Below are 57,671 nucleotides of genomic sequence, written 5' to 3' on the forward strand. Positions count from 1 at the left end.
GGTCCTGCCCGTCCTCAGCCGTTTTATTGTCCAGCGTCGGCAGGATCGCCGCCTCGCGCTCCGCCGCCTTGGCGATGTCGCGCAGATGGCCGGTCAGCACCGGCCGCGGCCCGATCTCGACGAAAATCCCGGCGCCGAGCTCCAGCGCCGTCCGCGCCGCCGCGGCGAAATCGACCGGCTGGCGGATGTTGCGCCACCAGTACTCCGCGTCCAGCGCCGCGCCGCTCAGCGCCCCGCCGGTGACGGCGGAGATGAACGGGATCCGGCCCTCGGCCGCCACCGTATCGGCCAGCGCCGCCTTTAGCGGCGCTTCAATGGGTGCGGTCAGCGGCGAATGGAACGGGTAGTCGACCCCGACCCGCTGCGCCGCCACCCGGCGCTGCTTGGCCAGCTTCAGCAGCGCCTCGATCTCGTCCTTCGGGCCGGAGACGGTGACGCAGACCGGGCTGTTGACCGCGGCGACGACGGTGCCGTGCAGCCCGGCCTCGGCCAGAGCCGCCTCCGCCTCGTCGCGCGACAGCATCAGCACCGCCATGGTGCCCAGGCCGCGCAGCTGCTCCTGGCAGCGGCTGCGCCAGTGGATGATCCGGACCGCCTGGTCCGGCGACACCGCGCCGGCGGCCAGCGCCGCCGCCACCTCGCCGACGCTGTGGCCGATCACCATGGCGGGCGTCAGGCCCTCGGCGGCCAGCGCCGCGGTCAGCGCCACCTCGACCGCGCAGCCGCTGTTCCAGCGCCGGGTCCTGCAGCGCCGCGGCCAGCGACCAGCCGGCCAGGGCGGTGTAGCGCGCATCGACCTCGTCGAAGGCGTCGCGGAACGGCCGGCTGGCGCGATAGGCGCGCAAGCCCATCCCGGCGAATTGCGAGCCGTTGCCGGAGAAGGCGAAGCACACCGCGCCGGCGTCGCTCTCGCCGCGGGCCGACAGCACCGGCGTCGCCCGGTCGCCCCCCGCGAAGCGCCGCAGCTCAGCCGCCGCGCCGTCGCCGAGCGGCAGGGCCAGGCGGTGCGGCAGCAATTCCCGGTCATGCGCGGCATGCCGGGCGATCCGGGCCGGCGTCGCATCGGCCAGCTCCAGCGCCTCGGCGTAGCGCCCGGCCAGGCTGCGCAGCGCCTCCTCGCCATGGGCCGACAGCAGCAGCGCCCGGGCCGGTGCCTCGGACGCGGGCTCCGGCATCTCGTCGGGCCGCGGCGCCCGCAGCACGGCATGCGCATTGGTGCCGCCGAAGCCGAAGGAGGAGACGCCGGCGGTCAGCGGCCCGGGCGGCAGCGCCACCGGCCCGCGCGCAGGCAAAAGGTTCAGCGCCTCGAACGGGATGTCCGGGTTGACGCTGTCGAGATGCAGCGTCGCCGGCAGCAGCCGGTGCTCGATCGCCAGGATCGCCTTGATCGTCCCGGCCAGGCCCGAGGCCGGCTCGAGATGGCCGATATTCGACTTGACCGACCCGACCGGCAGCGGTGCGTCGCGCTTCTGGCCCAGGGCCCGGCCGATCGCCTCGGCCTCGGCCGGGTCGCCGACCCGGGTGCCGGTGCCGTGCGCCTCGACGAAGGCGAGGTCGTTCGGGTCGATCCCGGCCTCGCCGTAAAGCCGCTCCAGCAGGCGGCGCTGGGCGTCGGTCGAGGGCAGCGACAGGCCGACGGTGCGGCCGTCGGAATTGACCCCGGTCGCGTCGATCATGACCCGCGGCGTCCGCCCGTTCGACACGGCGGCGTCGAGGCGGCTCAGCACCAGCACGGCGCCGCCCTCGGCCCGGACATAGCCGTCGGCCGCGGCGGCGAAGGGCCGGCACAGCCCGGTCGGCGACAGCATGCCGGCGCGGGAGAAGCCGTAGAAGGCCTGCGGCGCGCCCAGGATGTTCACCCCGGCCACCACGGCGGTGTCGATCTCGCCCCGCGCCAGCGCCCGCACCGCCGCGTCGAGCGCGACCAGCGAGGAGGAGCAGGCGGTGTCGATGGTCAGGCTCGGCCCGCGCAGATCGTAGATGTAGGAGATCCGGTTGGCGATGATCGACGCGGTGTTGCCGGTCATGAAATGGGTGTCGATGCCGCTCGCATCCCCCACGATCCGGGTATAGGCGTCGACCGAGGAGGCGCCGACGAACACGCCGACCGGCTGGCCGGCGAGGGTGGAGGGCGGCAGGCCCGCATCCTCCAGCGCCTCCCACACCAGCTCCAGCAGCAGCCGCTGCTGCGGGTCCATCTGCTCGGCCTCGCGCGGCGCGATCCGGAAGGCGCCGGCGTCGAAGCCGTTCGGCGCCTCGATCAGCCCGGCGGCCAGGGTGTAGCTGCGGCCCGGCTCGCCCCGCCGCGGATGGTAGAACCGCTCGATCGCCCAGCGGTCGCTGCCGATCTCGGAGATGCTGCAGCGCTCCTGCAGCAGCAGCGACCAGTACTCGTCGAGGCCGGCCGCGCCCGGCAGCCGGCAGGCCATGCCGATCACCGCGATGGAGTGGTCCTGATGTCTCGAAGAGCCTGCTGGCATGTCGGTTTTCTTTCGACGATTCGGCATGGGCGGGCGGGAAGCGGACCGCAGCGGCAACTTAGTCTACCGTAGGAACGGAGCTTCGAAACCTGCAATCGATAGTTTCCTCCATGACTTCATAGATTTTAAATCTGGAAACTCGCCGGAACAGTCCCGCCTGGCCCGGGATCATCCGAACAGCAGCGCGTCGGCCGCTTCCAGCCGGACGACGTCGTCCTCGCCGAGATAGGGGCCGGTGCGGACCTCGATCAGCTCGAGGTCGATCTTGCCGGGGTTCTCGAGCTTGTGGTCGGTGCCGTTGGGCAGGTAGACGGCCTCGTTCTCGCGCAGGATGCGGGACTGGCCCTCCATGGTGACGCGGGCGGTGCCGGAGAGCACGACCCAGTGCTCGGAACGGTGATAGTGGCGCTGCAGCGCAACGGCCTGGCCGGGATGGATCAGCACGCGCTTGACCTGGAAGCGGTCGCCGGCATGCAGCGACTTGACGGTGCCCCAGGGGCGGTAGATCTCGCGGTGGATCACGGCCTCGGGCCGCTTGGCCGCCTTCAGCCGGTCGGTGACGGCCTTGACGTCCTGGACGTGGTCCTTGGCGGCGACCAGCACGGCGTCGTCGGTGGCGATGACGATGGCGTCGTCGAGGCCGATCACGGCGGTGAGGATGCCGTCGGAGCGGACCAGGCAGTTGCGCGAGGACAGGGTCAGCGCGTCGCCCTGGGTCAGGTTGCCGTCGGCGTCGCGGTCGCCGATCTCCCACAAGGACGACCAGGATCCGACATCGGTCCAGCCGATCGCGGCCGGGACGATGCCGGCGCGGTCGGTCTTCTCCATCACCGCATGGTCGATCGAGATCGAGGGGGCCTGGACGAAGGCGGCGGCGTCGAGGCGCAGGAAGGTGAGGTCGCGCGAGGCGGCCTTGAGCGCGGCGTCGGCGGCGGCGAGGACCTGGGGCGCGTGGCGGGCGCATTCGGCCAGGTACTGTCCGGCGGTGAACAGGAAGATGCCGGCGTTCCACAGGTGGCGGCCCTCGGCCAGGAAGCGCTCGGCGGTCTCGCGCGGCGGCTTCTCGACGAAGCGGGCGACGGTACGGGCGCCGGGGGCCTCGGCGATGTCGTCGCCGGGCAGGATGTAGCCGTAGCCGGTCTCGGGCGCGGTCGGCTGCATGCCGAAGGTCATCAGATGGCCGGCGCGGGCGGCCGGGGTCGCCATGGCGATGGCAGCGCGGAAGCCCTTGGGGTCGGCGATGTGGTGGTCGGCGGGCAGCACCAGCATCAGGGTGTCGGGGTCGCGGTCGGCCAGGAAGCGGGCGGCGACGGCGACGGCCGGGGCGGTGTTGCGGGCCGAGGGCTCGAGGATGATGGCATCGGGGAAGACGCCGATCTGGCGCATCTGCTCGGCGACGATGAAGCGGTGGTCGTCGGCGCAGATGAACACCGGCGGGGCGAAGCCGTCGGCCTCGCCGACCCGGGCCACGGTCTCCTGGATCATGGTGCTGCCCGACACCAGCGGCAGGAACTGCTTGGGATAGCCGGCCCGCGACAGCGGCCACAGCCGCGTCCCAGACCCGCCGGACAACACCACCGGCACCACCGCTTGATCGATCCGACTCATGATCTGCTCCAGATTCCAGGGGCTGAGTTTCTATCAGCCATCGGGCTTGTGAATTCAACACTCACAAATCCATCAAAACCCTCGAAAACTTCCGCGGTTCCGGATTGCCTGATGCCGCCCCGAGACGGCGTCATAGGATATTATGGTGGGAGGGACCTGCGGAACCATTCTCCGGCGTTGGATGGATGGGGTTTCCGCCACTGGGTGGACACGAAATCAGGTTTCGTGTCGTTATGATTTGAATTTGGGTGCGCTGCAGCATAGTCTTCGATTCCGAACGGCGCGTCCAGTCGCCCGTTCGAATCCCAGGTTTCCTCGGTCGGAAGGATCGCCGGCAATGAAGATTCAAGCCTTGGTCGCAGCTGTGATTCCTGATGCTCCCGGCTCGGCGATCGATCCCAACGAGCTGCAGGATCTGATCGACGCCGCCGACTGGGACGGCGTCAATGCCCGGTCGGCGGAGTCGCGAGACGGAGCGGCCACGGCGCCGCAGGCCCGGCGCACCGCGCTGCTCGACCGGCTGTACAGCGTGGCCCGGGATGCGGAGGAGGATTTCGACCCGGTGGCCGCGACCAAGGCGGCTGCGGCGCTTTGCCTCTCCCAGCACAACCACGTGCTGTCGCCGCTGGACCAGGCGGCGATCGGCGGCGTCTTCGTCGAGGACGGCATGCTGCATCTCTGGGGCATCAACCAGCTCGACCCGGCCCAGCCGGTCGATCTCGGCCTGGTGGTCGACGGCCGCCGGATCTTCGACGCGCGGACCGACCCGGCGACCGGCCGCATCGCCTTCGCCGCCACCCGGCTGCACGGCCGGCACCGCTCGCTCGGCTTCGAGCTCGACGGCACGGTGGTGCCCGGCCCGGCCTTCACCGCCCTGTCCTTCTGGAAGGATCCGGACGCGCTGAACGAGCTGGCCGACCACCTGGCCGACATGGTCAACCGCACCGGCTATCTCGGCGCGCGCTACACCGCCAAATGCCACCTGCCGAAGACCATGGCCCGGCTCGACGCCGCGGGCGACGACAAGGTCAAGGGCCGCATCCCGGAATTCGTCCGCTACATGGCGAACCGGTACGATTGCGACACCAAGAACCTGGTCGGCTACCAGGGTACGGCGCAGTGGATCATCTCCGACGTCATGGAATATGCCGACCGGCGCAGCATCTTCTGCATGACCAACGAGATCCATGAGGCGCTGTCCGAAGGGGTGTTCAACAAGCGCGCCCTGAAGAACGACGTCTCGCTGGCGCTGTTCTCGTTCTGGCGCCGGCACTACCAGCACATCGACATCTTCAGCGACGAGGGGCTGCGCAAGGTCCAGTACAAGTTCGCCACCGCGCCCTTCATCAGCGACAAGAACAACCAGCTGCTGATCTCCAAGGCGCTGAAGGAGCGGCTGAGCGCGGTGGTCGACGCCTATCGCAGCCGGGCCCTGCCGTGGAGCTGGTACTGGCTGTTCCGGCACGAGGACGAGGGCACCACCCACAAGATGATGGAGGCCGGCTACGCCGTGACCCTGTCGTTCAAGGAGGTGCTGGCCGACCTGATCGAGCAGAACCGCTGCTCCTTCAACCCGCGCAACTGGATGTCCTACTGGGGCTCGACGCCGCAGGAGGTGGCGGGCCACTTCACCCGCTTCGACCTGGCGCTGATCTCGCTCTTGAACGGCCGCCCGGTGCCGGAGGAGCTGATCGCCGAGCGCGGGCCCGAGGTGCTGCGCCGGCAGCTGATCGACCAGGTCTACAGCCGTTCGCCGCGCCTCGCCGCGATCTCGGCGGTGGCGCCCGACCTGGCCTCCGCGCCGGAAGCGGAGCCGGAGATCGAGCGCATCGACCTGGTGGTGATCGGCCACGCCAACGCCACCGGCCTCGGCCGCAACCTCAACATGTTCGTCGAGGCGCTGTCGGGCTTCGACCCGCTGGTGTTCAACGCCGATGACGGCCAGTGCGTCAATCCGGAAGGGCGCTGGCGCGAGGACATGAACCTGCGCGCCCGGGTGGTGGTGCTCTGCGTCAACGCCGACCGGGCGCCGGAGATGATCGCCCGCTTCGCCTCGATCTGCGAGGACGCGCACATCATCGGCTTCTACCTGTGGGAGACCGACACCCCGCCGGAGACGCATCTGCTCGGCGCCAATGCGGTGGACGAGATCTGGGCCCCGTCCGACTTCGTCGCCGACGGCTACCGCAAGATCACCTCGACCCCGATCAGCAACATCCGCAAGGGCCTGGCCCACCCGCCGGCCCGGGTGTTCAGCCCGTTCCTCGACCGGTTCCGGCGCAGCCCCAGCGAGCTGATCTTCCTGTCCCTGGCCGAATTCGGCTCCTCGATCGTGCGCAAGAACCCGCTGTCGGTGGTCAAGGCCTTCCAGCAGGCCTTCGCCGAGGGCGACGAGGAGGTCCGGCTGCTGCTCAAGATGCGCGAGATCGACCCCAGCCACTGGAGCAATTTCGACGGCTACTGGGAAGAGGTGGAGGAGCGCATCACCGGCGACGGCCGGATCGAGATCGTCGAGGGCAACCTGACCGATGCGGAATACTGGTCGCTGATCGACTCCTCGGACGTCTTCGTCGCGCTGCACCGGGCCGAAGGCTTCGGCTACGGCATCGCCGACGCGATGATGCTGGGCAAGCCGGTGATCGTCTCCGACTATTCCGGCACCACGGATTTCTGCGAGGCCGACAATGCCTTCCTGATCGGGGTCGACGTGGTGCCGACGCCGCCGGAGCAGATGCGCAGCAAATCCTATGTCGGCCATTGGTGCAGCCCGCGGGTGGACCAGGCGGCGGCAGCGATGCGCGCCGTTCTGACCGACCCCGAGGCGGCGGAGGCCCGGGCGCTCAAGGGCCAGGCCCGGATCTTCGGCGACTACAGCTTCGACGACTGGCAGAGCGGCCTGTCGACCCGGATCCGCGACCAGCTGGCGCGGCGGCGCTGACGCCACGGGCGCCCGCCGCTCCGGTCGGGGGAGGCGGGCGGCAACCGGCTGTTCTCGGGCCTGAGGGGCGATGCGTTTCCTGATCCTTGCAGCCTACGTCGCGCTATCGACCTTCCAGGCGGTGGTGATTTGTTCCGGGCTCGACGCCTGGATCGGCATTCCGGACGTTGCCGCGGTGCCGGTCGCGACGCTGCTCGGCCTGGTGCCGGGGGCCGGCACCATCGTCGCGATCCTGGCCGCGGGCTCGGCCTGGGGCTGGCCCTGGTTCGGCTCGACCGCGCTGTTCTGCAGCCTCTTGGCGCTGTGGGTGCATGTGATCCTGCACCATGCCATGCCCGCACTGTCCACGCCCGAAGGGGAGTAGCTGGGCGAGTTAACACATTGTTTGCTTGTATTAATCTGCGATCTTGTTCATGCTACGTTCTATGGACACCGCGCAGACCGATTCGATTTCGGAGGCCCCGGCCGCTCCCCAGGAGGAGCGGGCGGCGCGGCATCTGCGCATGCTCGCCCGGGCGGCCGAGATCCATATGGAGATCATGGAGGCGACCCGCACCGAGGCGGTGGAGGCGCCGCAGCCCGGCGTCGACTATTCCCGGCGGATCGCCGTGATCACGAAGTCGCTGCGGTTGACCCTGCTGCTGGAGGAGAAGTTCGCCGGGCAGCGCGACGAGCGGCGCAAGGCCGTGGCGAAGCGCGAGGCGGCCCAGGAGGACTGGCACGCGCTGCGGGTGAAGCTGGCGATGCTGGCGGCGGCCTACGAAGTGTCCGGGGACCAGGAGGAGGTCGAGCGCCGCGCCACCGAGGTGTGCGAGCGGGTGGAGCGGCCGGAGGTGGCGGAACTGATCGAGGCCAGCCGGGCCGAGGTCGCGGTGGCGGCATTGTGCCGGCGCTGGGACTTCCCGCCGAATGTGAAGCGCTGGCTCGAGATGGCCGACGAGGCCATGGAGCATCTGGGCTTCCTGCCGTCGGAGGACGATCCGCCAGAGGATCCGCCCGAGCCCGGCTCGGCCGGCGTCGGCGTCCGCAGGCCCAAGCCACCGGACACGGGGTGACCACGCGGATCGTCGCGCGAGGTGTCCTTGATCGTAGAGAGCCGATTGTTTTGCCTCTCCCGCTTGCGGGAGAGGCAACGCAAAAAGTCAAACCCTGCTTCCGGCCTCACGCCGCCGCCCCAGCCAACGGCACCGGCCCCAGCACTCCGGCGGCGAAGGCTTTGTCCAGCTCCTCGATGGCGCAGATGATGTGGTAGAAGCTGCTGGCCGGCGCCGGCTCCTCGACGAAGGTCCCGTCCGGCTGCAGCTTGTCGCGCCACAGCCCGGCCACCGGCACGTCGAAATAGCCGAACAGCGCGGTCACTCCGGCGGCGATGCGGCCGCGCCACAGCGCCTTCTCCGCCTCGGTCTCGGCGGCGCCGGCCAGCGCCACCGCGGCCTTGATCCGCTCGGTCTGCGGCCACAGCCGGGCGCCGGAATCAACCGGCGCGCCATCGTCCAGGATGGCGTTGACGGCGACGTTGCGAACCGGGTCGACGCCGGTCTCCTCGGCCGCCCCGGCCATCCGCCGGGCGGCGGCGACGGCATCCGGCCGGCCGCGCAGCGTGCCCCAGCGCACCAGCAGCCAGGCCCATTCGAACAGGTGCCCGGGCTCGACGATGCGGCCGTCCCGGCCGGGCGCCGGCCGCCATTCGCCGTCGAAGAACTCGCGCAGATACCCCGTCTTCGGGTCGATGAAATGCGACAGGGCCAGCCCGGCGATCTCGTCGGCCAGGGCGTTCCAGGCCGCCTGGTCCGGGCCCTGGCCGAGCTCGACCCAGGCCAGCGACGCCTCGAACAGGTGCATGTGCGGGTTGGCCAGCAGCGGCAGCTGGCGCGGCGCCGCCTCCTCGAAGCCGCCCAGCGGATGCTTCAGCGTCGCCTCCAGCCGCTGCCGCAGCCGCGTCGCCGCCGCGGCCAGCGGCGCCGGGTCGGCGACCACGGTGCTGGCGACGGCCAGCGCGAACAGGGCGAAGGCCTGGTCGTACAGCACCACGCTGTCGTCCAGCGTCGCCCCGTCCGGCCCGACCAGGGTGCGGAAGGTGCCGTCCGGCCGCTCATAGGACTTGCGGAAGAAGTCCAGGCCGTGCTCGACCGCCTGGCGCGACGGGCCGGTCCAGCCCAGCCGGCCGGCGACGGCGAAGGTGAAGACCTGCCGCGCCTGCACCCGGGCGCGGCGCGGCTCGATGCACGGGCTGCCGTCGAGATTCAGCCGCTCGTGGAAGCCGCCGCGCTCGTGGTCGGCGCCGGCCTCCCACCAGATCGGCAGCGCCTCGGTGGTCAGCCAGGTCATCAGCCGGTCGCGCAGGCCCTGCAGGGTGGCCATCTGCTCGGTCGGGGTGGTCATCATCGGCTCCAGCAGCAGGTCTCGTTGGTCAGATGGTCTGATTGTAGGCGCCGACTTCGGGATTCTCACGCAGCACGCCGTCGACGGCCTTGAACATCTCGTGCAGCCGGTCCTTCGACACCGGGCTCTCGACCACCACCACCAGCTCCGGCTTGTTGGAGGAGGCGCGGACCAGACCCCAGGTGCCGTCCTCGGTGGTCACCCGGATGCCGTTGACCGTGACCATGTCGACGATGCGGTGGCCGGCCAGCCCGCCATTGGCGGCGATCTCGCGGAAGCGCTTCTCCACCCGCTCGACCACCTCGTACTTCACCTCGTCGGCGCAATGCGGCGACATGGTCGGCGACCCCCAGGTCTGCGGCAAAGCGCGGTACAGCTCGGCCATGCTCTTGCCCGGGTTGCGGTCCATCATCTCGCAGACGGCGATGGCGGTGACCAGGCCGTCGTCATAGCCGCGGCCGATCGGCGGGTTGAAGAAGAAATGGCCGGACTTCTCGAAGCCGGCCAGGGCGTTCAGGTCGCGCACCCGGCGCTTGATGTAGGAATGGCCGGTCTTCCAGTAGTCGGTCTTGGCCCCCTGGGCCTGCAGCACCGGGTCGGCGGCGAACAGCCCGGTCGACTTGACGTCGACCACGAACTGGGCGCCGGGATGCAGCGCCGACAGGTCGCGCGCCAGCATCACGCCGATCTTGTCGGCGAAGATCTCGTTGCCCTCGCCGTCGACCACGCCGCAGCGGTCGCCGTCGCCGTCGAAGCCCAGGCCGAAATCGGCCCCGGTCTCCTTCACCTTGGCGGCGATGGCGTGCAGCATCTCCATGTCTTCGGGGTTGGGGTTGTAGTTCGGGAAGGTGTGGTCCAGCTCGACGTCGAGCGGGATCACCTCCAGCCCGATCGCCTCCAGCACCCGCGGCGCGAAGGCGCCGGCGGTGCCGTTGCCGCAGGCGGCGACGACGCGCAGCGGGCGCTCGATCTTCCGGCCTTCGGTCAGCTCGCGGACATACGGCTCGGCGAAGCCCTCGACGAAGCGGTAGCCGCCGCCGCTGCGCGGCTCGAAGGCGCCGGACAGCACGATGTCGCGCAGCCTTCCCATCTCCTCCGGCCCGAAGGTGACCGGACGGCTGCAGCCCATCTTCACCCCGGTCCAGCCATTGTCGTTGTGCGAGGCGGTGACCATCGCCACGGCCGGGACGTCGAGGGCGAACTGGGCGAAATAGGCCATCGGCGACACCGCCAGGCCGATGTCGTGCACGGTGCAGCCGGCCGTCATCAGCCCCTGCGCCAGGGCGATCTTGATGGCCATGGAGTAGCTGCGGAAGTCATGGCCGACCACGACCTCGGGCTTGACCCCGGCCTCGTGCAGATAGGTGCCGAGGCCCAGCCCCAGCGCCTGCACGCCCATCAGGTTCAGCTCCGGCGGCCTGTCCGAGCCGGGATGCCCGAACCACCAGCGGGCGTCGTATTCGCGGAAGCCGGTCGGCTTGACCAGCGGCGTGGTCTCGAAGGCGTAGGTGTTCGGAACCAGCGACGCGGAGGGCTTAGGCAACATCGGGAGATCCTCGGGGCGGCAGGAGGGGGACAGGCATAGAACATCCGAGCGCCGACCCGGTGGTTCCGGATCGGCGGCAACGGCGAAGGCGGGCGTGCCCTCGGATCGGATCGATTGTTGGTTTCAGCCGGGACCCGGCGGTGCGGCCGGGTCCCGGCTCGACGCCCTTAAACGTTCAGGGCTTCGCGCACCGGCTTCGAGGGGCTGAACACCACCTTCTTCGAGGCGGCGATGGTGACCGGCGCGCCGGTGGTCGGGTTGCGACCCTCGCGCTCCGGCCGGATCGCGACCTTGAAGCGGCCGAAGCCCGAGATCGAGACCTGGTCGCCGCGCGCGGCCGAGTCCGTGATCGCCTGGAAGATGCTGTTGAGGATGCGCTTGGCCTTCACGCGCGACAGCTTGTGGTCCTGGGCCAGCTGTTCGATCAGCTCCGAGGTGTTCATCGACGGTCCTCTAGGTGGAAATGGGCGCGGCGCACCCGGTGGAAGGCATGGGGACGTCCCCATGCCCGTGGCGCATGCTCGATCGAGCATGTCGGGACAGACGGGCGGACGTCAGGGGAGCGGCACGGGCAGCTCGTCATCCTCGTCCTCCTCGTCATCGATCGGCGGCTCGTCATCCGCGGCGAAGTCGTCGGCCTTGAACGCCAGGATGGTGTCGCGCACCGACTCGTAGGTGGTCAGCCGGGCGTCGGACAGCACCGCCCCGGTGTCGGCGAAGCGGCGCAGCATGCGCGGCCGCTTGGTGGTGAAGACCAGCGTCGCCTCGCGCCGCCGGGCGTCGACCAGCCGCTCGCACCAGTCGCGGAAGCCGGGCGGCCCGCCGATCACCGATTCGTCGGCGAGATAGATGTCGAAGGGCAGGGCGTAGGCGGTGGTGAACAGCAGGCGGCTGCGCTTGTCGCCGGTGTAGGCCGAGAACGGCTTGTCGAAATCGGCGCCGATGCCGCTATGCGTCTCGACGAAGCGGATCACCTCGGCCGCGTCGGCGCCGTAGATGCGGGCGGTGAACCAGACATTCTCGCGCCCGGTCATGGTGCTGACGAAGGGGCCGGCGGTGCCGACCAGGAACGACACCCGCCCCTGGCGCAGCACCCGGCCGGAATCCGGCGGGATCGACCCGGCGATCAGGCGGATCAGGGTCGATTTGCCGGCGCCGCGCCGGCCCAGGATGCCGACGGTCTTGCCCGGCTCGAACACCGCGCTCAGCTCGTCGAGCACCAGCTTGTCGTGGCCGGCGCGATGCGACTTGTAGCGCTTGCTGACGCGGTCCAGCACGATCATTTCGCGGCCATCCGGCGGCGCCGCGACGCCCGCTCCATGATCAGGCCGAGGAAGACCGAGCCGAGCGCCCAGTACAGCAGATAGGACTTGTCCAGGCACAGCGTCGGATAGGTCAGGTAGAAGCCGGTGCGGAACCATTCCACGCCGTGCAGCACCGGGTTCCAGACCAGCCAGTCGCGGATCTGCGTCGGCATGAAGTCGGGCACGTAGAACACGGCGCTGAGGAACAGGAGCGACCGGCCGAACACGCCGTAGACCACCGACCACAGCCGGAAGAAGGATCCGATCACGCCGTTGACGATGCCGACGCCGATCGCCGTGGTCGCGATCACCAGGAAGGCGGAGACCACCTTCAGCGGCTGGATCGGCGCCGCCTCCGGCACCCCCATGACGATGTGGATGAAGCTGAACAGCAGGATCGCCACGACCGCGAGCTGCAGCGTCTCCAGGAACGACCGGGCCAGCATCAGGTCGAGCGGCTTGACCAGCGGCACGCCCTTGGTCAGCCCGGCGCCGCGCAGCGACGTCATCGCCTTGGACGAGATGTGCAGGAAGGTGAAGTACGGGATCATGCCGGTGCCGAGGAACAGCAGCATGCTGGTGCCGAAATCCGCCTGCCGGCCGATGGCGGAGAACACCGTCATCATCATGGTGAGCTGCAGCATCGGCTCGAGCATCTCGAGCAGGTAGCTGAGGCGCGAATGCTTGGCGTGCATCCGCATCTCGCGCAGCATCAGCGACACCACGACCCGGACCTGGACCGCCAGCGCCGTGCCGAAGCGAGGCCGCGTCAGCGCGGTCATGGCGCGGCTCCGGACGGGCGGGCGGTCATCGGCGTCATGCTGTCCGCCTCAGATCATGTGGTCGCGCACGGCGTGGACCGTGAGCATGGTGATGGCCCAGGCCACGAAGGCGATCAGGAACACGATCAGCACGTCCTCGACCCGCTGCGGATACAGCGCGTACTCGGCCAGCGTCGGCTCGACATAGGGCATCAGATAGGTGCGGTCGGACATCGTGCTGCTGCGCACCTGGTCCAGCGCCGTCAGCATGTTCTGGTAGCTCTGCTGCGCGAATTGCAGCTCGAGCCGGATGTCCTCGTAATCCGACAGCGTCGCGGCATAGCCCTCGCTGTTCGGATTGCCGGCCGGGGCGGCGCCGGCGCCGAGCTCGCCCTCGATCTTGCCCAGCTGGTCCCGGGTCGCGGCGATGTTGTTCTTCAGCACCTTCATGGTCGGCGCGTCCGGCGCCATGTGGGTCGACAGCGAGGTGAGCTGCGCCTCCATCTGCGCCAGGCTGGTGCGCAGCTGCAGCGACAGGCTCAGGGTCCCGGAGGCGCTGGTCGACAGGTCCGGGGTCTGCTGCACGTTGCGGAATTGGCGCAGCTTGGCGGTGATCTCGCGCAGCCGGTCCTCGGCATTCTTGACGTCGCGCTCGGCGAAGCGGACCGAATCCTCGCGGGCGCGCTCGGCGATGCGGTTGACCAGGTCCTCGCTGGAGGCGATCAGCGCCTTGGCGACGCGCAGCGACTCCTCGGCCGTGAAGGCCCGGACCTGGACGATCGAGATGCCGGTCGACACGTCGAAGCTGGCGTCGACCCGGTTCTGCCAGTACTCCACCAGCTTCTCGACCGGCACGGTGGGGTCGAGCCGGGCCAGGTAGTCGGCGGCCTTGTTGCTGTAGACCGCCCGCAGGTCGACGGTCTTCATCAGGTCCGCCACCGCCTCGCGGCTGGTGATGTAGTCGGCGACGATGAAGTTGTCGCTGAACGCCGACAGCCGGGCCGACTGGCCCAGCGCGGCGCCGACCAGGTCGGTGGTCGCCGACGACGCCGAGCCGTTCGAAGATTTCACCGCGAAGCGGAACTCGGAGACGTACTGGTCGGCGGCGACATAGAGGTAGTAGGCGGCGCCCAGCGCGGTCGGCAGCACCACCATCAGCAGCAGCGACAGCCAGAACCCGGCCGACAGCCTGGCCTTGCGGCTGGGCAGCCGCAGCGTCTCGGGCTGGGTGTCGTAGCGGCGCTCGAGCGGGGTGCGCCGGGCCGTCGGCGGCGGCGCCGACCGCACCGTCGGCACGTCGCGGAAGCCGGTCACCAGCTCGTCGGCCGGCCGCCGCCGGCTGGGCAGCGAGGTGATCGTGGCATCGGCCGGAGCAGTCTCGGCCTGTGCCTCTCCCTCCTGATCGGGCGAATCCCCGCCGCGGCGGGCCGCCATCCGGGCCCGGACGGCGCGCAGCTCGGCGATGGTCCGGCGCGACGCCGGAGCATCCTGGGAGGCGTCGTGCGAGTCCGGGACCGAGGCCTGCTGGTCCAGATTTTCGGAGAGATCTTCCGAGGGATTGTCCGGTGTCTTGCCCAAGCCATACCTCACGAGAGTCGGGGCGGCTGCGCTTCCGTTCGCTGCACCGCAGCATAGCAGACGGAAGGCATTGAGGAAACCTGCGAAACCGCCAAACCTTTTCGCTCCACTCCGGATTCTTCAACGAAACCTTTGCTCGGCGTCCGCCAGAACCGGCGTCACGGCCGCCGCCTCCGCCGCGGCCTGTGCCCGCGCCCCGGCCGGCAGCAGCCGCCGGTACATCTCGCCCAGCCGGGCGCGGTAGCGCTCCGGCGAATACAGGGCCGCCTGCCGGACGCCGCGCTGCGCCAGCTCGCCGCGCAGCTCGGCATTGCCGTCGAGCTCGCGGATCGCGTCCGCCAGCGCATGGGTGTCGTAGGGGTCGACCAGCAGCGCCGCGTCGCCCGCGACCTCGGGCAGCGCGCCTTCGGTCGAGGCCAGCACCGGCGTGCCCAGCCGCATCGCCTCCAGCACCGGCAGGCCGAAACCTTCATACAGCGACGGGAAGGTCACCGCCTTGGCGCCGCGGATCAGGCTGACCAGCAGCGGGAAGGGGGCGTAGTCGATGCGCAGCACCCGGTTGCGGGTGAAGGTCAGGGTGTCGACCTGCTCCAGGTAGCGGATGGTCGAATCGTTCAGCAGCTTCAGCTCCTGGTCGGTCTTCCAGGCCAGCTTGCCGATGATCACCAGCGGCGTCTTGATCTGGCTGGCGAGGTAGCCCTCGATCAGCCGGCCGATGTTCTTCTTCGGCTCGATCGCACCGAAATACAGCAGGTAGCCCTTGTGGGTCAGGTTGAAGGTGCCCTCGACCTCGCGCTTCACCGCCTCCTCCGGCTTGTCGGCGTATTTCGCCGGGATGTCGACCGCCTGGTAGGTGTTGGTGATGCGCTCCTCGGGATAACCGAACAGGTCGACGATGTCGCGCTTCGAGGTCTCCGACACCGTGACGATATGGTCGGCCTTGCGCAGCAGCATCCGGGTCAGCCGGTGATAGCGGCGCTTGTTGTCGAGCGTGGTGTAGGGCAGCCGCAGCGGCACCAGGTCGTGGATGGTGTAGATGTTGCGGGCGCCGGCCATGCGCAGCGGCAGCGGATAGGTCCAGTGCATCAGCTGCGGCGTGTCGCGCAGCGTCACCGTCATCCGGTTGCGGTAGATGGCGAAGTGCCGGTAGGCCCGGTTCCACAGGTCCGGCACCGAGCTGATCTGGTCGTAATAGGGCATCCGCGACCGGTAGGTCCTGGCGATCACCTTGCCGGTGATCGGCACCGGCTTGGCCCGCACCCCCGCCGGCGAATGGATCAGCTCGTTGACGTAGCGCAGGAACTCCAGCCAGCGCGGCGGCTCGCCGACATTGGAGGGGTCGAAGAAGGCGATCTCGCGCAGCAGCTGCTGGGTGCTCGGCGCCGCCCGGCCGCCATACAGCACCTCGGTGCGATAGCCGAGATTGTGCAGCTCGTAGCTCAGGTTGCGGGCATAGGTCGCCACCCCGGTGCCGGTTTCGAGGCCGAGATTGTAGCCGTCGATCATGATCGTCTGCGTCACGGCGTGGTCCTGTGCTGTCCGGCGACTCGAAGCGAAGGGCTTCGGCATGGCCCCGATGGCGGTGCGCCGTATCGGACCATAGCTTCACCCGTGCCGCCATCAGATTTGGCGAACTTCGCATAGGTATAAAACCTAAAGCGGCCCGCGAAAACAGGAATTTGAGGTTCGGAGTCCTGGAAGCCGCGCGGTGCCTTGGTTTCCGGACTCAAAAATGAAACCATTAGCGCATGCAGCATTGGCTATCCCGTTCGAAATCTGATATGCACCCAAGCATTCGCGCCGCGGCGCACTGCTGAGAGACGACGGCTCCATGACCTGGCGACTGGCTTGGCTCGTTCCCGCCGTTCTCGCGCTCCCCGCCTGTGGCGAGCTGCCGAGCAACGGTCCCCTGGCGGGCCAGATTCTGGCGTCGGGCGAGAAGGCGTCGGCGGCGGAGGCGGCCAAGGAGGTCGACACCCGCTACGCCATCGTCGATCTCAACGAGACCACGATCGCGGCGTTCAGCCGGGCCCCGCGACCCAGCCTGATGCAGCGCTTCGGCGACTACGCGCCGGCGCCGACGCAGCAGATCGGCGTCGGCGACACCGTCTCGGTGTCGATCTGGGAGGCGGGCACCGGGCTGTTCGCCAGCGGCAGCGTCACCCCAACCGGCGCCGACGGGGCGCACAGCGTCACTTTGCCGCCCCAGATCGTCGATCAGCGCGGCAACATCTCGGTGCCCTATGCGGCCTCGCCGGTCCGTGCGATCGGCCGCACGCCGACCCAGGTCGCCGACGCGATCGAGAAGGCGCTGACCAGCCAGGCCAGCCAGCCGCAGGTGATCGTCACCGTGCCGGAATCGAGCTCGGCCTCGGCCTCGGTGCTGGGCGACCAGACCGGCGCCGGGCGCGTGCCGCTGAACATCCGGGGCGAAAGGCTGCTCGACGTCGTCGCCCAGGGCGGCGGCATCCGGTCGCTGCCGGCCGAGACCTTCATCACCCTGACCCGGGCCGGGGCGTCGGAAACGGTCGGCCTGCCCACCATCCTGCAGAACCCGGCCGAGAACATCTACATCCAGCCCGACGACACCATCTACATCACCCGGCGGCCGCAGACCTTCACGGCGCTGGGCGCGGTCAGCAGCTCCGGCGAGCTGCCGATCGACCAGGAGCCGTTCACCTTGGCCCAGGCGGTCGGCCGGGCCGGCGGGCTGTCGCCGAACGCCGCCGATGCCAGCGCCGTCTTCGTCTTCCGCTTCGAATCGCGGGCGGTGTTCCAGTCGATCCGCAGCAACTCGCCGCTGCTGGCCACGCGCCAGCCGGTGCCGGTGGTCTACCGCCTCAGCTTCGAGGATCCGCGCGGCTTCTTCTACGCCCAGCAGTTCCCGGTGCGCGCCCGCGACATGATCTATGTCGGCACCGCGTCCTCGGTCGAGTTCCTGAAGTTCCTGTCGGTGGTGCGCGGCGCGATCTCGGTCAGCACCCCGGCGACCACGGTGGTGTCGGGCGGCTGAGGCCGCGGGGGAGGCGGCGCCATGCCGGTCGTGCCCGAGCTGATCGGCCTGGCCGGCGGCGCCGTCGCCTGGGAGGCGGTGGACGCCCTGGCCCGGCCGCGGCGGTGGATGTTCGGCGGCAGCCGCGCCGCCATCCCCGGCCGGGCGGTCGTCTTCCTGCTGCTGCTCGGCGCCTGGCTCGGCCTGTTCGGCCGCTTCTGGTTCGCGCTCGTCGCCAGCCTCGTGACCCTCGCCATCCTGGTGGCGATCTCGAACGCCAAGCGGCGCAGCCTCTACGAGCCGCTGGTGTTCTCGGACTTCGCCTTCATCCTGCCGATGCTGCGCCACCCGAGCCTGTTCTACATCGAGCGGCGCGAAGGCCTGGCCCTGCTCGGCATCGCCGCGCTGCTGGTCGCGGTGATCGCGGCCTGGGTCGGGATCGAGCCGCGCAGCATCCCCGTCCCGGCGCAGCTGGCGCTGCTGGCGGCCGAGGCGGCGCTGCTCGGCCTCGCGGCCTTCGCCTTATCCTGGCCGCAGGCGCTGACCTTTGCCGATCCCTGCGACCCGCGCGACACGGTCCGGCGCTTCGGCCTTGCCCTGTCGCTGCCGACCGCCTGGCTGCGCTGGCGCGCCGAGGGCCGCCGGCCGCTGCCCGCGCCGCCGGCGGACCGCCTGCGCGAGGATGTCGACGCCGTGGTCGTGGTGCAGTCCGAATCCTTCATGGACCTCCGCCGCATCGGCATCGCGACGGCGCTGCCGGAGTTCGACCGGCTCCGGCCCCGCGCGCTGGCGCATGGCCTGCTCGAGGTGCCGTGCTTCGGCGCCTACACGCTGCGGCCGGAGGTGGCGGCGATCACAGGCCTCGACGCGGAGGCGCAGTCCTTCGACGGGCTCCATCCCTATCTGCGGCCGTGGCGCTTCGCCCCGGCCTCGCTGGCGGCGGCGCTGCGCCGCCAGGGCTGGCGCACCGTGTTCCTGCACCCCTACGATGAAACCTTCTTCCGCCGCCGCGAGGCTATTCCGGCCCTCGGCTTCGAGCGCTTCATCGGCCAGCGCGACCTGCCGGACGCCGAGCGCAGCGGTTACTACATCTCCGACGCTGCGGTCGCCGGGGTGATCGAGCAGGAGCTGCGGCGGGCGCGGGAAGACGGGGTCAGGCTGTTCCTGGTCTGCGTCACCATGGAGGCGCACGACCCCTATCGTCCAGGCCGGGTGCCGGGCCAGGACGAGCCCTTGCCGCAGTACCTGCACCATATCGGCCACGCCGACGCGATGCTGGCCCGGCTGGCGGCCCATTTCGACGCGGCGGCGGAGCGGGTGCTGCTGGCCTTCTACGGCGACCACGCGCCGGTGCTGAAGGAGGTCGATCCGGAGCGCGAGCGCCGCACCGACTTCATGATCCTGGATTGCGGCCGCGCCGCGCCTCCGGCGGGCGGGGAGGGGGCGACCCCGGTGCAATGGCGGCCGGAGCAGATCAACCGCTTCATCCGGTCCTGGCTCGCCGGCTCAGACCGGGCCGCCTGACGATCCCCGGGCCACCCGGAAGCGCTCGGCCTTGGCCCGATTGCCGCAGGTCGCCATCCGGCACCAGCTCCGCCCCCGGCCGCGGCCATGGTCGAGGAACAGCCACGAGCAGCGGCCGCATTCCCGCAGATGCGACAGCTCCGGCCCGCTCAGCAGATGCAGCGATCTCAGCGCCAGGCGATGGCGGATGAGGTCCCGGCCGGCGCGATCCGGCGCCAGCCGCCAGACCGCCTCACCGCCATCGGCCGACAGGCGGGAGATCGCCAGCGCCTCGCGGATCTCCGCCTCGACGGCGTCGACCGCATCTGCCGCGGGCACTGATCCCGCAGCCCGGGCGCTCAGCACCCGATAGGCTGCCTCGCGGAAGGCGCGCAGCCGGGCAAGGGCGTCACCGGGTCCGGATCGCAGCTCCGAGATCTCCTGGCCGTCGACGACGCCGGTGAAGCGCGCCCAGGCGACGGCGTCGTCCCAGGACACCAGGTGCTCCAGCCGCCGGCCTTTGCCGGTGTCGCCGACGGTGTTCAGGAAATCGAGGACGACGTCGCCCCCGACCAGATCCTCCGCCCGCCACAGCGTTGCTGCCACCGATCCATCCTCACCAGTCGCCCGGAACCGGATTCATGCTATAACCGTTAAATCGACAATAACGGTTATAGAGGAGATGGTCCATGCTGACCCTCGATCGGCGCTTCGCGTTCCGTGGCCAGAGCGTGGCTTGGGGTGTGCTCGGGGACGGTCCGCCGCTGGTCCTGGTGCACGGCACGCCGTTCTCGTCGCAGGTCTGGCGCCGGATCGCGCCGCTGGCGGCAACCCGCCGGCGGGTGCATGTCTTCGACCTGCTCGGCTATGGGCAATCGGAGCAGCGCGACGGCCAGGATGTGTCGCCGGCCGTCCAGAACGCGCTGTTCGCGGCCCTGCTGCAGGAATGGGGGCTGGAGGAGCCGGAGGTGCTGGCCCATGACTTCGGCGGCATGGCCGCGCTGCGGGCCCACTACCTCGAAGGCTGCCGCTACCGGCGCCTGATGCTGGTCGATCCGGTGGCGCTGACGCCATGCGGCTCGCCCTTCTTCCGCCACGCCGCGGCGCATGAGCAGGCCTTCGCCGGGCTGCCGGACTACGCCCATGACGCCCTGCTGCGGGTCTACATCCAGGGCGCGACGCGCGATCCGCTGACCGAGGAGGCGATGGCGATCTACATGCGGCCATGGCAGGGGGAGACCGGGCGGCCCGCCTTCTACCGCCAGATCGCCCAGATGCACGACCGCTATCTCGAGGAGATCGAGCCGTCCTACGGCCCGATGGACTGGCCGGTCGAGATCCTGTGGGGCGAGGAGGACCGCTGGATCCCGATCGCCCAGGGCGAGCGGCTGGCGGCAAAGCTGACCGGCGGCGCGCTGACCCGCGTGCCGGAGGCCGGCCATCTCATGCAGGAGGACGCGCCCGAGGCGATCGTCGCGGCCCTGTTTCGGGGGATGTGAGCGTCCGCCGCCTCAGCAGATGGCGTATTTCCGGCGCACATCGGCGACGACGTCGTCGAAGATGCGGAAATGCCGGTCCCAGGTCGGCGCCTTGAAGCGCGCCAGCCGCGCCATCTGCGCCTGGCGGCGCGGCGAGTTCGGCTGGGCGTAGTCCGTGATCATCTCCATCCAGCCGGGGCCGTCCAGCGGGTCGAGATATTCCGGGATGTTGTTGCCCAACTCGTGGAACACCGGCAGGTCGGAGCAGATCACCGGCACCGAGCAGGACAGGCCCTCGACCAGCGGCAGGCCGTAGCCCTCGGCGAAGGACGGGAACAGCACGGCGCGGGCGCCGATCATCAGGCGGTGCAGCACCTCATCGGGCACGCGACCGCATTCGATGACATGGTCTGAGATCTGCTCGCAGCGCTCGATCATGTCGATGACGTTCTCGTTCTCCCAGCCGCGGCGGCCGACGATCACCAGCTTCGGCGCGTCCTTGCCCAGCTTCTGCACCAAAGCGCGCCAGACTTGCAGCATGAACAGGTGGTTCTTGCGCGGCTCGATCGTGCCGATGATCAGGAAATAGGGCTCGCTCTCCAGGTCGTTGACCTTCTGCGGCGCGAAGCGGCGGTCGACCCCGAGCGGCGCGACGAAGACGTCGTCCATGCCGCCATGGTGACGCTCGACATGCTTCAGCAGGTCGCGCTTGGTCTGCTGCGAATTGACGATGGTGGCGGCGGCGGTGGTCGAGATCGCCTCGATCCGGGCGACATGCCGCGCGGCATAGCCGGGGCGGACATATTCCGGATGGTCGATCGGGATCAGGTCGTGCACCAGGTAGATCGGCGCCAGCTTGCGGCGCGCCACCAGGCGCTGCAGCGTCGCCGGCTGGTGCAGCCCCTCATGCGAGACATTGACGTAGATCGCCTGCTGCCGCCGGGCGCTGATGCTGATCATGCGCGACAGCAGCCCGCGGGCGCCGAGCAGGGCATCCATGCCGAATTGCAGCAGGGGCGCCGACGGCCGCGGCGCCGGGGCCGGCAGGGCCGCCGCGTGGCCGTGGCTGAACTGTTCCGCCGGCACGCCGATGAAGCGCGCGATCCGGTCCGCCTCGCTGCCGCGGAGGCGGTGGGCGCCGAAACTCCAGCGCTCGAGCCGGCTGGCGATGAACTGGGCGAAGGCGGGGGTCGAGAGCTGCCAGTAGCGCGAGCGCCAGCGGGCGATGAACTGGACGTCGCCCGGATAGCGCTCCAGCATATGCTGGCCATAGGTCAGCTCGACCCGGTCGACGCCCGTCGGCGTGGCGCTGCCGGATCGGCGCACCAGCCGGGTCGCGTCGAACAGGATCTGGTCCTGGGCCATAACGCCTGTTCCTCATCCAAGCTGTCGTCCGGCCGCCGGAGCCCGGCGGCACGGTCATCAGGGGCCACATCGTCCGCACCGAAACCTTCCGGGACGTTGCGCTCCCCCTGGCCCGCCGGTATCCGGATCGTGGGATCCTCTCCGGCGGCGCGACGGTGTTACGACGACCGCCTGTGCATGAACCCGAAACCAAGTCCGGGTAAGCTATCATCAGTCTCGTGGAAACAGGAAATCTTTTTTGCATTGCACAACAATCGCTAAGATGAGGATTAAAATCTGTAAAATCCAAACGAACCGAACCCCTCCGGTGAGGCTTCCCGCGTGGCCGATTTTGTCACGGCCCCGTGCCTGCGGCGGCGGAATGCGGTAACTAGGAGCGAATCGCGTCTCCCCCAGGTCCCGCAGGCGGCATCGCCGTCCCGTCCTTGCCCATCGGAGAGATCGGAATGAGCCTGTCCATCGCCCAGCGTCTGCATCGCCTGGACGCCCGCATCGCCGAGATCCTGTGCTGGCGGGAGCGGGCGAGCGAGCCGATCGAGCAGTGGCGCTGTGACGGCCGTCCATTGTCGCTCGGCGATCCCTGGCCGCACCAGGAAGGCGTTCTCGCCTTCACCGCCGAGGCCGAGGTTCCGGCCGCCTGGCCGCTGGACGAGACCAGGCTTCATCTCGATGTCGGCGGCGAAAGCCTGCTGACGCTGCATGAGGACGGCGCCGGATCGACCCGCTTCGGCCTCGACGTGAATCACCGCGAATTCCCGCTGCGCGCCCGCCGGGTCCGGATCGAGACCGAGAGCGTGCCGCGCCTGCCCTTCGGCCAGCCGGTGCACCACCCTCGCCTGGCCGAGGCCCGGCTGGTCTGGATCGACCCGGCGGTGCACCGCCTGGCGCTGCTGCTGCGCCAGGTCTGGGAGACGGCGACGGCGCTGCAGGAGCACGAGGCGGTGCCGCATCTGCTGGCGGCGGCCGAGGCGGCCTTGCGGTTGCTCGACTGGCCGTCGGCCACCGGCGTCTATCTCGCCCGCACCGCGCCGCTGCCGCAGCAGCAGGCGATCTGGCGCCTGCCGCCGCTCGACCCCCGGCCGCCGGCGCTGGGCGAGGCGGAGCGGGCCTCGGCCGTCGCGGCGCATGACGGGCTGGCGGCGGCGCTGCGCGGGCTGAAGGAGCGCTTCCCGCCGCAGGGCAGGCTCGCCATCACCGGCCACGCCCATATCGACCTGGCCTGGCTGTGGCCCTATGCCGAGACCCGGCGCAAGGCCCGGCGCACCTTCCACACCGCGCTGCGGCTGATGGAGCGGTTCCCGGGCTTCGTCTTCAACCAGTCGACCGCGGCCTATTACGCCCAGGTCGAGGCCGACGACCCAGACCTGTTCGCCCAGGTCCGCGAGCGGGCGGCGGAGGGCCGGTGGGAGACGATCGGCGGGCTGTGGGTCGAGCCCGACACCAACATGCCCACCGGCGAGAGCCTGGTGCGCCAGGCGCTGTACGGCCAGCGCTATTTCGAGCGCGTCTTCGGCCGCCGCCATACCGTGTGCTGGCTGCCCGACTGCTTCGGCTTCTCGCCCGCTTTGCCGCAGATCCTGCGCCAGGGCGGCATGGACAGCTTCTTCACCATCAAGGTGAACTGGTCGGAGACCAACCGCTTCCCCTACGACCTGTTCCAATGGGAAGGCCTCGACGGCAGCCGGGTCCTGACGCACACCTTCGACAATCCGATCCAGGGCTACAACGGCACCATCCGGGCCGATTGCGTGCTGCCGACCTGGCGCAACTTCCGGGGCAAGACGGCGCATGACGAAAGCCTGCTCGCGGTCGGCTTCGGCGACGGCGGCGGCGGGGTGACGCCGGAGATGCTGGAGCGCCAGGCCCAGTTGACGGATTTCCCGGCGCTGCCGGAGCTGCGCCCGGCCCGGGTCGAGGAGTTCTTCGGCCGGATCCGCGAGCGGGCGGCGGTCGACGAGCTGCCCGTCTGGCTGGGTGAGATCTATCTCGAGCTGCATCGCGGCACCCTGACCAGCCAGGGCCGCACCAAGCGCCTGAACCGGCAGGCCGAGCGGGCGCTGATCGCGGCCGAGGTCGCCGGCAGCCTCGCCACGCTGCTCGGCGGCCCCGCCTTCGGCAGCCTGGAGCCGGCCTGGCGCGGCCTGTTGAAGAACCAGTTCCACGACATCCTGCCCGGCTCCAGCATCCGCGAGGTCTATGAGGATGCGGAGCGCGAGCTGGCGGCGGCGCGCGATGCCGGCCTCGACCGCCAGGCCGAGGCGATGGCGGCGATCGCCGCGGCCCTGCCGGCGGGCGGCACCGTCGACGCGCTGGTGGTGGTGAACCCCGACCTGTCGCCGCGCCCGCTGCGGCTGGAGCTGGAGGGCCAGGCCATCGCGCCCGACCTGACCGTGCCGCCGCTCGGCATCGTCGTGCTCGACCTGGCGGCGCTGCAGCCGGCGCCCGGGCTGTCGGCGGGGTGGTCGACCACGGGCAGCCATCTCGAGAACCGTTTTCTGCGGGCGGAGATCGGCGCCGACGGCACCATCACCCGCCTGCTGCACAAGCCGACCGGCCGCGACGCGCTGGCCGGGCGCGGCAACCAGCTCTGGCTCTACCCGGCCGACAAGCCGCGCAGCTGGGACGCCTGGGACGTCGAGGCGGATTACGACCGCCAGGGCTTCGAGCTGACCGGGCTGGAATCGTCGGAGCTGGTCGAGGACGGGCCGGACCGGGCGGCGCTGCGGCTGGTTCGCCGCTTCCGCGATTCGACCATCACCCAGACCCTGACGCTGTGGGCGAACGCGCCGCGGCTCGACATCCACACCCGGCTCGACTGGCACGACCGACGGGTGCTGCTGCGCGCGCTGGTGCCGGTGGCGGTGCGGGCGGAGACGGCGAGCTTCGAATGCGCCTTCGGCGTGGTGCGGCGGCCGACCCACCGCAACACCTCGTGGGACCAGGCCAAGTTCGAGGTGCCGGGCCACCGCTTCGCCGATCTGTCCGAGCCGGGCTTCGGCGTCGCCCTGCTGAACGACGGCAAATACGGCCACAGCGCCCTCGGCAATGTGCTCGGCCTCAGCCTGGTGCGGGCGCCGATCTACCCCGACCCGCTGGCCGATGAGGGCGTGCAGGAGTTCACCTATGCGATCCTGCCGCATGCCGGCGACTGGCATGAGGGCGGGGTGCGCGAGGCGGCCGAGGACCTGAACCAGCCGCTGCTGGCGCTGCCGGCGCGAAACCTGGCGGCCGGGCTGCACACGCCGCTGATGGTCTCCGGCGTCAAGGCCGGGCTGGCCGCGCTGAAGCCGGCGGAGGAGGGCGACGGGCTGGTGCTGCGCCTCTACGAGCCGGCCGGCGCCCGCGGTCCGCTGTCGATCACCGCGCCGGAGGGCTGGCGCCTGGGCGAGGCGGTGTCGCTGCTGGAGGAGCCCGCGGAGCGGGACCAGGTGCACGACCTGGAGCCGTTCGAGCTGCGCAGCTGGCTACTGCGGCCGGGGCGCTGAGTCAACGGACGCACATTAGATCGGGACGAGGCAAGGAGAAGATGGCAGTGGCGGACGCTGACATTCCGACTACGATTACAGGGCGATGCTATTGCGGTGCGACTACGATTCACGCGACGCAAGCCCCCCACGCCGTCGCCTATTGCCATTGCATTGATTGTCGGCGGGTGACGGGCGCGCCCGTTGCGGTGTTTGCGGCGTTCGATGAGGGGGCGGTGATTTTCACGCCGGACGAAGGGCGCAAGGTGGCCGCCAGTCCTGGGGTAACGCGCACGTTCTGTGCGGTCTGCGGGTCTCCGCTCACAGGGCGATACGACTATCTGCCTGGACAGGTTTACATTGCTATAGGAATTCTCGACCAGGCCAACGATCTCGCTCCGCAACTTCACGCCCACGAAGCGCAACGTCTTATTTGGCTCCATATTGATGACGAACTGGAACGGTTTGCGAAGAGCGCACGGTCGCAGCTCACAGATGCGGCTAAGGCTTCGCCCGAGAATTAATGCTCCAGAGAAGAGGATGTTATTCCTTTTTTATTGTCATTGCCGGGCTTGACCCGGCAATCCAGAAGATGTCGACATTCTCTCGATGCCCGGGTCAAGCCCGCGGCTGTCCGGTTGAGAACGAACGGCAACCAACGGAAAGCATTGAGAAGCTATGGCTCTATTTTTAACTGTCATGTCCGGGTCAAGCCCGGCAATGATAATAAAAGTTTAGCTCCGCTCCTCTTCCACACCCTGGAAGCCCTCAACCGGACAGCCGTGGGTCAAGCCCGGGCATGACAGTTGGGTGGGAATCCGATCATCAATCGGCTCACTTATTCTCGGACGGGCTCTGAGCGGAGGAGAACGGGAGCGCCCGGCCCGGGCCATGTCCTTGGGGGGAGGCCGGGCCGGGCACGGCGCCGGCTGCTGACGGGCGGCGCGGTCATGATCCCGCCACGGTCGGCCGCGCCTGTCCACTTACGGATCGGCAAGGGTCAGCGCCGCTTGGGCTTCGCCGGGGCCGAGCGGCGATCCTCGCCGGCACCGGCGGTGCCCGGGTTGAAGGACGGCGGGTCGCTGGCATCCATGCTCTGATCCGAGGCCTCGTCGACCTTCCGGCTGGCCGCCTTCTTGTCCCGCGGCGGCCGCTCGTCGATGGGCTTGCGGGGCGTCGTCATGCTGTCCTCCTCGCTGCCTCGGCAACGGAACGGCAGCGGACGGACCGCGGTTCCGTCGGCGGCGCTCAAATAGGGGGGCCGGCAACCCTGGATAGGCGGCTCGCTTCGGTTCAAGCTGATCTCCAGGTGCCTCGTCGATTTCGGCGCCCGGCCCGGCCCGGGGCTTCCCCCACCATGCTTCGGGCCGGGCTCTCTTCAGGACATCCCTGACGGGCGTCAGCCCGCGCCGGCGATCGGATACTTGCCCTCCAGATAGGCGAGGTACGGGCCGGGATCGAGGCCGTCTCCGGTCGCCGCCTGCAGGATCTCCTCCGGCGTGCGTGACCGGCCGTGGCGGTGCACCGCGTGGGTCAGCCACAGCCGCAGCGGCGCGTAATCGCCGGCCTCCAGCCCAGCCGCCACCGCCAGGTCCCGCTCCGCCGCCGCGAACAGCTGCGACGCCATGACGTTGCCCAGCGTGTATGTCGGGAAGGAGCCGACATAGCCGGTCGACCAGTGCACGTCCTGCAGCACGCCGCCGGCGTCGTCCGGCACCTCCAGGCCCAGATCGGCCTTCATCCGCTCGGCCCAGGCGGCGGGCAGGTCGGCGACGGCCAGGTCGCCGGCGATCACCGCGGCCTCCAGCTCGACCCGCAGCATGATGTGCAGGTCGTAGGTCAGCTCGTCCGCCTCGACCCGGATCAGCCCGGGCCGGACCAGGTTGACCGCGCGCCAGAACTCCGCGGCCGAGACATCGGCCAGCTGCTCCGGGAAGGCGTCGCGCAGCAGGCCGAAATTCAGCTCCCAGAAGCGGCGCGACCGGCCGACCCGGTTCTCCAGCAGCCGCGACTGCGATTCGTGCATCCCGAAGCTGGCGCCGCCGACGGCGTAGAGGTTGACGATGTCGGTGGTCAGCGCCGACCGGCCGATCTCCGGGTCGATGCCCTGCTCGTACATGCCGTGGCCGGCCTCGTGCAGCGCCGCGAACAGGCCGGCCGGCAGGTAGCCCGGCCGGTAGCGCGCGGTGATGCGGACGTCGTCGCGGGTGAAGGAGATCTCGAACGGGTGCACCGTCTCGTCCAGCCGGCCATGGCCGTAGTCGAAGCCGACCCGCTCGGTCAGCGTCCGGGCGAAGGCCTTCTGCCGGTCCACCGGATAGTCGCGGTCCAGGAAGTCGCGGCGCGGCGATGGGCGCCTGGTCCAGCAGGTGGCAGGCGGCGCTGCCGGTCTCGGTCGGGCGCGGCAGCGGCGCCTCGATCCGGCAGCGGTCGAAGGCGTGCGGGCAGCGCGGGTGGAACGGGCAGCCGGACGGCAGGTCGACCGGGCTGGGCAGCTCGCCCCGCGCCGCCGGCACGCGATGGCGCCGGGCGGGATCCAGGTCGGGCGCCGCGGCCAGCAGCGCCTGGGTGTAGGGGTGCCGGGGCGCCGCGAACAGCGCCTCGGTCTCGCCGGTCTCGACGATGCCGCCGAGATACATCACCGCCACCCGGTGCGACAGGTGTCGGACCAGGCGCAGGTCGTGCGCCACGAACAGCACGGTCAGGCCCAGGCGCTGCTGCAGCTCCAAGAGCAGGTTCACCACCTGGGCCTGGACCGAGACGTCGAGGGCGGAGACCAGCTCGTCGGCGATCAGGCATTCCGGCTCCACCGACAGCGCCCGGGCGATGCCGATGCGCTGGCGCTGGCCGCCGGAGAATTCATGCGGGTAGCGGTCCGCCGCCTCGCGCGGCAGCCGCACCAGGTCCAGCAGCTCGGCGATGCGGGCCGGGATCTCCGCCTTCGGGCGCATGCGATGCACCGACAGCGCCTCGGCCAGGGTCTGGCGCACCGTCATGCGCGGGTTCAGCGACCCGCGCGGGTCCTGGAACACCATCTGCACCCGGCGATTGAAGGCGCGGCGCTCGCCCCCCTCCAGGGCGCGGATGTCGACCCCGTCATAGCGCAGGGTGCCTTCGTCCGGCTCGATCAGCCGGACGATGCAGCGGGCCAGGGTCGACTTGCCGCTGCCGGATTCGCCGACGATGCCCAGCGTCTCGCCCCGCCGGACCGACAGGTCGATGCCGTTCAGGGCGTGCACGGCGGGATGGGGGCGCCGGCGCAGCGCGTCGGCCACTGTGCGCTCCAGCCGGAAGCGCTTGGTCAGCCCGGCGATCTCCAGGATCGGCGCGGTCATGCGGCGTCCTTCGCCGCGGCGACGCGATCGCTCTCGAAGCAGGCGACCGCGGCGTCCAGCCCCACGGGCTGCAGCACCGGCCGCTCGGCCCGGCAGCGCGGCGTGGCGAAGGCGCAGCGCGGGGCGAAGGCGCAGCCCGGCGGCCGCTCGGTCAAGGGTGGCGGCGCGCCCTCGATCGAGCGCAGCGGCAGCCGCGGCCCGCCGCCGCGCGGCACCGAGCCGAGCAGGCCGAGCGTGTAGGCGTGGCGCGGCCGCTCGAACACGGCGGCGACCGGCCCGGTCTCCACCACCCGGCCGGCATACATCACCGCCATGCGGTCGCAGCTCTGCGCCACCACGCCGAGGTCGTGGGTCACCAGGATCACGCTCATCCCCAGCCGGTCGCGCAGCTGCAGCAGCAGCGTCAGGATCTGGTCCTGGATGGTGACGTCCAGCGCCGTGGTCGGCTCATCCGCCAGCAGCAGCTTCGGCTCCGAGGCCAAGGCAATGGCGATCATCGCCCGCTGCCGCATGCCGCCGGAGAACTGGTGCGGATAGTCGTCGAGCCGACGGGCGGCGGCCGGGATGCCGACCAGGTCCAAGAGCTCGCGCGCCCGGTCCCGCCGCGCCCGGCGGCCGAGGCTCGTGTGGGTCCGCAGGCTCTCATCGATCTGCAGCCCGATCGGCAGCACCGGGTTCAGCGCCGTCATCGGTTCCTGGAAGATCATGGCGATCTCGCCGCCGCGCACCCGGCGCAGCGCCGCCTCCGGCAGCGCCATCAGGTCGCGGCCCTGCCACAGCACCCGGCCGCCGACCCGGCCGGGCGGCCGCACCAGGCCCAGCACGGCACGCAGGGTGACGCTCTTGCCCGAGCCGGATTCGCCGACCAGCCCCAGCACCTCGCCGGCGCGCAGGTCGAGGTCGACGCCGGCGACCGCGGCGGCCTCGCCCCCGCCGGCTGGGCCCCCACTGGCCGGGAAGGTCGCGGTCAGGCCGCGGATCGACAGCACCGTCTCGCTCATGAATCGGGCCGCAGCAGGTCGGCGACGCCGTCGCCCAGCAGGCTGAAGCCGAAGCCGGTGACGACGATGGCGATGCCGGGGAAAATCGTGATCCACCAGGCCTGGGACATGAAGTTCTTGCCGTCGGCGATCAGCAGGCCCCATTCCGCGGCCGGCGGCTGGGCGCCGAGGCCGAGATAGCCCAGGCTGGCGCCCAGCAGGATCGCCAGCGCCATGTCGGTCATCCAGTACACCAGCACCGGCGAGGCGGCGTTGGGCAGCAGGTGGCGCAGGATGATGCGGACGTCGCCATAGCCCATCACCCGCCCGGCGTCGGCGTAGTCCAGCCGGTTCTGCACCTTGATCTCGGTGGCGACCAGCCGGGCGTAGAACACCCAGCCGACGGCGCTGACCGCGATGTACATGTTGACCAGCCCAGGCCCGAGCACGGCGACGATGGCGATCACCAGCACCAGGAAGGGGAAGGTGATGACCACGTCGACGACGCGGCCGAAGATCGGCTCCCAGATCCCGCCGTAATAGCCGACCAGCGCCCCGGCGGCGGTGCCGAACACCACCGGGAACAGGGTGGCGAACAGCGCGATCTGCATGTCGATGCTGTAGGCCCAGATCACCCGGCTCAGGATGTCGCGGCCGAAATTGTCGGTGCCGAAGGGGTGGGCCAGGCTTGGCGGCTGCAGCAGGGCGCGGTAGTCGAAGGTGGTGGGGTCGTAGGGTGCGATCAGCCCGGGCGCGATCGCCAGAGCCAAGCTGAGGCCGAAGATGATGATCCCGGCCAGCAGCGCCGGCGACAGCCGCCGCCGGGCGCGGGCGGGGGCCAGGCCGACCGCGGTCATGCCTTCACCCGCGGGTCGAGAGCGGCCTGCACCAGGTCGGTCGCCAGGAAGACCAGCGACACCAGCACCGCCATCGCCAGGGTCAGCCCCTGCACCACGGGGTAGTCGCGGCCGTAGATGCTGTCGATCATCAGCCGGCCGGCGCCGGGGATGGCGAACACCGTCTCGGTGATCACGGCGCCGCCGATCAGCGTGCCGACCGACAGGCCGAACAGGGTGACGGTCGAGATCAGGGCGTTGCGCAGCACGTGCCGGCCCAGCACCAGCCGCGGCGCCAGGCCCTTGGACCGGGCGAAGTCGACATACTCCGCGCCCAGCACCTCGATGATCGAGGCGCGCAGGTTGCGCATCAGCACGGCGGACAGGCTCAGCGCCAGGGTCAGGGCGGGCAGGAACAGGTGCCAGGCCCGGTCGGCCCAGGTGTCGCCATAGCCGCCGACCGGGAACCAGCGCAGCCCGGCGGCGAACACGGTCAGCAGCACCAGGCCGAGATAGAAGATCGGCATCGACAGCCCGATCTGGAAGGCGCCGCGGATGGCGGTGTCGGCCGCCCGCCCGCGCCGCATCGCCGCGACGAAGGCCAGCGGCACCGCCAGCAGCAGGGCCAGCAATGCTGCGAAGCCGGTCAGCGCCAGGGTGACCGGCATCCGCTCCAGGATCAGGCGCATCACCGGCACCTTGAGGTGGATCGAGGTGCCGAGATCGCCCTGCACGATCCGCTGCAGGAACAGCAGGAACTGCGCCGGGATCGACCGGTCGAGGCCGAGCTGGGCGTTCAGCCGCGCCACGTCGGCATCGGTGGCGCGGTCGCCCAGCATGGCGCTGGTCGGGTCGCCCGGCAGCAGCCGGACCAGCACGAAGATCACCACCAGGACGAAGAACAGCGTCGGGACCAGCTGGATCAGCCGCTTGGCCACGTGGTTCAGATTCACCGGCGCGCCTCCTGTCCCGGCGGTCGGGCGACGTCCCGCATCACTTCGTCAGATAGGCCCCGGCGAAGATGTTGTTGCCGAGCGGGATCTGGACGAAGCCCTGCACATTCTTGCGCAGCGCCACCGGATAGGGCGTCTCGTACAGGTACAGGATCGGGCCGGACTCCGCGTAGATCTTCTGGATCCGCGCGTATTCCTCGGCCCGCTTCTTGGCGTCGCTCTCCTTCTGCGAAGTCTCGAACAGCGTGTCGACCTCGGTGTTCTTCCAGCCCGAATGCAGGGCATCGATCACCGGCGAATAGGCGAAGTAGGAGGCGATCTGGCTGGGGTCGTTGATATCGTTGGTCCAGGCCGACATCCGCATCGAGAAATCGCCCTTGCGGTAGCGGTCGGTCCGGGTGGCGTTGTCGAGCTGCTCGATCTCCAGCTTCACCCCGACCGCGGCCCACATCTGCTGCACCGCGGCGCCGATGCCGAGCTCGTCCTGGTTGCCCGCTATCGCCATCACCTTGGTGCTGAAGCCGTCGCCGTAGCCCGCCTCCTGCAGCAGCTGCTTCGCCTTGGCGGCGTCGTACGGATACAGCGGCGCATCGCCGGAATGGTACAGCGTGGTCGACGACATGAACGAGGTCTGCGGCGTGCCGACGCCATGGGTGACGATCTGGATGATCGCGTCCTTGTCGACCGCGTAGTTCAGCGCCTGGCGCACCTTCTCGTTGGCCAGCGGGTTGTCGCTGCCGTCGGTCAGCTTGGGCCGGACGTTCATGGTGATGAACTGCACCCGGGTCGACGGATACAGCTGCATCTGCAGGTCGGCATCGCCCTTCAGCTCGGCGACCCGCGCATAGGGAATGAACTCGGCACCGTCCAGCTCGCCCGACTGCAGCTTCAGGATGCGGGTGGCGTCGTCCGGGATGATCTCGAAATCGACCGCGTCGAGATAGGGCAGGGGCTTGCCGTCCTCACCCGGCTTCCAGTAGTGGGGGTTGCGCACCAGCCGCATCGACGACCCGCGCTCCCACTTCTCGAACATGAACGGGCCGGAGCCGACCGGATGCTCGGCGAAGGCATGCGCCTTCTCGTCGTCGGTGGCGCCCGGCGTGGCCTCGAAGGCGGCCTTCGGCATGATCGCGGTGTTGAAGGTCGACAGCGCGGCGATGATCGTCGGGTCCGGGTGCTGCAATTTCAGCACCACGGTCGTCGGGTCCTGCACCGTCACGTCGCCGATCGAGGCGATCAGGCTGTTCCAGATGCCGTTCTTCGGGTTGCGCGCCCGGTCCAGCGACCATTTCACGTCCTCGGCCGTGATCGGCTTGCCGTCCGAGAACTTGGTGCCCTCGCGCAGGGTCAGGGTGACCGAAAGGCCGTCGTCGGAGATCTTCCAGGCCGTGGCCAGACCAGGCTCCACCGACATCCCGTCGGCCGATGGCTGCAGCAGCGTGTCGTACAGATTGGTCAGGATCCAGATGTCGACATTGGCGTCGTTCAGCACCGGGTCCAGGAACAGGCTGTCGGCGTAGCGCCCGTACCGCATCTCGCCGCCGCGCTCGACCGCCAGCGCCCCCGCGCTCGTCCCGGCCAGCAAAACCGCCGCCACGGCTGCCTTCAGCAGCATTTTCATCGCGACCTCCACTGTTGTTTGAAGCCCCTCCCGGGTCGCCATGTGTTCTGGCGTATTAGTACGCTACCGCCAGGGTGGCGAGAGAGTCAATCAACGTTGGAAGCACCTGATACAGAAACAAATGCAACATCTTGGATGCAATTTGGAAACCACGTTGCGGCCCCTCGAACGAGTGTGCTAGTGGACTGATACAGGAGAATCCTGTCCCATGAAGCTGCAGATCGACCGCGAGCTGCCGGTACCCCTCGGGCTCCAGGTCAAGGGCCTGATCGAATACGGCATCGCCTGCGGCGAGCTGAGCCCGGGCGAGCGGCTGCCCTCGGTGCGCGAGCTGGCGGAGTCGCTGGCGGTGGCGCCGATGACGGTGGCCCTGGTCTATCGCGGCCTGCGCGAGGCCGGGCTGATCGAGACCCGCCGCGGCCGCGGCAGCTTCGTCGCCGAAAGCGGCGAACCGCGCCGACGGCCCCGCACCGAGATCGCCGAGATCCAGCGCCGGCTCGACCATCTGATCGACGATGCCGTGGCGATCGGGCTGACCCCGGCCGACCTGACCGGCATGGTCCAGGCTCGCCTGTCGCAACGCCGGCCGCGGCGGCCGGCGCGCAGCGTCGTCATGCTCGGCCTGTTCCGCGACGCCACCCGCGCCTATGCCGCGGCGATCCAGGCCCGGCTGCCGGCCGGCACGACGGTGCAGCCGCTGACCATGGACGAGCTGCGCGGCGACGAATCGGCGCGCCGCCGGGCGGCGGAGGCCGAGCTGGTGGTGACCTTCCCCAACCGCCAGCGCGAGGCGGCCGCCCTGCTGCCGGACAGCCGGGTGATGGCGATCCGCTTCATCCCGTCGGAGGAGACGCGCCGCGCCCTGGCCGGGCTGGACCCGCTGGCCCGCCTCGGCATCGCCTCGCGCTTCGCCGATTTCCTGCCGATCATGAAATCCGGGGTGCAGCGCTTCGCCCCGCATGTCCGTCAGGTCGCCGGCGCCGCGCTGGGCACCCCGGCGCTCGACACCGTGATCGACCAGTCCGACGTCATGGTGCTGTCGACCGGCGCCGAGAGCGTGCTGCCCCGGCTGCGTCCCGGGGTCCGGGCGATCGAGTACCGGCACAGCCCGGACCCGGTCGATGTCGACCAGCAGATCGTCCCGCTGCTCTCGCCGCACGACGAGGGCGCCGTGGAACCGCAGGAGGCTTTGTCGTGAAGATCAGCGAGATGAACTGGAGCCAGGTCGAGGCGTATCTGCAGCGCGACGACCGCGCCGTGCTGCCGCTGGGCAGCACCGAGCAGCATGCGGGGCTGAGCCTGTCGGTCGACAGCATCCTCAGCGAGCGGGTCGGGGCCGAGGCGGCGGAGCCGCTGGGCGTGCCGGTGTTCCCGGTCGTGGCCTACGGCATCACCCCCTATTTCCTGGCCTATCCCGGCACGGTCAGCCTGCGGGTCGAGACCTATGCCCGGCTGGTGCAGGACATCCTGGACAGCCTGCACCGCGCCGGCTTCCGCCGCATCCTGATCGTCAACGGCCATGGCGGCAACCAGCCGGCCCAGTCGGTGGCGACCGAATGGATGACCGGCCATCCGGGCACCGCGGTGAAGTTCCACAACTGGTGGAACGCGCCGGAGACCTGGGCCAAGGTGCAGGCGATCGACAGCCAGGCTTCGCACGCCTCCTGGATGGAGAACTTCCCCTGGACCCGGCTGGCCGGGGTCGAGCTGCCGACCCAGCGCAAGCCGATGATCGATTTCGCCCGGATGCGGGTGATGGATCCCGAGGCCGTGCGGCGCTATCTCGGCGACGGCAATTTCGGCGGCTACTACCAGCGCCCGGACGAGGAGACGCAGGCGATCTGGGACGTGGCGGTGGCGGAGACCCGGGCCCTGATCGAGGGGCCCTGGGCATGAGCGGATCCCCGCCGATCCTGATCTGGGGCGCCGGCGCCATCGGCGGCACGGTCGGCGCCGCCCTGCTGCGCTCCGGGGTGGACGTGCTGTTCGTCGACCAGGTTGCGGAGCATGTCGCGGCGATCAACGACCGCGGCCTGAGCATCACCGGCCCGATCGCCGAATACACGGTGCCGGCGCGCGCGGTCACGCCGGACGCGGTCGTGGGCGAATTCGACCGCATCTTCCTCTGCGTCAAGGCGCACCACACCGAGGCGGCGATCGAGGCCGTGGCCCCGCATCTGGCCCGCTGCGGCTATGTCGCCTCGCTGCAGAACGGGCTGAACGAGCGGGTGATCGCCGCCCGGATCGACAAGGCCCGCACCCTCGGCTGCTTCGTCAATTTCGGCGCCGACTACATCGAGCCCGGCGTGATCCTCCACGGCGGCCGCGGCGCGGTCGTGATCGGCGAGCTGGACGGCCAGCGCACGGCGCGGATCGAGCAGCTGCACGGCCTGCTGCGCCGGTTCGAGCCACAGGCCGTGCTGACCGACAACATCTGGGGCTATCTCTGGGGCAAGCTGATCTATGGCGCGCTGCTGTTCGCCACGGCCGTGACCCCGGACTCCATCGCCGACGTGCTGGCGGCGCCGCGGTACCGGCCGGTGCTGACCCGGCTGGGGCTGGAGGTCGGCGCCGTCGCCGCGGCGGAGGGGATCCGGCCCGAGGCCTTCGACGGCTTCGACCCCACGGCCTTCCGCCCCGGCGCGCCGGCGGAGGCGACCGAGCGGTCCTTCGCCGACATGGTGGCGCACAACCGCCGCTCCGCGAAAAGCCATTCCGGCATCTGGCGCGACCTGGCGGTGCGCCGCCGTCCGACCGAGGTCGACGCCCAGCTCGGCCCGATCGTCGAGATCGGGGCGCAGCACGGCGTGCCGACCCCGATCACGGCGCGGCTGATCGCGCTGGTGCACGACATCGAGGCCGGGCGGCGCGAGATGGCGCTGGCCCTGCTGGACGAACTCGAGACAGTTTCCGCCTGAGCGGGAGACGAAGATGACCCAGGATTTCACCGGCCGGACCGTGATCGTGACCGGTGCCGCCCATGGCTTCGGCCGGGCCATCGCCGCCGCCTTCGCCGGGCGTGGCGCGCGGGTCTGGGCCTGCGACGTGCTGGCGGAGGAGTTGGCCGAGACCGGGCGGCTGATCGGGCCGGAGGGGGCGGTGCGCGCCGTCGACGTCACCGACCGCGGCGCGGTCCAGGCGCTGGTGGCGGAGGCCGAGGCGTCCACTGGCTCAGTGGACGTGCTGGTCAACAATGCCGGCGGCGTGCTCGGCCAGGTCGGCCGGCCGATCGAGGAGATCGGGCCCGACGCCTGGCAGGCGATCTTCGACGTCAACCTGTCCGGCGCGTTCTGGTGCGCCCAGGCGGTGGCGCCTGGCATGAAACGCAAGGGCGGCGGCCGCATCGTCAACATCTCCAGCGGCGCCGGGCTCGGCATCAGCCTGACCGGAATCCAGGCCTATGCCAGCGCCAAGGCCGGGCAGATCGGCCTGACCCGGCAGCTGGCGCATGAGCTGGGGGCCTGGGGCATCACCGTGAACAATGTCGCGCCCGGCTTCGTCCGCTCCAACCCGACGTCGGAGCGGCAATGGCAGGCGATGGGCGAGGCCGGGCAGGCCCGGCTGATGGGCGTGATCGCGCTGCGGCGCCTCGGAACGGTCGACGACATCGCCAATGCCGTGCTGTTCTTCGCCTCCGATTCGGCCGGCTGGATCAGCGGCCAGGTGCTGAGCGTGGACGGAGGCAAATGAGCGCGATCGAAACCCTGCTGCTGGACCGGTTCGAGCGTCATGTCGATGAGCTGAAGCAGTACTGCTCGATCCCGAGCGTCAGCACCGATCCCACCTACAAGCCGGAGATTGAGCGGGCGGCCCGCTTCGTCGCCGACCGCATGCAACGCGCGGGGCTGGAGCGGGTCGAGATCCTGCCGACCGAGGGCCATCCCGCGGTCGTGGCGGAATGGTGCCACGCCCCGGGCGCGCCGACCGTGCTGGTCTACGGCCATTACGACGTGCAGCCGCCCGATCCGGTGGAGCTGTGGACCTCGCCGCCCTTCGCGCCCGAGATCCGCGACGGCCGCCTCTACGCCCGCGGCGCCTCGGACGACAAGGGGCCGTCGCTGATCCCGATCCTGGTGGCCGAGGCCTTCCTGGAGCGTGACGGCGGCCTGCCGGTGAACCTGAAGTTCCTGTTCGAGGGCGAGGAGGAATGCGGCAGCGCCCATCTCGAGGCGCTGGTGGCGGCCGAGGCGAAGCGGCTGGCGGCCGATGTGGTGCTGTCGGCCGACGGGGCAATGTGGCGGCCCGATTTGCCGACCGTCACCGTCGCCAGCCGCGGCATGCTGGCGCTGGAGCTGGAGCTGCACGGCGCCGGCAAGGACCTGCATTCCGGCCGGCACGGCGGCAGCGCGCCCAACCCGCTGCCCGCCCTGGCCCGGCTGCTGGCGACGCTGCATGACGAGGCCGGCGAGGTCGCGGTCGAAGGCTTCCACGACGGCATCACCCCGCCCGATCCCAAGCTGATCGAGGCCATCCAGGCCTCCGGCTTCGACCCGCAGGGCTATTTCGCCGCGATCGGCGCGGCGGCGCCGCAGCCGATGCCCTCGGCCGAGGAGCTGCTGGTCCGGCAGTGGCTGAAGCCGACGCTGGAGCTGAACGGCATCACCGGCGGCTATGGCGGGCCCGGCACCAAGACGGTGATCCCGGCCAAGGCGGGGGCCAAGATCTCCTGCCGCCTGGTCGCCGGCCAGGACCCGGAGCGGGTGTTCGCCGCCATCGATGCGCATCTGCGCCAGTACGCCCCGGCCGGCTATCGCCTGGAGATCCGCCGCCACGGCCCCGGCTCGCCGGCCTTCGCCCTGCCGGCCGACCAGCCGGTGCTGGCGCTGACCGAGGCGGTGCTGGGCGAGCTGTTCGGCCAGCCGCCGCTGCGGGTGGCGATGGGCGCGACCATCCCGATCGGCGCCGTGTTCCGCCGCGTGCTGGGGATCGAGACGGTGTTCTTCAGTTTCTCGACCGCCGACGAGGACTACCACTCGCCGAACGAGTTCTTCCGGCTGGAGCGGTTCCGCGACGGCCTGGTCGGCTGGGCCCGCCTGCTGCCGCGCCTGGCCGGGCACAGCCCGGGCTGAGTGGGCGGCCGAAACGGAAAGGGCGGAGAAACGGCTGTCCGTCTCTCCGCCCTCGACATCTGGTCAGTCGGGAAACCTGCGGCGTTCCGCGGTTCCAATCTTGGTAGCTGGGGAGAGCTACCGCTGTTCCGCCCACTGGGATTATCTACGCTTTCGCTTCCGATGGTGCGCCCAAACGGACCCCGAACTCGCTCATCAATTGGAGGCGGCCTCTATCGCCAGATCGTTGGAGAGAGGTGCTGACTGCTGAATTCCGGACTTTCGAACGAGCGGCGGCAGCTCGTCACTCTCGATACCCGATCCGAGCCATCCTTTGATCTTCTGCCAGAAACTACGGGTCGAACAGCCGTGGTGACGTGGCCGATCAGGTAGGAGGGGGCAAAGAAGAGAAATGGCTCCTCTTCGTGAAAGCATATCGAACGATGTGCTGAGCCCGGATGCTGGATTGCGGCCTATCCTGGAGGAGGTCAGACGGTCGGAGTAGGCGGCCTCCCGTGTCGACAGTCCCTCCGCTATCGCCTCGATCACCCGGCCCCGAAGGTCTGCACTCGGGCTCCGCGTCATCCTCATCAACCCGGGAAAACTGAATCAGACCGCGACCCTCACTGGAATCCCCTTTCCGACTCCGCGTTCAACGAAACTGCTCTAGATCGCCTGTGTGGATCTCCCCAGCTTGAATTCACTCCTGACCACGCGCCTTAAAGGTCGGGATGGTCCGGCGGCGGTCATCTCCAGGATATTCAGTACTCCGCTCGCGATCTCGCGATAAGGATGGGCAATCGTGGTCAATGGCGGTGACAGGAGCTTGGCGATGCTGTCGTCGTAACCGATGATTGAAAGATCCTGCGGCACGCTGATGCCGAAGTCGTGCGCCGCCTGCAGAATTCCGGCAGCCAATACATCCGACCCCACGACAAGCGCGGTGGGGCAATCCCTCTCGCGCAGCAGCTGCTGCGCAAACTGATAGCCACTCAGAGTGCCGCCGCTGATATCGGAATCGTACGGAATAACGAAGACCGGACACTGGGCCGGATCCAGCCCCATCGCTCCACCGAATGTCCGGAATGCATGAACCCGCCTGTCTTCGACGCTCTTCCCGCGCTGCGGCGAAGCCTGGGTGCTGCGATGCCCGCCAACATATCCGATTCGTCGGTGATTCAATTGCAGGAGATGTTCAAGGGCGCGCTCGAAACCGGGCTCGGGGTCAATCGCGACGCAATGGGCGCCGACGATGACATCGCGCTCTATTTGTATGATCGGAACCCCGGCGTCCTTCACGAAGGCAAAGTTTCCGGCATCGAACGGGTGGCAAACGATGACAGCCTCAACGCTGTGGTCGAGAAAGTGCCGCAAACCGTCTCTCTCGACAGCGGAATCAAACTCGTGGTCAACGGTCAGCAATGAAAATCCAGCCGCCGCCGCCTGCGTCCGAACAGCGTGGGCCACATTTGTGAAATACGGATTGCTCGTCGCGGAATCGAGCGAAATCCCGAGTGTGTAACTTCGCTGGGTGCGGAGCCCGCGCGCCTGCATATTGGGCCGATATCCGACCTTCTCCGCGGCGAGCAGGACCCGCTGCCGATTTTCCGCCGATGCGTATCCGCTGGAGTGAAGCACCCTCGATGCCGTCGAGGGCGAAACACCCGCTTCACGCGCAACGTCGGCCATCGTGGCTTTAGGTCTCATCATCATTCCCTATCTATCCAGCTTCCGACGGTGCGTAAACCTCTTGCCCGGCGCACCCGCTTATGCAAATGTGGTGACGTCACCATGCGGCGGACCAGGCACGGTTCGCCGCTCTTTTGGCCGTCATGTGGTGACGTCACCATACAACGAGATCCTGTCGCCGCCACCGTCCGGGATCAGAGCAGGAAACCGCAGGGAGGGAGCGTCTGATGAAGGTCAATGCGGACCGGTCCGGCCTGTCGCGCCGCACGCTGATTCAGGCGGTCCTTGCCGGGTCCGTCGGTGCGGCAGGCATCCCCCGGGCGGTGGCGGCGGGGCCGGTCGAGATCGATTTCTGGGACATGTCCTGGGGTCCACAAGAGTATCTCGGTGCCGCGGAACAGCTGGTCTCTGAATTCAACTCGACGCAATCGGACATCAGGGTCAGGTACCGGTCCGTGGCTTGGGACAGTTGGTACGAGACCTACGTGATGGCCATCGCCGCCGACAGCGCTCCCGATATCTCAACCGGCGGTGGATTCCAGGCGGTTCAGTTCCATTCCATGGGAGCGATCTATCCCCTGGACGAATTGTTCACCGAGATGGAGGCGGATGGTTCGATCCGGGACTATCCGGCAGCCGCGCTCGAGACCGTCAAATTCGACGGACACTACATCGCGCTGCCCTGGGCGAACGACATTCGAACCTTCCTCTATCGGAAGGACCTTCTGGACGCCGCCGGGGTGTCACCGCCGACCACATGGGAAGAGTTCCGGCAAGCGGCCAGAACACTGACCAAAGACGGCAAGTACGGCATCGCTTCATCCGGCGACACCAGTGGAGTCCATTGGATACTCACGGTTGCCCTCAACAACGGCGGGGGATTGTTCGACCAGGATCGGAAGCCCGCCATCACCGGTGACCGAACGATGGAGGCGTTGCAGTTTCTGCATGCGCTGGTCCAAGACGGCTCGGTCAATCCTTCGTCTGCCGGCTACTCGAGTGATGATGCGTTCGGCGCATTCATGAGAGGGGACGCGGCGTTCATTTTGGACAATCCAAGCGTGCCGGACTTCAACGGCGCGCCCAAGGACAAAATCGGCGTACTTCCGCCGTTGAAGGCGCCACACGGCGACTATGGCACAGCCAATTTCACAAACAACATCATGGTGTACAAGCAATCCAAGCATCCCAAGGAGACACTGCAGTTTCTGAAGTGGTGGTCTCAAAAACAGTTGCCGCTTTGGACCGCCGGCCATGCTGGCGTCCTGCCGGTGCGTAAATCGCTCCTGCAGAGCGAGTTCTTCCAGAGCAATCCCACCATAAAGTATACGATCGACAAATATGTGCCGATCGGCAAGCCGATGTACGCCAATGCGAGTGAAATATTCCCGCAGATGAATGAGGTCGATGGCGATGGCTTCCTTCGCACCCTGATTCAGAGGATCTGGCAGGGCGAAGAGCCGGGAGAACCCGCCGCCGATGCCCAGGCTCACCTCCTGGAGATCATGGGCAAATGACGGACCTCTCGCTGCCCGGACCGATATCGCTTCGGCGGCGCTTCAGGACCGCCGTCTCGAGGGAGAACGCCACGGCCCTCCTGATGCTCCTGCCGTCGCTCGTCTTGCTGATCCTGGTCATCGCCTATCCGATGGCGAGAGGATTTGTGTACACGCTCTATGATGGATCGCTTCTGGCCACCGGCCGGTTCGTCGGGCTCGGAAACTATTACAAGCTGTTCATGGATCCGGCATTTTGGCATGCTGTATCCTTCAGCTTCTTGTTTGCGATCTGCAATATCTTCGGCTGCTATACGATCGGCCTTGGTTTCGCTCTCTTATTGAACAAAGACTTCCCGGGAAGAGGCATAGTTCGAGTTCTCCTTTTGCTGCCGTGGACCATTCCCTCGCTGGTTGCTGTTGTCAGCTGGCGGTGGATGGTTGCGGATCAGGATGCCCTGATCAACAGGATCGTCACTGCATTTGGCGCGGATCCGATCCTGTTCCTGTCCAACGGCTCCTGGACGATCGTCGTCGTCATCGTGGTCAAGATCTGGGCCAGTTTCCCGTTCATGATGCTCTCGCTCCTGGCCGCTCTGCAGTCAGTCGATCGGACGCTGTACGAAGCGGCGAAGATCGACGGCGCCTCGAGCTGGCATGCATTTCGCTACGTGACGTTCCCGGGGATCCGGAGCGTCTCGGTCGTTCTTTGCCTGCTGATGGCGATCTGGACGGTCAACGACTTCGACACGCCCTGGCTGCTGGCCAGGGGTGGGCCGGCGGACGCCACCCAGAACCTCGTCGTGATGGCCTACCGCTATACCTTCGCCAGGAACAACGTGGGGATGGGCGCGACCATTTCGTTCGTGACCTTGTTCGCCTTGATGGCCCTCTTCGCCCTGGTGCTTCGAGCGACCCGGAGATCGTCGGATGCGAAATAGTACCTCCCGGCAGGGCTGGCGCCATACCGGCATCGGATTTGCGCTCGCCGCCATCGTCAACATCCCCGTCGTGCTGGTGGTTCTGAACTCGCTGAAGCCCGCCAGCCAGGCGCAGTCCAGCTCGCGTCTGTTGCCGGACCACATCGATTTCGCCAACTACCTGTTCCTGATCGAGTCCACGCCGTTTTTCACGTATCTCCGGAACTCCCTGGTCATCGCCCTCGGATCTGCGGCGTTGTGTCTGCCCGCGGCGGTTCTGGGCGGGTACGCCCTGTCCAGATTCAGGAATCGCCTGCTGTCCGGCTACTCCACCGCTTTGTTCGCGGTCCAGATATTCCCGATTGTGCTCGCTCTGATCCCGCTGTTCATACTTTTTCGCGAGGCAGGGCTTATTGATACGCCAGTTCCCGTAATCATCGTGTATTCGGTTCTGAGCCTGCCTTTCGTTACATGGATGGCGCGATCGTATTTCGACACGATTCCCAGAGAGCTGGAGGAGGCCGCGCTCATGGATGGCTGCGGTCATTTCCGGGCGTTCTGGAGGGTGGTGCTTCCCCTGGCTGGTCCCGGCGTTGCAGCGTCGGCGATCTTCGCGTTCCTGATGGCCTACAACGAGTTCTTCGTCGCCAACGTGTTCCTGAGAACGCGCGACGTAATGACGCTTCCCGTCGGCATCCAGATGTTCATGCAACAGTTCTCGACGGATTGGGGAAGCCTGACGGCGGCGGAGACGCTGACCATGGCGCCGACACTGGTCCTTTTCCTGTTCGTCCAGAGGTTCATCACCCATGGCGCCGTCGCCGGCGCGGTGAAGGGATAGAACCATGGCGAGAATTCTGAATGTCGGAGTGGTCGGCTGTGGTGAAGCTGCCCAGCTTCTTCACCTGCCGACCCTGCGGGAGCTGCCGGATCTCTTCAAGGTTTCCGCACTCTCGGACCCCAGCCCGATGGTCCTCGACGGTGTGGCGGGCAGGACCCCCGGGGCCGTCTCGTATACGACGCCGGATGACCTTCTGAGGGATCCGGCAGTGGACGTGGTGCTCATTGCGAGCCCGCATGTGTTCCACGCTCAGATGGTCCTGATGGCCATGCAGGCCGGGAAGCATATCCTGGTCGAGAAGCCGATGTGCCTGACGGTTGCCGAGGCGGACGCGCTTGTGGAGGCCGAGGCGAAGCACGGCGTCGTGGCGCAGGTTGGCTATCAGCGTCGCCACGCTCCGGCGTTCGAGGACGCCGTCAGGCGGGTGCAGCGCCTTGCGGGGCGCATCAACCTGGCCAGGGTGCATGACGTCATCGGTGCGAACCAGGCGTTCATCCGCTCAACGACACCCGCCATCAAGGGAACTGATGTTCCCAGCGCGCTCGTCCATCGAGCAAATGCGCTGCTTGCCGAAAAGACTTTCGAAGCGATCGGCATCGCCGAAGGCCCGCTGGCCGCCGCCTACGGATTCCTTCTCGGGCTGTCCAGCCATGATATATCGGCCATGCGCGAGCTGTTGGGCATGCCCCGCCGAGTGCTTTACGCGACCTGCCGGCGCCGGGCATCGTTTCTTTCCGCCGCCTTCGACTATGGCGACTTCATATGCCAGTTTGAAACCGGCGTCGATTCCATCGCCAGGTTCGACGCCCATCTGGAAGTCTTCACCGAGGACGCGGTCATCCGCGTCGAGTACGACACCCCCTATATTCGCCATCTGCCGGCAACCCTTCGCGTCACCGGGTCGAATTCCGAGTTCGGTGTCACGCGATCGGAAGGCTTCAGTGCTCGAACCGATACGGTCGCGATCGAGTGGCGTCGGCTTCACACGCACATCTGCAGGGACGAGCGGCCGAAATGCTCTCTCGCAGATGCTCGCAACGACCTGGTGATCTTCCGCGATGTGATTTCCGCGATGAAGACAGCCGAAGGATGATCGGGCAAATGTCCAGGAATTCACCGCCGGAATTGATCATCACCTATGGGATGATGTCCATCGTCTGCCGAGCCGTCGTCGACCAGTCGGCGATGAGGTGCGGATCGCCTTCAAGTCTGGAGCGCAGCGCCGGATCCTCCTCCAGCAATTGGATGGCAAGGCTTCTCTCCGTCGTCGCCGAATTCGCAACCAGGGGTGTCCGTGGTTCGAATGTCTCGACCCATCGACAGTAAACCCCGGTCTACGACCGACGTCCCCAGTTCGCGCCAGAAGGGAACTTCCATGAGCAAGAGATACGAACTGTCGTTCCAGCTGTATTCCGCCAGAGCCTTTCCGCCCCTGGCCGACCAGCTGCGATATCTGGCGGAACTCGGCTACACGAATGTGGAGTCGTTCGGCGGGTTGTATGCCGAGGCGGACCGGTTCAGGGCCCTGCTTCAGGAATACGGTCTGACGGTGCGGAGCGGTCACTTCGATCTTCCGATGATCGAGGCGGATCCGCCCCGTGCCATCGATCTGGCGCACAGCCTGGGGACGGAGATCGTCGTGGCACCCTGGCTGGACGGCCCGGACCGACCGAAGGATGCCGCCGGGTGGAAGGCATTCGGCGAGCGCCTGGCGCGCCTCGACGAAGTCTTCGCTTCCTCTGGCCTTGCGTTTGCCTGGCACAATCATGATTTTGAGCTGCTGCCCCTGCCTGACGATACGCTCCCGATCGAACATCTTCTCGACAACAGCTCGGTCAAGCTCGAGCTTGATCTGGCGTGGGTGGTTCGCGCCGGGCATGATCCGGTGACCTGCCTCGAGCGATACTCGGACAGGATCGCGGTGGTCCATCTCAAGGACGTGGCGCCGGCGGGGCAGAAGCTCGAAGAGGATGGCTGGGCTTACCCAGGCGACGGGATTCTCGACTGGTCCTCGATCTGGCCGGCCATCCGACGCACGAATGCCGGACTTGCGATCCTCGAGCATGACCGCCCCACCGATTGGCGTGACTTCGCGGAGAAGGGGGCCGCGGCGGTTCGCGACGAGTTGCGCGGATAGCTGGCCGACGAACGTTCCACCAGCCGTCGCCGGAGAGCTGCGAGATGCTGAAGATTTTCGCGTCGTCCGTCCCGCACGAGTTCCCCGGGGCGCGCGAACGACTCGCTACCCGCGGAATCTTCCTGATTGCCGCACTGCCCACGGCCGCATGGGCGCCGCTGATTCCCTTGGTCAAGGAGCGGCTGGGGCTGAATGACGGGTCATTGGGGCTCATGCTCCTGTGTCTCGGTCTCGGAGCGCTGGCCGCGATGCCGATCACGGCAGCCCTGACCTCGCGGATCGGGCTCCGCCGCGTGATCACAGTCGCGGCAGCGGTCGTCCTGCTGGTCTTTCCGACACTTGCCGTGATTGACACATTGCCCGGCATGGCCGTTGCCCTCGTGGTGTTCGGCGGCGCCTTGGGGACCGTCGACGTCGCCATGAACCTCCAGGCCGTGGTCGTGGAACGCGAGAGCAAAAGACCCCTGATGTCCGGGTTCCACGGCATGTGGAGCGTGGGCGGCATTGTCGGGGCCGGGATGATGAGCTTTCTGTTGTCCTGCGGAATTTCCGCTGTAGCCGCGAGTTGCATCGTCAGCGGAGCCTTCCTTCTCTGCCTCGCCTTCATCGTGCCAGGGCTGCTCCCCTTGAGGGCTTCGGAAAGCCGGGCGCCATTGTTTGTGAGGCCGAAGGGGATGATCATCTATATCGGCATCATGTGCTTTCTGACATTTCTCGCAGAGCATTCCGTGCTTGATTGGAGTGCGGTGTTCCTGACCTCCCAACGTGGGGCCGATGTTGCCCTGGCGGGCTTGGGATACACGGTGTTTGCCGTGCTCATGACCATCGGGCGGCTCACGGGCGACCGCCTTCGCCAGGCCCTGGGTGAAGCCCGGGTCCTCCTCATTGGGGGTATCGTCGGCGCAGTGGGGCTCTGGATTGTGGTGCTTGCGCCTTCCGTGTCCCTGAATTTGCTCGGCTTCGGCCTGCTGGGAGCAGGGGCGTCAAACATTGTGCCGGTGCTGTATTCCGTCACCGGGCGGACCCGCGTGATGCCGCCCCATCTTGCCCTGACGGCTGTCGCGGCGGTCAGTTATCTGGGCGCTCTGGCCGGGCCTGCGGCGATCGGCTTCCTCGCGCACGCGACCGATCTCGGGGTCTCGTTCGTCGTTCTTTCCTTTGGCCTGCTCCTGATCGCCGGCAGCTCGAAGATCGTGAATCCCCGGTCATGAGGGCAGGCTTGTCTGGTGTTTGGTCGTGGGACGGAAAACGCCGTTGCCAAATCTGGTGGCCGGAAGGCTCCGGGCGCCCCCCGCACCCTCGCAACGACCAGTGGTGAGGATGTGAACCGGGCGGACCGGCTCGCAGCGCAGTGTGCCTGCCGGAGCGGCGCCGGCAGGAACCGGGCTTGGGCGCCGGGCCGCTATCCGCCCGACAGCCCGAATTCCGTCCTGGCGATATGGTCCGCGACGCGAAGGGCCTGGGCGGCGATCGTCAGGGCCGGGTTCACCGCCCCGGATGCGGGAAAGAACGAGGCGTCGACCACAAAGAGGTTGGACTGGTCGAAGGATCGGCAATAGGGGTCGAGCGGCGCTTCGGCCGGCGATTGTCCCATCCTCACCGTCCCGCACTGGGCCGCGGTGAAATTGACCGGCAGCGTCTTGGACAGGACAAGCGGGAACCCGATGCTCCGAAGGAGGGCGATCAGCTTCCGGTTGAGTCGCCTGTGTCCTGTGAGGTTGTTCGGCTTGACGGAAATGCGGACGCGCCCGCCATCCAGGCTGACGCGATTGTCGCGATGAGGCAGGTCCTCCGAGGTCACCAGCAGGTCCAGGCTGCGGCGGGTGAGCGCGCGCCCCATGAACCGGGGCAGATACTTTGCCCCGGCGACCAGCATTCCCGGTTGCAGCTTCCCGAGCGTCTGGACGTTGCCCATCGGATAGCGGAAGGAATCGTCGCCGTCGTAGAAGTCGTTGAAGGCGAGGGTCTTCTGGAACCTGGTCGGATTCACCTCGGGCGAAACCGCCATCATGGTGGTGAGGTTGTGCGTCATGTAGTGGCGCCCGACCAGGCCCGAGCTGTTCGCTGCACCGTCCGGAGCCGTGTCGGTGGCCGACCGCAGCAGAAGCAGGGCCGAGTTGACCGCCCCGCTCGACAGCACCACGACCCTTGCGGAGATCGTCTGCACCTCGCCCTCGCGTTCGACCTCGACCGCTGCGACGCTCTTGCCATCCGGCGCAAGAATGAGGCGCCGCGCCAGCGTCCCTGCCCAGATCGTCACCCGGCCGGTCTTCACCGCAGGCTCCAGGCAGCGTGTCTCCGCGTCGTTCTTCCCGCCGACGGCGCATGGGAACCCATCGCATGTGCCGCAACGGACGCATTTGCCGCCGGGGTGCAGATCGACGGCCACCGGCAGCGGAAACGGATGGAGCCCCTTGCGCTCGAGCTTCTCGGCGACCCGGGCAATGAACGGTTCGGAGCCGACGGCGCCGAATGGCAGGGGCGCCGACCGGAACGGTTCCGTTGGATCGGCCGAAGAATCCCCGTGGACCCCGAAGAGCTGCTCGGCCTCGCAATAATAGGGCTCGATGTCGGCGTACCGAATGGGCCAGGCCGGCGACACGCCTTCTGCATGCTCGACCGCCTCGAAGTCGCGAGAGCGCAGGCGTGTCATCACGGTGCCGAAGAACTTGGTCGATCCGCCGAAGTTGTACCAGGTCGATGGCCGGAATTCCTCGCCGCGCCGATCAAGCCAGGTTTCGAACGGACTGTACTTCCTCTGGCCGAAGACCTTGTCGACATCCCAGTTGTCCGGCTCTCGTGGAATTGGGCGGCCGCGCTCGATGACGAGCACCTCGGCTCCCAGTTCCGAAAGCCGCTTTGTCAGCGTCGCGCCTCCGGCGCCGCTGCCGATCACGATCACGTCGGGCTTTCTGAGCATGACGAGCCACACCTTCGAAGGAGACAGGGGAGGCGCCCCGGGCGCCGCTCGATGTTCAGGCCAGGCTGTCGGCCAGCGCGCGGACCTTGGCCGCGGCCGACTGCAAGGTCGCAAGCGGCAGCTCGCCACCGTCCACCGCGTCGACGATCCGCGATGCCACCCGCTCGACCTGGGGACCGCTGGCGAGTAGGAGAAGCTCGACGCCGGCCCGCAACGAGGCGACGGCGGCATCCGCCACCTCTCGCCCCCGCAAGGTGCCCGGCAAGTCCAGATCGTCGCTGACGATCAAGCCGTCGAAGCCCAGCGTCCAGCGCAGCATGCCTACGACGGCGGGCGAGGTCGATGAAGGCTCCAGCGGATCGACCGCCTCGACCGGAATCGGTCCAGTCATGACCGCCTTCACGCCGGCGTCGATGGCGGCGCGGAACGGGACCAGGCCTGGCGCGAGCAGGTCAGGCCCACCCGCCACCACGGCCTCGGCGCTGTCGAAGGGGTCGTCGGGCACGTGGTGGTGCCCGGGGAAATGCTTCGCGGTGGCCGCGACGCCTGCGGATTGCACGCCCCTGATGAAGGCGCCGGTGATCCGCGCGACCGTCCTGGGGGCGGCCCGCAAGGTGCGGTTCGCGAGCCAGGGATTCCGCCCCGCGAGGATGTCGACGACCGGCGCGAGGAAGAGGTTCACGCCGACCGTCCTGGCCGAATGCGCGGCGATGCGGCCGAAGACCTCCATCTCGATTGCCGTCAGTTCAAGGGCCGCGTCGGGATGGGCCAGTTGCGGCGCCATGTCGTGCAGGCGATGGACCCCGCCGATCTCGTAGTCGACGGCGATGAGCACCTTGCCCGCCGCTGCCTTCGCCTTGTCGGCATATCCCTGCAGAAGCTCCGGGTTTTCATAGGCACGACGTTCGGCGCTCATCCGCCGGGCGACGTATTCCTGTCGTGTCGACCCCAGGAGCGACGCGACCCCGCCATGGCCGAAGAACGCGCGCGACTCGTCGGTGAAATCCGCCGTATCGAAGGCGGGCAGCAGCACGGCATGGGCATCCCGCAGGATGGTCTTCGCACCCGGCTGAGACGTCCGGGCATTGCTTGGGATCGCCGCCGTCATGGGATGGTCCTCCGGAGGGTTGCTGGCTTGCCGGTCAGGCCCGTGCTTGGCTTTGCCGTGTTGAAATCGAGCGATTGCCCGAGACGAACGCGGCCGCCCGTTCGCCGATCATGATCGCGACGGAATTCAGGTTGCCCGAGACGATGTTGGGCATCACCGAGGCGTCGGCGATCCTCAGCCCGTCGATGCCCCGGACGCGGAGTTCGGGATCCACCACCGCCATGTCGTCCCGGCCGATGCGGCAGGTGCCGCAGGGATGGAGGCCGGGATGGGCCTCCTTGCGCACGAAATTCTCCAGATCCGTCCCGCTGGCGAGAGGGCGGGACGGCACGTGCGGGCCGGCGACATACGACCGCAGGACAGGCTGGCCCATGATCTCCTGCGCCAACCGTGCTCCGTCCGCCATGCAGGCGAGATCGTGCGGATCCGTCAGGTAGTTCGGCACGATCAGAGGCGGCAGGTCGGGATCCGGTCCACGCAGCTCGACATATCCACGCGACCTCGGCCGGGTCTGGGTGACGCTGACGGTGCAGCCGTTGCCTCCCGGTACGGCGTCCACGCCGTCTTCGACTCCCGCCCCGGCCAGGAAGAAGAGCTGCAGGTCCGGGGAGGCCTCGTTCCCCGAACTTCGCCAGAACGCCCCGCCCTCGGCGACGTTGGAGGTCACCGGGCCGCTCCGGAACAGCGCGTATTCCAGCCCGGCCCAGGCCTGCCAGCCCAGCCGCTTGTACTTGTCGTAGCTGTGCTGCCCCGTCAGGCGATAGACCAGGGACATCTCCATGTGGTCCTGGTAGTTGCGGCCGACGCCGGGCAGGTCGTGCACGACCTTCACGCCATGCCGGCGCAGCTGCTCGGCCGGTCCGATGCCCGACAGGAGAAGCAGCTTCGGGGTGTTGAACGCGCCCGTGGACAGGATCACCTCCCGCTCGGCGCGCACCACCCATGCCTGGTCGCCCTTCCGGTATTCGACGCCGATGGCGCGCCCGTTCCGCACGACGATCCTGGTCGCGCGACAGCCGGTGTTGATCCTCAGATTCCGGCGCCGTCCGGCATCGCCGAGATAGGCGACGGCCGCACTCGAGCGCCGCCCGTTCCGGGCCGTGATCTGATACAGGCCGCAGCCTTCCTGCCGTCCGGAGTTGAAGTCGTCGTTGTAGGGCAGGCCGGCTTGCTGGCATGCCTGCAGCCAGACCTTGGTCAGCGGATGCGTGAACTGCTGGTCGGAGACGCCCAGCGGGCCGCCGACGCCATGGGCGTCGTTGCAGAAGCGATCATTGTCCTCCGCCCGTGTGAAGTACGGCAGGACGTCCCTGTAGCTCCACCCCTCCGCGCCGGCAGCAGCCCATTCGTCATAGTCGGCTGGCACACCGCGGACATACAGCATCGCGTTGACCGAGCTTCCCCCGCCGAGCACGCGGGCCTGCACCATGGTCGGGTTCAACTCGTCCGACTGGGCCTGGCTTCTCTGATAGGGATACTTGGCGAGAAGCGGCCCCTTTGCGGTCTTGTAGTAGGTGACGGGGAGATGGATGTAGGGGCTCCAGTCCCTCGGTCCCTCTTCGAGCACCTCCACCGTCGTGCCGGGATCCTCGCTCAGCCTGCCCGCAAGCGCGCAGCCCGCCGAGCCGCCTCCGACGATCACGAAGTCGGCAGATCGTCCATGAAACGGGGGTGCCGATCGCCTGTCCAGGACGGTCATGTCGCCGATCATCTCTCGTCCCCCCAGATGGAGTCGAAGAACGACCGGCAGGCGATTAGGTTATCAAACTGGTCTCCGCGCCAGATTTCCTCGGAGAAGACCTCGACATCGTAGAAGCCCTGAAACCCGCTCGCGCTGACCTTCCGGAGAATGGATTTCAGTGGGATGGCTCCGTGTCCGGGGAGCAGGCGGTCGTCGTGGTATCGGGTGGGTTCGCGCCAATCCGAGAAATGGGTCAGGACGATCCGCGGCCCCGTCTCCTCGATGCGCCGGAACAGGTCCGGCTCATGCCAGAGATGCCAAGCGTCGAACAGAAGGCCGACGGAGGCGGAATCGACCTTGCGGACAAGCCGGTCGGCGTCGGCCAGGGTGTTCAGGAAATCGAAATAGGGCTCGTGGATCGCCTCGAGCGCCAGGGTCACGCCGCGCGTCCGCGCCTCAGGCGCCAGGCGCAGCAGCGCTTCGACCGTCAGGTCCTCCATGGCGACGACGCTGCGGCCATACCGGTTTCCAGGAACGACGCCGAGAATGGGGATCCCGACCTCGGCGCAGTCGTCGAGAGCCCGACAGAGGTCCTCGAATGTATTGGCCGCCTGGCCGGGGTCCGCGGCCACCAGGAACGGAGCGCCGACCATGCTGATGGCGGGGAGGCCCGAGTCCCGCAGCACTCTGGCGCCGCGCGTCACGCCGTAGGCCGTCAGCTTGTCCCACCAGAAGCTCATGCCATTCAGGCCGGCTGCCGCATAGGCCCGGACCTCGTCCTCGAAGCTCATGTACTTCGTCGTGATATGGCACACCGAAAGCGCACGCTCGGGTGCAGCCTTGACGGGCGATGTAGCGGGGCCGGTCATCGCTTGCCTCCTTCGCTTGGAAAACGCACCCACGCCCTCTTCCCGCTGGACTCCAGGCAGGCCTGGGACAGCGCGACGCCGCGGAGTCCTTCGTGAACATCCGTCACCGGCACGGCCGGGCCGTTCCGCCAGTCCGGTCCCGCCTCCAGGGCTGCGGCGTAGTCGACATAGAGGTTGGCCAGCGCCTCGAGATAGCCCTCCGGGTTGCCGGCGGGCAGGCTGACCCCCGTCATCCCGTCGGGCGTCATGTCGCGCTGACCGCGCCGGTAGATCATGTCGGCTTCGCCGAGCCGGCCGAGCAGCAGCGTCTCGGGAGCCTCCTGCCTCCATTCGAGCGAGGCCTTGCTGCCGACGATCTTGAACCGAAGGCCGTTGCGATGGCCCGGCGCGGCCAGGCTGGCCCACATCAGGCCGTCCGCGCCGCCGTCGAACTCCAGCTGGACCACGGCGTTGTCGTCCAGCACCCATCCCGGCGCGGCATTCGTCAGCTTGGCGTTCACGCCGGTGCAACGCTGCCCCGACAGGAACTCGAGCATGTTGAAGGCGTGGGTCCCGATGTCCCCGATCACGCCCGTCGGCCCCGCCTTCGCCGGATCGACACGCCAGGACGCGGCCTTCGCACCGAGTTTCTGCGGCCCCTCGGCAAGCCACTCCAGCAGGTACTCCACATACATGAAGCGGATCTCGCCGAGCTCCCCGTCGCGGATCCGGGCCCTGGCATCCCGGACCATCGGGTAGCCTGTGTAGGTGTAGGTCACCGCGAAGAAGGTGCCGTTCCGGTCCGCGAGGCGTGCGAGCTGCCGAGCCTCTTCGAGGTCATTGACCAGGGGCTTGTCGCAGATCACCGGGATGCCGGCCTCCAGGAACAGCCTGCACGGTTCGAAGTGGAGGTGGTTGGGCGTGACGATGATCGCGACGTCGATGCGATCATCGCGCCGGGCCTCCCGCTCCGCCATCTGCCGGAAGTCGAGGTAGACGCGATCCGCGTCCAGACCGAATGCATCCCCCGCCTCGCGGCAGAGCGCCGGATCGGATGAGAAGGCACCGGCGACGATTTCGTAGCGGCCGCAGAGGCGCATCGCCGCGCGATGGCAGCCGGCAAAGAAGGCCCCTCTTCCCCCGCCGACCATCCCGGCGCGGAATCGCCTGCGTCGCGGGATGTCGCTGGTAAGCTGGAACATTCGGCCATCCTCTTCGTGCTGGTTGCGCGGGTGTCCGCCTACGGTGCGTCCGCGAGAATCATCGCCGCGGCCTTTTCGGCGATCATGATCGTCGGCGAGTTCGTGTTGCCGGATGTGATCGTCGGCATGACCGAGGCGTCGACGACGCGAAGCCGCTCCACGCCGCGAACGCGGAGCCGTTCCAGTTGTCATGCCGGCCGGCCTCCAGGAGCAGCACGCGCTTCCTGCCGTCCCGCGACAATCGGTTCGCGAGAACGCAACCGGCGGAGCCTGCCCCCACGACCACATAGTCAACGGACGTCGTCATAGTTCCCATCTTTCGCCTCAGCAACGGCATCCCATGGCAACAAAGACAATAGCTCGCTTGCGATAGACATTCGTTCAACTGCTTCAATCAAGAATATTGCATACGTATTCATAGTGAATTAAGATCGGACCGGAAATGCACAGTTCGCTTGATATTTCGATCAATTCGGCTTAATGCCTCGGAATTACTCCGAGATCGCACGAATTTCCGAAGGAGTGCGTCGAAAATCTCACATGATACAACCGGTCCACGACGGGAAAGGCACCCAGATCACCCGGACGATGGCAACTTTCGCGATCCTCAGCGGTAGAATGAGCACGAGTTTAGCTGGTTTTCAAGATCACACTTTCCATGACGGGTTTTTCGGTATACGTATTCAGGCACTCATCGGAGGCGAGAAATGGACACTGGATCAAACCAGCCGAGAACGGGCGGTCAGCTGATCGTCGAGCATCTGGTCCGAGAGGGCGTCACCCATACGTTCGGCATTCCCGGGCACGGGAACACCGCGCTGCTGGACGCGTTCGTGGACCACAGGGCGGCCATCGAGCTCGTGCCCGCGATGCACGAGCAGTGCGCCTCGCATATGGCCGACGGCTTCTACCGGAGTTCGGGACAGATCGCGGCGGTCGCGACCTCCATCGGCCCCGGCGCCACGAACACCCTGACCGGCGTGGCCACCGCCTTCGCCGATTCGATGCCGCAGCTGGTGATCACCGGCGGCGTGCACACCTACATGATGAACCGGGGCGTGCTTCAGGAGCTCGACCGGCCCCACGGCGACAACTTCCCGCGCATGGCCGAACCCGTCGTCAAGCGCTGGTGGCAGCCGAGCGGGGTCGAGCAACTGCCGACCGTCCTCGATCAGGCCTTCAACGTCATGCTCGAGGGCCGCAGAGGGCCTGCCCTGATCAACCTGCCGCAGGACATCCAGGCCGAGTTCGCGACCGGCGAATACCAGATCTCCGACGGGCGCCGGACGCAGGCGCGGTCATTTGGCGATCCCGAATACATCAGCCGTGCCGCCAAGCTCCTCCTGTCCGCGCAGCGTCCCGTCATCCTGGCCGGCGGCGGCGTGATCGCGGCCGAGGCGAGCGCGGAGCTCGTCGCCATCGCCGAGTTCATCGGCGCCGCGGTCACCACCTCCTTCATGGGCAAGGGCGCGATCCCCGAGGACCATCCGCTGTTCGCCTGGGCCTGCGGCGACCTCGGCTCCATTCCCGGCAACGCCTGCACCCGCGAAGCCGACGTGATCCTGGCGATCGGGTGTCGCTTCAGCGACCGCATCACCTCGTCCTATCGCCCTGGCGTCACCTTCGACATCCCAAAGACCAAGCTGATCCAGGTCGACATCGACGGCTTCGAGATCGGGAAGAACTACCCCGTCGAGGTCGGGATCCTGGGTGACGCGAAGGCCGTCCTGTCGGCGATCCTCGGCGAGCTCAAGGCATTCGGCCGGCCCCGGGACTACAGGAATTCCGACTATTTCTCGCGGCTGCAGGCATTGAAGCAGGAATGGGTCGAGTACCTTCGGCCGATGCGCGAGGCGGGCGTGTCCCCGATGACCGCGTCCCAGGTGCTGTGGGAGGCGCGGAAGGTGCTTCCCCGAGACACGATCGTGGTGACCGATTCCAGCAACCCCCAGAACCAGGTGTTCAACGAATTCCCGGTCTTCGGCCCCAAGCAGCACATCACCGCCGGCGGCTTCTCGGGAATTGGCTTCGCCCTTCCCGCGGCCATCGGCGCGAAGCTGGGGGCCCCGAACCAGCCGGTCTGCGCGGTCCTGGGCGACGGCAGCTTCCTGCAGACGGGAACCGAGCTCGCGACAGCGGCGATCATGGGCACGCCCGTGATCTTCCTCGTCATCAACAATGGCGGCTGGGGCGCGATCCGCAACCTGCAGCTGAACATGTTCGGCGAGGACCGCGAGATCATCACCCAGTTCAAGACCCCGGACGGCTCGGCGTATTCGGCCCGCATCGCGGAGACGGCCCGCTCCCTCGGCTGCGAAGGAGAACGCGTCGAGGATCCCCGGGAGATCGGCAACGCCCTCAAGCGCGCGCTCGCATCGGGCAAGCCCTATGTCGTCGAGGCCGTCTGCGCGATCGAGCGCCCCTGGTCGAAGATGCATCCGACGGGCTGGTGGGACATCACCGTGCCGGCCTATCTCGGCACTCTCCGCGCCGAATACCAGAAGCATCGGGGGTTCTGATCCGATGCACCGGCCCCAAGCCCCCGCGTCCAGCCAATCCTGACCAGTCCAGCCGCGGGAACGTGAAGACATGTCGCAAGCCAACAGGATACGGCCACTGGCCTTTTCCGATCAGTTCGTGTCCGCACGCCTGGTCGATGACGCCGAGAACCATCGGGCGACCGGCGTCGTCGTCAACCTGTCGAACCGGCCCATGGTGATCGGCGGCGGGGTTCCGGGCGTGGTCCCGCCGTGGAAGTCGACCATCCTCCACGACGGGATCATCGCGAACGCCGAGCGGGCGGCGATCCTCCATGTGCCGAACCGGACGAATCTCGGTGGCATCGTGTTCGGCGAATGGGATTGGTTCGGAAACCGCCTCGACACGCTCCCAAGGACGACGCCGCTCTACATCTCGCGTCATGACGTCGTCGGCGAGGTCGAGGTGAATCCGCTCAAGTTCGCCAACACACGGTCCGACTTGGACGTCACCGACATCTACGACATCCGCCTCAACCTCTGGTGGGCGCCGCCCGAGACCGACTGCGTCCTGCACAACGAGCATCCGTTCCTGGAGATTCACACGCAGATCCATGGGCGCGGGCGCATCCAGATCTTCCACGAATGCGACGAGACCACGCTGTACCGGGAGATCACGACGGCGCCGGGTGACACCCATGACCCGATCGTCCGGGTCACCGGCAGGCGGGAGTGGTCGTACCCGTGGCACCGGGGCTGGACTGACACCGATGCCATCTGGCTGGCGATAGAACTGCACCCGAAGGATCCGGTCCGGTAGCACCGCCGGCCGCGCAACGCCGACTATCCGCTTGGCCATCGATAGGGCATCGGGCCCTGCCCGTGGGCGCCAGCGGAGCTTTGAGTCAGGACAGATCTGATGATACGGAAGTTCAAACCTGCCGCCCGGCATCCGGAACTCGGCCGAAACTCCGAGGTCACCGCCGTGGTCGAAGGGATCCTCCGCGAGGTCGAAGCCCGTGGCGACGACGCAGTCCGCGAATATGCGATCAAATTCGACGGGCTGGACCGGACGAGCTATCGCCTCACCGAATCCGAGATCGATGCCGCCGTCGCCAGCCTCACGCCGCAGGAGCGCAGCGACATCGACTTCGCCCAGGCGCAGGTAAGAAGGTTCGCCGAGGCCCAGCGCGCCTGCCTCCTCGATCTCGAGGTGGAAACCCTGCCGGGCGTGGTCCTGGGGCATCGCAACATCCCGATCCAGAATGTCGGATGCTACGTGCCCGGCGGCAAGTACCCACTCCTCGCCTCGGCGCACATGTCGGTGCTGACGGCGAAGGTGGCCGGGTGCGCCCGCGTCATCACCTGCGCCCCCCCGTTCAAGGGGCAGGTCGCTCAGAAGATCGTCGCAGCGCAAGCCCTGGCTGGGGCGGACGAGATCTACTGCATCGGCGGCGTGCAGGCGATCGCAGCCATGGCCTTCGGCACGCAGACCATCGAGGCGGTCGACATGCTGGCGGGCCCGGGGAACGCCTTTGTGGCCGAGGCGAAAAGGATCCTGTTCGGCCGTGTCGGCATCGACCTTTTCGCTGGACCGACCGAGACCCTTCTGATCGCCGACGACACGGTCGACGGCGAGATCTGCGCCACGGATCTGCTCGGGCAGGCCGAACACGGCGCCAATTCTCCGGCCATCCTCCTGACGACGTCGCAGCGCCTCGCCGAGGCGACAGCCCTGGAAATCGATCGGCTGGTCAGGATCCTCCCGACCGGCGACATCGCCAGACAGGCATGGGAGACCTATGGCGAGATCATCGTCTGCGACACCGACGAGGAGATGCTCGCCGAGGGCAACCGCATCGCGTCGGAGCATGTCCAGGTCATGACCGCCAACCCCGAGCTCTACCAGGACCGACTGGTGAATTTCGGGTCTCTCTTCATCGGCCCCCGCACCACGGTCGCCTATGGCGACAAGGTGATCGGCACCAACCACACGCTCCCCACGCAGGGCGCCGCCCGCTACACGGGAGGGCTCTGGGTGGGCAAGTTCCTGAAGACCTGCACCTACCAGAAAATACTCTCCGAGAAGGCGTCCGCCGACATCGGGGAAGTCTGCTCCCGCCTCTGCATCATGGAGGGCTTCGCGGGACATGCGGAACAGGCGAATGTGCGCGTCCGCC

Annotated in this window: 45 protein-coding genes and 4 pseudogenes (1 of these 49 running past the window's edge); 22 read left to right on the forward strand and 27 right to left on the reverse strand. The window is 68.2% G+C overall.

Going from position 1 to position 57,671, the window contains the following annotated elements; all coding sequences use genetic code 11:
- The 3 genes and pseudogenes from ACTOWL_RS05240 to ACTOWL_RS05250 all read right to left on the reverse strand — a co-directional run.
- Positions 1-1,123, reverse strand: a 1,123-nt coding sequence (locus ACTOWL_RS05240; RefSeq protein ID WP_441320241.1) for an acyltransferase domain-containing protein, incomplete at its 3' end; no start/stop codon positions are given.
- Positions 1,014-2,507 (reverse strand): annotated as a pseudogene (locus tag ACTOWL_RS05245) (beta-ketoacyl synthase N-terminal-like domain-containing protein); the annotation flags it as partial. The pseudogene ACTOWL_RS05245 and the gene ACTOWL_RS05240, both read right to left, overlap by 110 nt.
- Before the next feature lie 141 nt (positions 2,508-2,648).
- Entirely contained in the window at positions 2,649-4,088 is a 1,440-nt protein-coding gene (locus tag ACTOWL_RS05250; protein WP_441320142.1) for a mannose-1-phosphate guanylyltransferase/mannose-6-phosphate isomerase, read from the reverse strand.
- Positions 4,089-4,440: 352 nt separating this feature from the next.
- Between ACTOWL_RS05250 and ACTOWL_RS05255 the strand changes: the two genes are divergently transcribed.
- The 3 genes from ACTOWL_RS05255 (at position 4,441) to ACTOWL_RS05265 (ending at position 8,081) form a co-directional block, all read left to right on the forward strand.
- Positions 4,441-7,026, forward strand: a complete 2,586-nt coding sequence (locus ACTOWL_RS05255; RefSeq protein WP_441320143.1) for a glycosyltransferase family 4 protein — start codon at positions 4,441-4,443, stop codon at positions 7,024-7,026.
- A 70-nt stretch (positions 7,027-7,096) separates the two neighbouring features.
- Positions 7,097-7,390 carry a hypothetical protein gene (locus ACTOWL_RS05260; RefSeq protein ID WP_441320144.1) on the forward strand — a complete coding sequence of 98 codons (294 nt, stop codon included), beginning with the start codon at positions 7,097-7,099 and terminating at the stop codon, positions 7,388-7,390.
- Between the two features lie 49 nt (positions 7,391-7,439).
- A complete protein-coding gene (locus tag ACTOWL_RS05265; RefSeq protein ID WP_441320145.1) occupies positions 7,440-8,081 on the forward strand; it encodes a hypothetical protein in 642 nt (213 codons plus the stop codon).
- A gap of 106 nt (positions 8,082-8,187) precedes the next feature.
- Here the strand turns inward: ACTOWL_RS05265 and ACTOWL_RS05270 are convergent, their stop codons facing one another.
- The 7 genes from ACTOWL_RS05270 to ACTOWL_RS05300 form a co-directional block, all read right to left on the reverse strand.
- On the reverse strand, positions 8,188-9,408 hold the full coding sequence (locus tag ACTOWL_RS05270; protein ID WP_441320146.1) for an AGE family epimerase/isomerase: 1,221 nt from the start codon (positions 9,406-9,408) through the stop codon (positions 8,188-8,190).
- A 28-nt stretch (positions 9,409-9,436) separates the two neighbouring features.
- Positions 9,437-10,954, reverse strand: a complete 1,518-nt coding sequence (locus tag ACTOWL_RS05275) for a phosphomannomutase/phosphoglucomutase (RefSeq protein ID WP_441320147.1) — start codon at positions 10,952-10,954, stop codon at positions 9,437-9,439.
- Positions 10,955-11,121: 167 nt separating this feature from the next.
- Positions 11,122-11,397 (reverse strand): HU family DNA-binding protein, encoded by a 276-nt coding sequence (locus ACTOWL_RS05280; protein WP_441320148.1) that lies wholly within the window; start codon positions 11,395-11,397, stop codon positions 11,122-11,124.
- A gap of 111 nt (positions 11,398-11,508) precedes the next feature.
- The gene (locus ACTOWL_RS05285; RefSeq protein ID WP_441320149.1) at positions 11,509-12,237 is read right to left on the reverse strand and encodes an ABC transporter ATP-binding protein; all 729 of its coding nucleotides are present in this window, start codon (positions 12,235-12,237) and stop codon (positions 11,509-11,511) included.
- Positions 12,234-13,040 (reverse strand): ABC transporter permease, encoded by an 807-nt coding sequence (locus tag ACTOWL_RS05290; protein WP_441320150.1) that lies wholly within the window; start codon positions 13,038-13,040, stop codon positions 12,234-12,236. Before ACTOWL_RS05290 ends, ACTOWL_RS05285 begins: the two co-directional genes overlap by 4 nt.
- A 48-nt stretch (positions 13,041-13,088) precedes the next feature.
- Positions 13,089-14,597: a hypothetical protein gene (locus tag ACTOWL_RS05295; RefSeq protein ID WP_441320151.1), complete on the reverse strand. Its 1,509-nt coding sequence runs from the start codon at positions 14,595-14,597 to the stop codon at positions 13,089-13,091.
- 120 nt (positions 14,598-14,717) lie between these two features.
- A complete protein-coding gene (locus tag ACTOWL_RS05300; protein ID WP_441320152.1) occupies positions 14,718-16,118 on the reverse strand; it encodes a glycosyltransferase family 4 protein in 1,401 nt (466 codons plus the stop codon).
- Positions 16,119-16,428: 310 nt separating this feature from the next.
- On the opposite strand from ACTOWL_RS05300, the gene ACTOWL_RS05305 reads away from it, so the two are divergent.
- Together ACTOWL_RS05305 and ACTOWL_RS05310 are read left to right on the forward strand one after the other, a co-directional pair.
- Positions 16,429-17,610: a polysaccharide biosynthesis/export family protein gene (locus ACTOWL_RS05305; protein ID WP_441320153.1), complete on the forward strand. Its 1,182-nt coding sequence runs from the start codon at positions 16,429-16,431 to the stop codon at positions 17,608-17,610.
- Positions 17,611-17,631: 21 nt separating this feature from the next.
- Positions 17,632-19,113 (forward strand): sulfatase-like hydrolase/transferase, encoded by a 1,482-nt coding sequence (locus ACTOWL_RS05310; RefSeq protein WP_441320154.1) that lies wholly within the window; start codon positions 17,632-17,634, stop codon positions 19,111-19,113.
- Here ACTOWL_RS05310 and ACTOWL_RS05315 read toward each other — a convergent pair.
- Entirely contained in the window at positions 19,096-19,698 is a 603-nt protein-coding gene (locus ACTOWL_RS05315; protein ID WP_441320155.1) for a CGNR zinc finger domain-containing protein, read from the reverse strand. The two genes, ACTOWL_RS05310 and ACTOWL_RS05315, sit on opposite strands and share 18 nt — an antisense overlap.
- A gap of 83 nt (positions 19,699-19,781) precedes the next feature.
- Between ACTOWL_RS05315 and ACTOWL_RS05320 the strand changes: the two genes are divergently transcribed.
- Complete coding sequence (locus ACTOWL_RS05320; RefSeq protein ID WP_441320156.1) at positions 19,782-20,591, forward strand: alpha/beta fold hydrolase; 810 nt, start codon at positions 19,782-19,784, stop codon at positions 20,589-20,591.
- Positions 20,592-20,603: 12 nt separating this feature from the next.
- Here the strand turns inward: ACTOWL_RS05320 and ACTOWL_RS05325 are convergent, their stop codons facing one another.
- Complete coding sequence (locus ACTOWL_RS05325) at positions 20,604-21,935, reverse strand: glycosyltransferase family 4 protein (RefSeq protein ID WP_441320157.1); 1,332 nt, start codon at positions 21,933-21,935, stop codon at positions 20,604-20,606.
- 446 nt (positions 21,936-22,381) lie between these two features.
- Here ACTOWL_RS05325 and ACTOWL_RS05330 point away from each other — a divergent pair, with 446 nt between their 5' ends.
- Positions 22,382-25,420 (forward strand): alpha-mannosidase, encoded by a 3,039-nt coding sequence (locus ACTOWL_RS05330; RefSeq protein ID WP_441320158.1) that lies wholly within the window; start codon positions 22,382-22,384, stop codon positions 25,418-25,420.
- A gap of 47 nt (positions 25,421-25,467) precedes the next feature.
- Complete coding sequence (locus ACTOWL_RS05335) at positions 25,468-25,923, forward strand: GFA family protein (protein ID WP_441320159.1); 456 nt, start codon at positions 25,468-25,470, stop codon at positions 25,921-25,923.
- Positions 25,924-26,399: 476 nt separating this feature from the next.
- Here ACTOWL_RS05335 and ACTOWL_RS05340 read toward each other — a convergent pair whose 3' ends face one another.
- From ACTOWL_RS05340 to ACTOWL_RS05370, 7 genes and pseudogenes are all read right to left on the reverse strand, one after another.
- The gene (locus tag ACTOWL_RS05340; protein WP_441320160.1) at positions 26,400-26,582 is read right to left on the reverse strand and encodes a hypothetical protein; all 183 of its coding nucleotides are present in this window, start codon (positions 26,580-26,582) and stop codon (positions 26,400-26,402) included.
- A 216-nt stretch (positions 26,583-26,798) separates the two neighbouring features.
- Positions 26,799-27,713: a hypothetical protein gene (locus tag ACTOWL_RS05345; RefSeq protein ID WP_441320161.1), complete on the reverse strand. Its 915-nt coding sequence runs from the start codon at positions 27,711-27,713 to the stop codon at positions 26,799-26,801.
- Positions 27,714-27,825: 112 nt separating this feature from the next.
- Positions 27,826-28,734, reverse strand: a pseudogene (locus tag ACTOWL_RS05350) (ABC transporter ATP-binding protein); the annotation flags it as partial.
- Positions 28,731-29,735, reverse strand: coding sequence for an ABC transporter ATP-binding protein (locus ACTOWL_RS05355; RefSeq protein WP_441320162.1), 1,005 nt, complete (start codon positions 29,733-29,735; stop codon positions 28,731-28,733). The gene ACTOWL_RS05355 and the pseudogene ACTOWL_RS05350, both read right to left, overlap by 4 nt.
- Positions 29,732-30,571 carry an ABC transporter permease gene (locus tag ACTOWL_RS05360; protein WP_441320163.1) on the reverse strand — a complete coding sequence of 280 codons (840 nt, stop codon included), beginning with the start codon at positions 30,569-30,571 and terminating at the stop codon, positions 29,732-29,734. Before ACTOWL_RS05360 ends, ACTOWL_RS05355 begins: the two co-directional genes overlap by 4 nt.
- Complete coding sequence (locus ACTOWL_RS05365) at positions 30,568-31,503, reverse strand: ABC transporter permease (RefSeq protein WP_441320164.1); 936 nt, start codon at positions 31,501-31,503, stop codon at positions 30,568-30,570. Before ACTOWL_RS05365 ends, ACTOWL_RS05360 begins: the two co-directional genes overlap by 4 nt.
- A gap of 40 nt (positions 31,504-31,543) precedes the next feature.
- The gene (locus ACTOWL_RS05370) at positions 31,544-33,124 is read right to left on the reverse strand and encodes an ABC transporter substrate-binding protein (protein WP_441320165.1); all 1,581 of its coding nucleotides are present in this window, start codon (positions 33,122-33,124) and stop codon (positions 31,544-31,546) included.
- Between the two features lie 208 nt (positions 33,125-33,332).
- Here ACTOWL_RS05370 and ACTOWL_RS05375 point away from each other — a divergent pair, with 208 nt between their 5' ends.
- The 5 genes from ACTOWL_RS05375 to ACTOWL_RS05395 are packed head-to-tail and all read left to right on the forward strand — an operon-like array spanning position 33,333 to position 38,193.
- Positions 33,333-34,322, forward strand: coding sequence for a GntR family transcriptional regulator (locus tag ACTOWL_RS05375; protein WP_441320166.1), 990 nt, complete (start codon positions 33,333-33,335; stop codon positions 34,320-34,322).
- Positions 34,319-35,020 (forward strand): creatininase family protein, encoded by a 702-nt coding sequence (locus tag ACTOWL_RS05380; protein WP_441320167.1) that lies wholly within the window; start codon positions 34,319-34,321, stop codon positions 35,018-35,020. Before ACTOWL_RS05375 ends, ACTOWL_RS05380 begins: the two co-directional genes overlap by 4 nt.
- Positions 35,017-36,042, forward strand: coding sequence for a ketopantoate reductase family protein (locus ACTOWL_RS05385; RefSeq protein WP_441320168.1), 1,026 nt, complete (start codon positions 35,017-35,019; stop codon positions 36,040-36,042). Before ACTOWL_RS05380 ends, ACTOWL_RS05385 begins: the two co-directional genes overlap by 4 nt.
- Before the next feature lie 13 nt (positions 36,043-36,055).
- Positions 36,056-36,814 carry an SDR family NAD(P)-dependent oxidoreductase gene (locus ACTOWL_RS05390; RefSeq protein WP_441320169.1) on the forward strand — a complete coding sequence of 253 codons (759 nt, stop codon included), beginning with the start codon at positions 36,056-36,058 and terminating at the stop codon, positions 36,812-36,814.
- On the forward strand, positions 36,811-38,193 hold the full coding sequence (locus ACTOWL_RS05395) for a dipeptidase (protein ID WP_441320170.1): 1,383 nt from the start codon (positions 36,811-36,813) through the stop codon (positions 38,191-38,193). Before ACTOWL_RS05390 ends, ACTOWL_RS05395 begins: the two co-directional genes overlap by 4 nt.
- Positions 38,194-38,838: 645 nt before the next feature.
- Here the strand turns inward: ACTOWL_RS05395 and ACTOWL_RS05400 are convergent.
- Positions 38,839-39,861, reverse strand: coding sequence for a LacI family DNA-binding transcriptional regulator (locus ACTOWL_RS05400; RefSeq protein ID WP_441320171.1), 1,023 nt, complete (start codon positions 39,859-39,861; stop codon positions 38,839-38,841).
- Positions 39,862-40,088: 227 nt separating this feature from the next.
- Between ACTOWL_RS05400 and ACTOWL_RS05405 the strand changes: the two genes are divergently transcribed.
- The 6 genes from ACTOWL_RS05405 (at position 40,089) to ACTOWL_RS05430 (ending at position 46,466) form a co-directional block, all read left to right on the forward strand.
- Positions 40,089-41,378: an ABC transporter substrate-binding protein gene (locus tag ACTOWL_RS05405; RefSeq protein WP_441320172.1), complete on the forward strand. Its 1,290-nt coding sequence runs from the start codon at positions 40,089-40,091 to the stop codon at positions 41,376-41,378.
- Positions 41,375-42,298 (forward strand): carbohydrate ABC transporter permease, encoded by a 924-nt coding sequence (locus ACTOWL_RS05410; RefSeq protein WP_441320173.1) that lies wholly within the window; start codon positions 41,375-41,377, stop codon positions 42,296-42,298. The genes ACTOWL_RS05405 and ACTOWL_RS05410 overlap by 4 nt, the downstream gene beginning before the upstream one ends.
- The gene (locus tag ACTOWL_RS05415) at positions 42,288-43,118 is read left to right on the forward strand and encodes a carbohydrate ABC transporter permease (RefSeq protein ID WP_441320174.1); all 831 of its coding nucleotides are present in this window, start codon (positions 42,288-42,290) and stop codon (positions 43,116-43,118) included. Before ACTOWL_RS05410 ends, ACTOWL_RS05415 begins: the two co-directional genes overlap by 11 nt.
- A gap of 4 nt (positions 43,119-43,122) precedes the next feature.
- On the forward strand, positions 43,123-44,211 hold the full coding sequence (locus ACTOWL_RS05420; RefSeq protein WP_441320175.1) for a Gfo/Idh/MocA family protein: 1,089 nt from the start codon (positions 43,123-43,125) through the stop codon (positions 44,209-44,211).
- A gap of 282 nt (positions 44,212-44,493) precedes the next feature.
- The gene (locus tag ACTOWL_RS05425) at positions 44,494-45,255 is read left to right on the forward strand and encodes a sugar phosphate isomerase/epimerase family protein (RefSeq protein WP_441320176.1); all 762 of its coding nucleotides are present in this window, start codon (positions 44,494-44,496) and stop codon (positions 45,253-45,255) included.
- Between the two features lie 44 nt (positions 45,256-45,299).
- Entirely contained in the window at positions 45,300-46,466 is a 1,167-nt protein-coding gene (locus ACTOWL_RS05430; protein WP_441320177.1) for an MFS transporter, read from the forward strand.
- A 191-nt stretch (positions 46,467-46,657) separates the two neighbouring features.
- On the opposite strand, the gene ACTOWL_RS05435 is transcribed toward ACTOWL_RS05430, so the two are convergent.
- The 7 genes and pseudogenes from ACTOWL_RS05435 to ACTOWL_RS05465 all read right to left on the reverse strand — a co-directional run.
- Complete coding sequence (locus tag ACTOWL_RS05435) at positions 46,658-48,175, reverse strand: GMC family oxidoreductase (protein ID WP_441320178.1); 1,518 nt, start codon at positions 48,173-48,175, stop codon at positions 46,658-46,660.
- 55 nt (positions 48,176-48,230) lie between these two features.
- On the reverse strand, positions 48,231-49,283 hold the full coding sequence (locus tag ACTOWL_RS05440; protein ID WP_441320179.1) for a glycoside hydrolase family 3 N-terminal domain-containing protein: 1,053 nt from the start codon (positions 49,281-49,283) through the stop codon (positions 48,231-48,233).
- A 34-nt stretch (positions 49,284-49,317) separates the two neighbouring features.
- On the reverse strand, positions 49,318-50,994 hold the full coding sequence (locus ACTOWL_RS05445; protein ID WP_441320180.1) for a GMC family oxidoreductase: 1,677 nt from the start codon (positions 50,992-50,994) through the stop codon (positions 49,318-49,320).
- Positions 50,991-51,833, reverse strand: a complete 843-nt coding sequence (locus tag ACTOWL_RS05450) for a sugar phosphate isomerase/epimerase family protein (RefSeq protein ID WP_441320181.1) — start codon at positions 51,831-51,833, stop codon at positions 50,991-50,993. Before ACTOWL_RS05450 ends, ACTOWL_RS05445 begins: the two co-directional genes overlap by 4 nt.
- The gene (locus ACTOWL_RS05455; RefSeq protein WP_441320182.1) at positions 51,830-53,014 is read right to left on the reverse strand and encodes a Gfo/Idh/MocA family protein; all 1,185 of its coding nucleotides are present in this window, start codon (positions 53,012-53,014) and stop codon (positions 51,830-51,832) included. Before ACTOWL_RS05455 ends, ACTOWL_RS05450 begins: the two co-directional genes overlap by 4 nt.
- 38 nt (positions 53,015-53,052) lie before the next feature.
- Positions 53,053-53,193: pseudogene (locus ACTOWL_RS05460) on the reverse strand (GMC oxidoreductase); the annotation flags it as partial.
- A 5-nt stretch (positions 53,194-53,198) separates the two neighbouring features.
- Positions 53,199-53,321: pseudogene (locus tag ACTOWL_RS05465) on the reverse strand (NAD(P)-binding protein); the annotation flags it as partial.
- 400 nt (positions 53,322-53,721) lie between these two features.
- Between ACTOWL_RS05465 and ACTOWL_RS05470 the strand changes: the two are divergent.
- The 3 genes from ACTOWL_RS05470 to hisD all read left to right on the forward strand — a co-directional run.
- Positions 53,722-55,533 (forward strand): thiamine pyrophosphate-binding protein, encoded by a 1,812-nt coding sequence (locus ACTOWL_RS05470; RefSeq protein ID WP_441320183.1) that lies wholly within the window; start codon positions 53,722-53,724, stop codon positions 55,531-55,533.
- A gap of 70 nt (positions 55,534-55,603) precedes the next feature.
- Positions 55,604-56,311, forward strand: a complete 708-nt coding sequence (locus tag ACTOWL_RS05475; protein ID WP_441320184.1) for a hypothetical protein — start codon at positions 55,604-55,606, stop codon at positions 56,309-56,311.
- A 99-nt stretch (positions 56,312-56,410) separates the two neighbouring features.
- A protein-coding gene (gene hisD / locus ACTOWL_RS05480) for a histidinol dehydrogenase (RefSeq protein WP_441320185.1) crosses the window boundary here: on the forward strand, positions 56,411-57,671 show its 5' portion. It continues 53 nt past the right edge of the window; only the first 1,261 of its 1,314 coding nucleotides appear in the window; the start codon lies at positions 56,411-56,413; the stop codon falls past the right edge of the window.

It is taken from the genome of Inquilinus sp. CA228 (assembly GCF_052078665.1).
Classification (GTDB): domain Bacteria; phylum Pseudomonadota; class Alphaproteobacteria; order DSM-16000; family Inquilinaceae; genus Inquilinus.

Bases quoted from the DNA above. Each gene is read 5' to 3' on its own strand.
- ACTOWL_RS05375 (WP_441320166.1), top strand. From the start codon at position 33,333: ATGAAGCTGCAGATCGACCGCGAGCTGCCGGTACCCCTCGGGCTCCAG.
- ACTOWL_RS05260 (WP_441320144.1), top strand. From the start codon at position 7,097: ATGCGTTTCCTGATCCTTGCAGCCTACGTCGCGCTATCGACCTTCCAG.
- ACTOWL_RS05450 (WP_441320181.1), bottom strand. From the start codon at position 51,833: ATGACCGGCCCCGCTACATCGCCCGTCAAGGCTGCACCCGAGCGTGCG.
- ACTOWL_RS05430 (WP_441320177.1), top strand. From the start codon at position 45,300: ATGCTGAAGATTTTCGCGTCGTCCGTCCCGCACGAGTTCCCCGGGGCG.
- ACTOWL_RS05415 (WP_441320174.1), top strand. From the start codon at position 42,288: ATGCGAAATAGTACCTCCCGGCAGGGCTGGCGCCATACCGGCATCGGA.
- ACTOWL_RS05355 (WP_441320162.1), bottom strand. From the start codon at position 29,735: ATGAGCGAGACGGTGCTGTCGATCCGCGGCCTGACCGCGACCTTCCCG.
- ACTOWL_RS05305 (WP_441320153.1), top strand. From the start codon at position 16,429: ATGACCTGGCGACTGGCTTGGCTCGTTCCCGCCGTTCTCGCGCTCCCC.
- ACTOWL_RS05325 (WP_441320157.1), bottom strand. From the start codon at position 21,935: ATGGCCCAGGACCAGATCCTGTTCGACGCGACCCGGCTGGTGCGCCGA.
- ACTOWL_RS05425 (WP_441320176.1), top strand. From the start codon at position 44,494: ATGAGCAAGAGATACGAACTGTCGTTCCAGCTGTATTCCGCCAGAGCC.
- ACTOWL_RS05360 (WP_441320163.1), bottom strand. From the start codon at position 30,571: ATGACCGCGGTCGGCCTGGCCCCCGCCCGCGCCCGGCGGCGGCTGTCG.
- ACTOWL_RS05340 (WP_441320160.1), bottom strand. From the start codon at position 26,582: ATGACGACGCCCCGCAAGCCCATCGACGAGCGGCCGCCGCGGGACAAG.
- ACTOWL_RS05470 (WP_441320183.1), top strand. From the start codon at position 53,722: ATGGACACTGGATCAAACCAGCCGAGAACGGGCGGTCAGCTGATCGTC.
- ACTOWL_RS05250 (WP_441320142.1), bottom strand. From the start codon at position 4,088: ATGAGTCGGATCGATCAAGCGGTGGTGCCGGTGGTGTTGTCCGGCGGG.
- ACTOWL_RS05440 (WP_441320179.1), bottom strand. From the start codon at position 49,283: ATGACGGCGGCGATCCCAAGCAATGCCCGGACGTCTCAGCCGGGTGCG.
- ACTOWL_RS05280 (WP_441320148.1), bottom strand. From the start codon at position 11,397: ATGAACACCTCGGAGCTGATCGAACAGCTGGCCCAGGACCACAAGCTG.
- ACTOWL_RS05435 (WP_441320178.1), bottom strand. From the start codon at position 48,175: ATGCTCAGAAAGCCCGACGTGATCGTGATCGGCAGCGGCGCCGGAGGC.
- ACTOWL_RS05395 (WP_441320170.1), top strand. From the start codon at position 36,811: ATGAGCGCGATCGAAACCCTGCTGCTGGACCGGTTCGAGCGTCATGTC.
- ACTOWL_RS05310 (WP_441320154.1), top strand. From the start codon at position 17,632: ATGCCGGTCGTGCCCGAGCTGATCGGCCTGGCCGGCGGCGCCGTCGCC.
- ACTOWL_RS05400 (WP_441320171.1), bottom strand. From the start codon at position 39,861: ATGGCCGACGTTGCGCGTGAAGCGGGTGTTTCGCCCTCGACGGCATCG.
- ACTOWL_RS05385 (WP_441320168.1), top strand. From the start codon at position 35,017: ATGAGCGGATCCCCGCCGATCCTGATCTGGGGCGCCGGCGCCATCGGC.
- ACTOWL_RS05330 (WP_441320158.1), top strand. From the start codon at position 22,382: ATGAGCCTGTCCATCGCCCAGCGTCTGCATCGCCTGGACGCCCGCATC.
- ACTOWL_RS05445 (WP_441320180.1), bottom strand. From the start codon at position 50,994: ATGATCGGCGACATGACCGTCCTGGACAGGCGATCGGCACCCCCGTTT.
- ACTOWL_RS05410 (WP_441320173.1), top strand. From the start codon at position 41,375: ATGACGGACCTCTCGCTGCCCGGACCGATATCGCTTCGGCGGCGCTTC.
- ACTOWL_RS05265 (WP_441320145.1), top strand. From the start codon at position 7,440: ATGCTACGTTCTATGGACACCGCGCAGACCGATTCGATTTCGGAGGCC.
- ACTOWL_RS05290 (WP_441320150.1), bottom strand. From the start codon at position 13,040: ATGACCGCGCTGACGCGGCCTCGCTTCGGCACGGCGCTGGCGGTCCAG.
- ACTOWL_RS05455 (WP_441320182.1), bottom strand. From the start codon at position 53,014: ATGTTCCAGCTTACCAGCGACATCCCGCGACGCAGGCGATTCCGCGCC.
- ACTOWL_RS05420 (WP_441320175.1), top strand. From the start codon at position 43,123: ATGGCGAGAATTCTGAATGTCGGAGTGGTCGGCTGTGGTGAAGCTGCC.
- ACTOWL_RS05405 (WP_441320172.1), top strand. From the start codon at position 40,089: ATGAAGGTCAATGCGGACCGGTCCGGCCTGTCGCGCCGCACGCTGATT.
- ACTOWL_RS05285 (WP_441320149.1), bottom strand. From the start codon at position 12,237: ATGATCGTGCTGGACCGCGTCAGCAAGCGCTACAAGTCGCATCGCGCC.
- ACTOWL_RS05475 (WP_441320184.1), top strand. From the start codon at position 55,604: ATGTCGCAAGCCAACAGGATACGGCCACTGGCCTTTTCCGATCAGTTC.
- ACTOWL_RS05390 (WP_441320169.1), top strand. From the start codon at position 36,056: ATGACCCAGGATTTCACCGGCCGGACCGTGATCGTGACCGGTGCCGCC.
- ACTOWL_RS05320 (WP_441320156.1), top strand. From the start codon at position 19,782: ATGCTGACCCTCGATCGGCGCTTCGCGTTCCGTGGCCAGAGCGTGGCT.
- ACTOWL_RS05275 (WP_441320147.1), bottom strand. From the start codon at position 10,954: ATGTTGCCTAAGCCCTCCGCGTCGCTGGTTCCGAACACCTACGCCTTC.
- ACTOWL_RS05370 (WP_441320165.1), bottom strand. From the start codon at position 33,124: ATGAAAATGCTGCTGAAGGCAGCCGTGGCGGCGGTTTTGCTGGCCGGG.
- ACTOWL_RS05270 (WP_441320146.1), bottom strand. From the start codon at position 9,408: ATGACCACCCCGACCGAGCAGATGGCCACCCTGCAGGGCCTGCGCGAC.